Raw genomic sequence first — 56072 nt, forward strand, 5'->3', positions numbered from 1 at the left:
TCGAGGGCCTGAAGGCGTACAAGACGCCCGACGGTGGTGTCGCGATGTTCCGCCCCGACGCCAACGCCAACCGGTTCAACCAGTCAGCGGGCCGGATGGCGATGCCGGCCCTGCCGGTCGAGACGTTCCTCCAGTCCCTGCACGAGATCATCAAGATCGACCGCGACTGGATCCCCGAGGACCCCGAGGGCAGCCTCTACCTGCGCCCCTTCGCGTACGCGAGCGAGGTGTTCCTCGGCGTCCGCCCCGCCAACGAGTACCTCTACCTGGTCATCGCCTCCCCGGTCGGGCCGTACTTCTCCGGCGGCGTCAAGCCGGTCAGCATCTGGGTGACCCCCGACTTCACCCGTGCGGCCCCCGGCGGCACCGGCGCGGCGAAGTGCGGCGGCAACTACGCGGCCGGTCTCTCGGCGCAGGCCGAGGCCTCCGAACACGGCTGCGACCAGGTCGTCTACCTCGACGCGATCGAGCGGAAGTACATCGACGAGCTCGGCGGCATGAACGTCTTCCTCGTCCTCGACGACGGAAGCCTGATCACCCCGCCGCTCACCGGCACGATCCTGCCGGGCATCACCCGCGACTCGGTGATCAAGCTGGCCGAGCGCGCCGGCCGCAAGGTCGAGGAGCGCCCGATCAGCCTGCAGGAGTGGCGCGAGGGCGCGGCGTCCGGCCGGGTCCGCGAGGCCTTCGCCTGCGGCACGGCAGCCGTGATCACCCCGATCGGCACGATCAAGAGCGAGGACGGCGCCTTCACCGTCGCCGACGGCGGCTCGGGCGAGGTCACCATGGCCATCCGCAAGGAGCTGGTCGACATCCAGCGCGGCCGGGCCGAGGACCCCTTCGGCTGGGTCCACCGAGTCCTCTAAAACCTTTCCGCCGGTACGGAAGGAAGCGCCCACAAACGCATTCCACCCCGTCCCGTGATCCACTACGCGAGCGCTGCGGCCCGTCCAGGCCGCAGCGCGCCGTCCCGCGCAAAGCCCGTCCGCCCGGCTGTGCGCCACCGCTGTCTCGGGCGGGTTGAGGCAGCGGTGTGCGACAGCTGGTGGGTTGTGGCTGTGCGTTACCGCTGTCTCGGGCGGCCTGAGTCAGCGGTGTGCGACAGCCGGTCTGGCCTTAAGCGGCTAGTGAGCCGCCCAGGTCCTCGACTCGTTCTGCGACAGCGGCTCGCTGGATCCACTGGTCGAGTTGTTCGAGGTCGGTGCAGGCGTTGATCTTCGCGTGGGCCTCGTCGGAAACCTCGATGCCGCGTGCGGTGAGAACCGTGATGATGGAGCCTGCCCTGCCTTCAGCCATGCCTTCAGCCATGCCTTCGGCGTGCTGCTGGCGGGCCCAGTCGCTGAAGTATCGGTCTTTGGTGGCGCTCACGAGATCCTCCAGGAGCTTGCGGGATGCTGCCGGTAGATTGCCGCGCACAAAGTCATGGTAAATGCCGGCGCGGGGTGAATCGATGACCTCGAGGGCTGCGAACAGCGCCTCGAACAGCGGAATCGGGTCGGAACGGTTCGCGTGGGCGAGGGCAGACAGCACGGTCAGCTCGGGTAGCCGCCGAGCGGTATCCAGGTCGGTCACGAGTGGTGTCTGTTCTGGGCCGAAGGCCAGCGGATGGATGATTGACGGCGAGAGGCTGATGTCGATCGGCTTGGCCGCCCAGTCAGCAACCTTCTGATCAGGGCAGACGATCAGGAGGTCGACCGGGCAGCCCAGGCGGGCGTGCAGGGTCGTGACGTAGGCGGGCCAACTTCGCCGCTTCTTTTGTCGACGCGCCGTTGCACTTCGACGACGACCGCGAAGACGATCTCGCCCATCCGGGTCAGGGTGACGACGGCGTCGGCCCGGTATTCGGTGGGGGCCACGTCGGTCAGGTCGGCGGAGGCCAGGTGGGCCTCGTCGTAGTCGGGGAGGACGTCGTGCAACGGACCGTCCAGGAGTTCCGCGGCCAGGGAAGGGCGGCCGCGGAACATGTCGATGAGTACCTCATGGACCTGTGAGGGCATGGGGTTAGCGTACCGCTAGATGCTCCTTGAAGGGTAGTCGCTTACCATGCTGTCGCACGCCTAGTGCGACTCGGGGGCGGTGAGCAGGTGTGACCGCATCGAGTGCAGTTCGTCGTCGGTGAGGCCGATGTCCTTGGCGTAGGCCTCGACCGAGCCGTGCAGGCCGCGCAGGTCGTCGAGGAACATCTGCATGGCCTCGGCGGGGGAGTGGAACATGTGCTCGTTGCCGCGCAGTGTCTCCGGGCTGGCCTGCATCAGGTACTCGGTGAGCGGGCGCATCGCCTCGGTGGTCAGGGCGTAGTCGGCGGCGATGTCCTCGTCGGACACCCCGAGCAGCGACAGGGTCAGCGCGCAGACCGTGCCGGTGCGGTCCTTTCCGGCCATGCAGTGCACCACGACGGGCGCGGCCACCGGGTCGGCGATCACGCGCAGTGACTCGGCGATGCCCTCGCTGCCGTCCTCGACGAAGTTGAGGTAGCGGTCGGCGAGCCAGCGCGGGTGCAGCGCGTCCACGGGGCGTTCGAGGCCGTCCCACTCGACGTGCCGGATCACCAGGTTGTGGTAGTCGACGCCGTGCTCCTCGGGGACCCGGCCGAACTTCTCCACCTCGAACTCGCGCCGCAGGTCGATCACGGTGCGGATGCCCAGGGCGGCGAAGGCCTCGCCGTCGGCATCGCGCATGCGGTGCAGCGAGTCGGCTCGGAACAGCCGCCGCCAGCGGACCCTCCGCCCGTCGAGACCGGCGTAACCGCCCACGTCACGGAAGTTGTAGGCCTTCGAGAACGGGATGCTTCGTGAATGAGATTCGGCCGCCACGGCTCCAACCTATCCGGCGACGGCGACCCCCTCACCGGTTGATTTCGTCACTCCCGTCGTCCCACTCAGTGGATTTCCGGCTCCTGTCGTCCCATCTCGTGGCATGCTTCGGACCGTGACCCACACCGTGCTGATTATTCGCACCTAGCGCGCCGGCTGACTTCTCGCCGACGCGCAGACCTCCCGCATCCGCGGGGGGTCTTTTTGTTGTGGTCGTGGGTGATCGACGGAAAGGACTCCGATGGACTACCAGGTGTTCGACACGACGCTGCGTGACGGCGGGCAGCGTGAGGGAATCAGCTACACGGTCGCCGACAAGCTCGCGGTCGCACGCCTGCTGGACGAGTTCGGTGTGGGTTTCATCGAGGGCGGCTGGCCGGGCGCCATGCCCAAGGACACCGAGTTCTTCGAACGGGCGAAGACCGAACTGGACCTGAAACACGCGGTCCTCGTGGCGTTCGGCGCCACCCGCAAGGCGGGCGTCGACGTTGCCGAGGACCCCCAGGTCAAGGCACTGCTGGATGCCGGGACTCCGGTCGTCTGCGTGGTCGCGAAGTCCGACATCCGGCACGTGGAACGGGCACTGCGCACCACCGGCGACGAGAACCTGGCCATGGTCCGCGACACCGTGCGGCACCTGGTCGCCAACGGCCGCCGGGCGTTCGTCGACTGCGAACACTTCTTCGACGGCTTCCGGTACGACCCGGAGTACACGGCCAGCGTCGTGAAGGCCGCGATCGAGGCAGGCGCCGAACGGGTCGTCATGTGTGACACCAACGGCGGCATGCTTCCGTCGATGGTGACCAAGGCGATCAACGAGGTCGTCGAGCGGACCGGCGTGACCCCGGACCGGCTCGGCATCCACTGCCAGAACGACACTGCCTGCGCCGTCGCGAACACGGTCGCCGCCGTCGAGGCCGGTGTGAAGCACTTCCAGTGCACGGCCAACGGGTACGGCGAGCGCCCCGGCAACGCCGACCTGTTCGCCACGGTCAGCAACCTGCAACTCAAGCTCGGGCTGAAGGTCCTACCGGACGGATGCCTGGAGAAGGCGACGCGGGTCTCCACCGCGCTCGCCGAGATCGCCAACATCGCCCCCGACACCCACCAGGCCTACGTCGGGGCTGCCGCATTCGCTCACAAGGCGGGGCTGCACGCGAGCGCGATCAAAGTGGATCCGCTGCTCTACAACCACGTCGACCCGTCGGTTGTGGGCAACGACATGCGGATCCTGGTAACGGAGATGGCCGGCCGGGCCAGCATCGAGCTCAAGAGCCGTGAGCTCGGACTGGACCTGGCCGGCCACCCGGACACCCTGACCTCCGTGACCCGGAAGGTCAAGGACCTGGAGGCGACCGGTTGGTCGTTCGAGGCCGCTGACGCCTCGTTCGAGCTGCTGGTTCGCAGCGAACTGCCCGGTGCCGATCTGGCACGCCCGTTCACCCTGGAGTCGTACCGGGTGCTCGTCGAGCATCGCGAGGACGGCACGGTCGTCTCCGAGGCGACGGTCAAGGTCCGGGTACGCGGTGAACGTGTGATCGCCACGGCCGAGGGCAACGGCCCGGTCAACGCGCTGGACGAGGCGCTGCGCACCGCGCTGACCGGCCACTACCCGCACCTCAAGTCGTTCGAGCTGACCGACTACAAGGTGCGGATCCTGGAGGGCAGCCACGGCACCAACGCGGTGACCCGGGTGCTGCTGGAGACCAGTGACCACAACCGCGAGTGGACGACCGTCGGCGTGCACGAGAACATCGTCGAGGCCTCCTGGACGGCTCTGGTGGACGCCCTGACCTACGGCTTGGCGCGCACTTCCGCTCCGGCCTGACGCTGATCCCGGGCGGCGGCTCTGATCAGTTCGATCGCCGCCGCCCGTGGCATCGGGTCCAGTTGGCTGCCGTCCCGCAGCCGGAGGGCCACCTCACCTGACGACGCCTCCCGGGCGCCGATCACGGCGATGTAGGGCACCTTGCGGTTGTCGCGGATGCGCGCGCCGACCGAGCCGTCGTGAACCACGTCGACCCGCAGATCGGCGGCCTCCGCGGCGAACGACCGGGCCGCCGCGTCCTGGTCGGCGCCGATCGGCAGCACGGCCAGCTGGACCGGCGCGTACCAGACCGGGAATGCGCCCTCGTGCACCTCGATCAGGTGCCCGAACAGCCGCTCCATCGACCCGGCGAGGCTGCGGTGCACCATCACCGGCCGCTTGCGTTCGCCGCCCGCGTCCACGTACTCCAGCTCGAACCGCTCCGGCTGGTGGTAGTCGATCTGCACGGTCGCGAGGGTCCACTCCCGGCCGGACGGATCGGCGACCTGGATGTCGATCTTCGGGCCGTAGAACGCTGCCTCACCCGGCACCGCCGCGTACTCCACCCCGGCATCGGCCAGGGCTCCACGCAGCAGGGACTCGGCTCGTGCCCAGGAGTCGTCGTCCCCGCCGTACTCCTTTCCCGGCCCGCGCAGCGACAGCTGGTAGGAGACCGGGCCCATGCCGAGCGCGGCGTGCACCCGCCGCATCAGTGCCAGCACGCCGGCCACCTCGGCGCCGGCCTGCTCCTCGGCGCAGAAGATGTGCGCGTCGTTGAGCAGCATCTGGCGCACCCGGGACAGGCCGCCGACCACGCCGGACCGCTCGGCCCGGTACATCGGGCCCAGTTCGGCGATGCGCAACGGCAGTTCACGGTACGACCTGCCGCGCGACCGGAAGATCAACGCGTGATGCGGGCAGAGGCTCGGGCGCAGCACCAGCTCGTCGTCGCCCAGCCGCATCGGCGGGAACATGTCGTCGGCGAAGTTGCGCCAGTGGCCCGACAACTCGTACATCCGGCGTTTGCCGAGCGCCGGCGAGTAGACGTGCCGATAACCGGCCCGCCGCTCGAGATCGTGCAGGTAGGACTCCACCTCGTGACGGGCGGCCGCGCCGGCGGGCAGCCAGAACGGCAGGCCCGCGCCGATCAGCGGGTCGGAGTCGAAGAGGTCCAGCTCGCGGCCGAGCCTGCGGTGATCGATGGACATTTCTGGGTCTCGCTCTCATCGGGGACCCCGGACGACAAAGCCCCGGGCATGTCGCCCGGGGCCGGTCGTCGCTTCTAGCTCAGCATCGACTCGTCGCCGGGACTTCCCGGCGTGGTCGTCATCGCGCTGAGCATCATGCCCACGATGCTAGGGAGCGTCGGTGCGGCGGGCCAGCCAGTTTTCCGACAGGAGCTGGTAGAGGTAGTGGTCCTGCCAGGTGCCCGCGATCTTCAGGTAACCCGGTGCCATCCCGAACCGCTCGAAGCCGGCACGTTCGAGGACGCGCTGCGACCGTACGTTATGAAGCATGGTGCCCGCCTCGACCCGATGAAGGCCATAAGTGAGGAATGCCGCCTCCAGCACCGCCGCGACCGCCGCGGTCGCGACGCCGCGCCCGGCGGCGTCGGCGGCCACCCAGTAACCCAGATTGGCCGACTGGAAGGCGCCGTGCACGACGTTGGAGAGGTTGACCCGGCCGATGATCCGGCCGCCCTCGACGATCGCGTGCGGCAGCGCGTTCCCGGCCCGCAGCGAGTCGGAGATGACCTGCCACTGCCCCTCGGTGGAGTAGTAGCTCTCCTCACGCAACGGATCCCACGGGGCGAGGTGTTCCCGGTTGGCCCTGATCAGGGCCGCCATCTCCTCGGCGTCGACCGGGCTGATCAGACGGATCGTCACGTCGCTCATGCCGCCGGAACCGTCACCCATGCGATCACCGCGCGGTGATCGGAATCCTTCACATCGTGCACCTGGACATCTTTCACGCCGATGCGCTCATCCACCAACACGTGATCGATGGTCACCGGTGGGATCGGATCGGAGTCGTACGGCCCCCAGGTCGCGATCCAGCCCTTGCCGACGGCGTCGGCCGCGTCCCGGTAACCGGTCGCGATCACATCCCGAAACTGCTTGTGGTCGAGGGTCGCGTTGAAGTCACCGAGCAGGATCTTGGGCAGGCCGCCCTCGGCGGGCACCAGGTCGCGCAGGTCGGCCGACCAGCCGGAGATCGTGTCCGGGTGGGACGGCGCGAGCGGGTGCACCGACTCGACGTAGATCGTCCCGGCGCCTGGCACCTGCACCGCCGCGTGCGCCTGCTGGAAACCGCCGTCGTTGCGCTTGGCGGCCTGTTCGGCGAAGTCGTAGCGCGAGTACAGCCCGGAGCCGCTCGCACCGGGTTCCGGGGCGAGCTGCTGGAACGGCAGGATCGCCTCCAGCCCGGCCGCCTTCAGCGCCGCCTGGCTGCCCTCGGTGAACTCCTGGAGGGCCAGCACGTCCACCCGGTTCTCCCGGACCAGCCGGACGACCTCGAACGCGTCGGCGCCGCCGAACAGCACGTTCGCCGTCATCACCCGCAGCTCGACCCCGGTGGACGGGCCCCGGTCGCCGTCAGTGACCAGACGCGGTACCACGGCCGCTCCGAACCCGAACGCGATCAGCACCCCCGCCGCCGCCGTGACCCACCGGCGGGTGATCAGCGCCACGATGGCCGGGAGCAGGGTCGCGGCCGCCACGTACGGCGTGAAGGCCAGGAACTGGACCCAGAGGCCGGCCTGCCAGCCGGACGTGCGGGCCAGCAGCCAGATCGCCGCCGGGACGAGGGACAGCCAGAGCAATACAGTCCAGACGACGCGTCTCCGACGGGCCGGTCGAGCCACGGGCGGTGCGTCGGTGATCGTCATGGCGGCGACGTTATCCGGCCGCCGCCACCCGCCACCGGTGAACGAGGCCCAGGTCACATCATCCAGATATCGCCATATTCGCAGGTGGAGCCGGGTGCACGGCGAACGCCGCACACCCGGTCCGCCCGTCAGATGTCCGAGTCGACCAGCTCGCCGAACTCGCCGAGCTCGTCCCGGATGACCGCCCCGTCACCCTCGACCACCAGGGTCAGGGAGTCCACGGCCAGGTGCTCGGCGGCCGCCTTCGACACCTGCTCGACACTCGCTTCCAGGTATTCGGTGCGCAGCGTCTCGTAGTAGTCGTCCGGCAGACCGTGCACCACCAGCGTGGACAGGGCGCCGGCGATCGCGCCCGGCGTCTGCATCTCCACCGACAGCTGTCCGGCCCGCCACGAACGCGCCACCTCCAGCTCCGCCTCGGTCACGCCCTCGGCCTGGGTGCGGGCGATCTCACCGAGCGTGTCCCGGATCGCCGGAGCGGTCACCGCGGTCTGCACCCCGGCGGCCACCTCGAAACGACCCCAGCGACGGCTCATGGCGTACGACCCACGGATGCCGTACGTGTACCCCTTCACCTCACGGATCAGGTGGTTCAGGCGGGACGTGAACGCGCCACCCAGCACCGTGGCGGCCAGCGTCATCGGCACGTAGTCGGGTGTGGCCCGCTCCGGCGCCCGGTGCCCGAACCGCAGCGTCGACTGCACCGAGTCCGGCCGGTCCACCAGGATCGTGCGCCGTCGCGGCGGCAGCAGCACCGGAAGCGGCCCGGACTGCTCCAGCAGCTCGCCCGAGGTGCCCTCGAACGCCGCCTCGGCCAGTGCCGCCAGATCGAGGGCGTCGAGGTCACCGGCGACCACCAGCACACCCGGGCGGCGCAGCCACGCCTCGTGGAAGGCCAGCACGTCGTCGACGGTCACCGCGGCCACCGAGGTGGGATCGCCGTGCAGCGGACGGCTGTAACGCCCCTCGGCGCCGAACAGGTCGGCACGCAGCGCGGCGTCGGCGCGGGGACCCGGCTGCGCCCAGTCCATCCGCAGGGCGGTCACCTCGTCGTCGCGGACCCGGGCCACATCGGCGGGATCCAATTTCGGCGTACGGGCAGCCTCCGCGGCCAGGCGCACGGCGTCGGCCAGCAGCGGGCCGGGCGCCGACACGCCGACCCGGAACGTGTCCCAGTCCACCGCCGGTGAAAGTTCGGCGCCGAGACTCTCCAGCGCCAGGGCGTACGCCGCCGAATCGCGCTTGCGGGTGCCCTCCTCCAGCGACTTGGCGAGCACGGTGGCCGTACCCTCGCGGCCGTCGGACTCGCGGGCCGCGCCCGCGTCCAGCAGCAGCAGCGCGCTGGCCAGGATCTGTCCCGGCAGGTGCGCGGCGATGATCGTGCCGCCGTGCGCGGTCACCCGGCGGATCACCGGGAACGCGTACGGCCGGGCCGCACCGGTGCCCGGTCGGGTGGTGACGAGGCTCATGAGGGCTCCCCGGGAACGTAGGTGAGGGTGACACGGGACTCCGGACGCAGCACCTGCCTCGCCGCCTCGGTGACGTCGTCCGAGGTGACCGCCAGCCACTTCGGCAGACGGTCCGCGGCCGTGGCCGGGTCACCGAACTGGGTCGCGTACCGCCCCAGCAGGTCGGCACGGCCGCCGACCGTCGAGACGCCCCGCCACCAGGCGGTGGTGAGCAGCGCCTTCGCCCGGTTCAGCTCGTCGTCGGTCACCGGCTCGTCGATCAGGCTCTGCACCACCTCGGCCAGGCCCGCCTCGAGGGTCTCCAGCGAGACGCCGTCCTTCGCGGTGGCCGTGATGATCAGCGGGGCCGGGGCGTGCGCCAGGTCCACCCCGTAGGCGCCGATGTAGTCCGGCTGGGCGATCCGCGCGCCGTCGGCGAGCCGCTGGTAGAGCCGGCTGCCCCGGCCGCTGCCCAGCACCATGGAGAGCACCGTCACAGCGTCGTATCCGGCCGTCCCGAACGGGAACGTCCGGTGAGACAGGTAGATGCGGGCGGCCGGCACCTTCGCGGTGACCGACTCGCGTACCGCCTCGGTCGCCGGACCCGGCAGCGAGCCGTCCGGCGCGGCCGGGATGTCCGGAACCGTGGCGATCGCGCCGAAGTACTTCTCGGCCAGCGCGAACACCTCGGCCGCGCTCGTGTCGCCGACGACCGTCAGGACCGCGTTGTTCGGCGCGTAGTACTGCTGGTGGAACGCCTTGAACGTGTCCAGCGCGGCTCCGTTCAGGTCCTCCATCGACCCGATCGTCGAGTGGTGGTACGGGTGGCCCTCCGGATACAGCAGCGGCAGCAGACGCAGCCAGGCGTCGCCGTAGGGCACGTTCTCGTACCGCTGACGCCTCTCGTTCTTGACCACCTCACGCTGGTTGTCCAGCGTCTCCTGGGTGAGCGCCGGGACGAGGCCGCCCATCCGGTCGGCCTCCAGCCAGAGCGCGAGCTCCAGATGCTCGGACGGCATCGTCTCGAAGTAGTTCGTCCGGTCCGGGTTGGTGGTCGCGTTGAGCGAGCCACCGTTGCCCTGGACCAGCTTCATGTGCTCGGTCTTCTTCACGTGCTGCGAACCCTCGAACATCAGGTGCTCGAAGAGGTGCGCGAACCCGGTCTGACCTGGCGGCTCGTGCCGGGAGCCGACGTCGTACCAGAGGTTGACGCAGACGACTGGCGCCGTCCGGTCCTCACTGACGACGACGCGCAGACCGTTCGCGAGCCGCGTGGTTTCGATGGGCCACGGATACCCGGTCGTGGCGACCGGTGCGGATGGTGACGTCACCCGACCAATCTTGCCCTGTCCGACACGAATCCGGTTTTACTACGTGGCGCGCGATCATGATCGGGTGCGATGCTGGGCGGCGTGCTAGAGGACGTACGGGTGAACGACCGCCTGACCATCCCGGCGGCCGAACTCTCGTGGCGGTTCTCGCGCGCGAGCGGCCCGGGTGGTCAGGGCGTCAACACCACCGATTCGAGGGTCGAGCTGTCGTGGGACGTGCTCGGCTCCGACCTGCTGCCCCCGATGCTGAAGGAACGCGCCGCCGACCGGCTCGGCCCACGGCTCGTCAACGGTGTCATCACGATCACCGCGGCCGAGCACCGTTCGCAGCTGCGCAACCGGGAAGCGGCCGCCGACCGGCTGGCCGGGCTGATCGCCGGAGCCATCGCCGCGCCGCCCCGGGCCCGCCGCGCCACGAAGCCGACCCGTGGCTCCGTCGAGCGCCGCATCGCCGACAAGAAGCGCCGCGCCCAGACCAAACGCAACCGGCGCGGCGACCAGGACTGACCGGATGCGTTTCCGGTTGTACGCCCACCCGGCCCCGGTGATCCTGGCCGGTCGGTCCGTCCCGGCCCCGGACGGTCTGCACGTCGAGGCCGCGGGTGGTTTCCGGCTCCGGTGCACCGCGACCGCGGCGATGTTCGAGCCCCTGCCCGGCAGTGTGCTGCGCGTCCGCTCGGCGGACGGCGTACCGCTGCCCGGCAGCGACCGTCCGGTGACCGGGTTCACCATCGCCAACGAGACCGGCGCCGACCTGGCGATCTGGCTGGAGACGGCCGGCTTCCACTTCGTCCTGCCCGCCGGGGCCACGGTTCCGGCCGCCTGCGTGACGCCGCGGCCGGACGGAGCCGGCACGTGGGACGGCGTGGGCGAGATCGTGTCGGAACCGGGCCTGCTCCAGTTCTTCGAACTCGCCGACGTCAGCTTCGTGCTCGGGATGCCGGACGGGTCCGTGCTGGAGGCCTACCACCCTGCCGATCCACTGATCGCGGCGATGCTCCGGGAACTCGGTTACGAGGCGCGGTCACGGAAACACGGAGGCGCCGAGGGGCGCCCCGAGCACGTCTGCGTCGAGGGCCGCTTCGTCAGCGCTGGTTGAAGGGGGCGACCGCCTCGCGGTTCTGTGCGGCGGCGTCCGGGCCGAGCAGCGCCTCGCAGACGCGGATCAGGCGGCTGCGCAGAGCGGCCGCGCGGCGGGCGAGCTCGCGCTGCCGGGCGACGTACTCCGCCTTGCCCTCCGATGTTTCGATCTTGACCGGGGGGTGGCCGTAGGAGGCCAGATCGTAGGGGCTGGCCTGCATGTCGAGCAGGCGGATCTCGCCGGCCAGGGCGAAGCAGTCCAATGCCAGGGCGCCGGGGACGGCGGGACCGAGTTTCTGCGCCCACTTGTGCACGTCCATGGCGGCATGCAGACAGCCCGGCTGGTCGAGGTCGACCTGGGTGGCGCGGGTCGGCTGCAGCCGGTTGAGGCCGACCGCCTCGGGTGTGAAGAACCGGAACGCGTCGAAGTGGGTGCAGCGGATGGTGTGCTGCTCGACCACCTCGTCGGTGCCGGCCTGGCCGAGGCGCAGCGGCAGCTCGTGGCGGTGCTCGTGGTCGCGGTAGACCATGGCCCACTCGTGCAGGCCGAAGCAGCCGGAGAAGACCGGGCGCGACGCCGTGGCGGTGAGCAGGCCGTGAATGTAGCGGACGCTCTCGGCCCGGGCGTGCATGAACGCGTCCTGATCGAGGGTGACGACACCGTCGGGATAGGACATGTAGAACTTCCACCCGGCGTGCTCGGCCAGGCCGTCGGGCGCCGCGGACAGGCCGGTGCCGACGCCGGGGTGCCAGCGGCGCAGCAGGGACGGGCGGGTGCCGTAGTAGTCGTAGAGGAAGTCCTCGATGGCGTGCTTCTCGCCCGCGGCGCGGCGAGCACGGTGGCCCGCGGTCATCTGGTCGGCGCGCTCCGAGTGCGCCCGGGCGAGGGGAATCCAGGTAACCGAGGGCAGCGTGGTGGTGAGTGCCCTCACCTGCTTGATCCCCATCGCACCAATGTATCTAGCCGAGGCGATCAACACGATCACCGTTTGGCGCGAATGAGTTCCGCCACGGAATTTGGCATGAGAGACGTACGCCGATGTGTAGTAGATGTACTACATCCTTGATAGTGTGCTGGACATGACAGGATCGGTTTTGGCCGCGGGCGACACGGTCGACACGCCGAGGGCGGGCCCGGTCATCGAGGTCCGCGACCTCCGGATGCGTTACGGCGACAAAGAAGTGCTGGTGGGCGTCGACTTCACGGCGGCCGCCGGCGAGGTGGTCGTGTTGCTCGGGCCCAACGGCGCCGGCAAGACGACCACGATCGAGATCCTGGAGGGCTTCCGGGTTCGCTCCGGCGGGCACGTCCTGGTTCTGGGCACCGATCCGGCCGACGGCGACGAGCACTGGCGGTCCCGGCTCGGCGTGGTGCTGCAGTCCTGGCGTGACCACGGCAAGTGGCGGGTTCGCGAGCTGCTGGCCCATCTCGGTGCGTATTACAAGGACTACTCCACTCCCGGCCGGGCACGCCCGTGGCCGGTCGACGAGCTGCTCGAGGTGGTCGGTCTGACCGCCGCGGCGGACACCCGGATCGCCCGGCTCTCCGGTGGCCAGCGTCGCAGGCTCGACGTGGCGATCGGCATCGTGGGGCGGCCCGAGCTGCTCTTCCTCGACGAGCCGACGGTCGGGTTCGACCCGGAGGCCCGGCGCGAGTTCCATGACCTGGTGCACCGGCTGACCGATGTGGACTCGACGACGATCCTGCTGACCACGCACGACCTCGACGAGGCGGAGAAGCTCGCCGACCGCATCCTCATCCTGACCCGCGGGCAGATCGTCGCGAGCGGTTCGGCCGACGAGCTGTCCCGGCAGGTGGCCGGCGAGTCGGAGATCCGGTGGACGTGTGACGGCCAGCGGTTCGTGCATTCGGCCGACGACGCCACCGGGTTCGTTCGCGAGCTGTTCCGTCAGCACGGCGACGCGATCGGTGATCTGGAGGTCCGCCGGTCCAGTCTGGAGGAGACGTACATGAAACTGGTCCGAGCCGCCGAGGGGAGCGCGTGATGACGATGAGGATCGTCCGGCTGGGCCTGTCCCGCGGCCTGGTCGAGATGCGTCAGACACTGACCAACGGCTTCGACGTCTTCGGGTACCTCCTGCCCGCCCTGCTGCTGGTCGGCACGCTGTTGCTGATGCGCGACGACACCATCCCGGGCACCGACTTCAGCCTCGGCGCGCACAGCCTCGTCGGGTCGCTCGGCATGCTCACCGCGATCGGCGGCGTGATGACCACCGCGCAGTACCTCGCGATGGACCGGGAGGACGGCACCCTGCTGCGGGCCAAGGCCACACCGAACGGGATGACCGGCTATCTGATCGGCAAGATCGTCCTGGTCGCCGGGGTCACCGTGATCGGATGCGTGTTCGTCCTGGTGCCGGGGATGTTCCTGGTGGACGGGTTGCGACTCGACATGGCCGGTCTCCTCACCCTGCTCTGGCTGGCGCCGCTGGCCTTCCTCGCGACCATGCCCTTGGGCGCCGTGCTCGGCTCGCTCTTCGACAGTGCCCGGACCGTGTCGGTCCTCATGCTGCCGATCATCGGGGTGACCGCGGTCTCCGGCATCTTCTACCCGATCACGGCCATGCCCGGCTGGTTGCAGGGCGTCGCGCAGATGTTCCCGATGTACTGGCTAGGGTTGGGGCTCCGGTCGGCGCTGCTGCCCGGTTCGCTGGTGGTCGCCGAGCTCGGCGACTCGTGGCGGCATCTGGAGACGTTCGCGGTGCTGGGGGTGTGGTCGGTGATCGGGCTCGCGCTCGCGCCGGGGATCCTGCGGCGGATGGCCCGCAGGGAGTCGGGTTCCGCGGTGGCCGCGCGCCGCGAGCGGGCGCTGTCCCGTGTGACGGTCTGAGGGCGCCTGTGGGTAGCAGTGAGATCACGTACAACCGGATCGCGATGCTGCGCGCCGAGCGTGGCATCACCCGGCGGCAGCTCGCCGACGCTCTCGGGGTGCACTACCAGACGGTGGGCTACCTGGAGCGCGGCGAGTTCAGTCCCAGCCTCCACCTCGCGTTGCGCATCTGTGCCTACTTCGAGGTGCCGGTCGAGGTGGTCTTCGCCCTGGAGCCGTTCCCGCGGCTCGGCGCGGAGACCCGGCCGGCATAGGTCCGGCGGCGCGGCTTGTCTTCCCGCGGCTCCGTGCCGGGATTCGACCGGCATAGGTTGTAGGGGAACGCCCGCACCGCTAGAGATGGGAATACCCCGTGCGCTTCGCCCGCTTTGTCCACCCTGGTGGAGTTTCGTTCGGCGTCGTCGAGGGCGACAGCTCCTCCGGACTGACGGTGGCCGAGATCGACAGCATCCCCTTCAACGAGGTGCGCTTCACCGGCCAGCGCTGGGCACTGGCCGACATCCGGCTGCTCGCCCCGATCTTCTCCAGCAAGGTGATCGGAATCGGCCGCAACTACGCCGACCACGCCGCTGAGATGGGCAACGAGGTCCCCAAGGAACCGCTGATCTTCATCAAGCCGTCCACCTCGGTGATCGGCCCCAACGACGCCATCCGCATCCCTGCCGTCACCGAGCAGGTCGAGGAGGAGGCCGAGCTCGCCGTCGTGATCGGCGCGTCCGGCGCCCGCCGGGTCGACCGGGCCGGCGCCGAGAAGGCGATCTTCGGCTACACGTGTGGCAACGACGTGACCGCCCGTGACCTGCAGCGCAAGGACCCGCAGTGGACCCGGGCCAAGGGCTTCGACTCGTTCTGCCCGATCGGCCCGTGGATCGTCACCGGCCTGGACGTCAGCGACATCGAGGTGCGCTGCGAGGTCGGCCGCGACCCGGAGAACATGGAGGTGCGCCAGATCGGGCGTACCAAGGACATGGTCTTCGACATTCCGAGCCTGATCTCGTACGTGTCACATGTCATGACGCTGCTGCCGGGCGACGTCATCCTGACCGGCACGCCGGCCGGGGTCAGCAGGATCGTGCCGGGAGACACCGTGTCGGTCAGCATCCAGGGCATCGGTGAGCTGCGTAACCCGGTCGTCTCGCTGGACTGAACGTTCTATCCCGTCGAGCAACAGGGCCAGGCCGTAATCGAAAGCGGTCTGGCCCTCGTCGTCGAACCCGCCCGCGTTCCACAGCGCGGTCATCGCCGGGTGGGTCTCGACGTCGAACCAGTCCTCCCAGAACTCGCCGCGCTCCAGCCACCACGCCTCGGTGGACTGCCCGCTGGTACGGCTCAGCCGCGCGTCCTCACCGGCCTGGCGGGCGAACGCGTAGACGTACGTGGTGATCGAAAGTGCCGCCCGGTTGATCCCCTCGCTCGGCAGCCCGGCCGCGGACATCGTGGCGATCATGAACTCCCGCTCCGCCATCGTGCCCGGACCGAGCGGCGGCCGGACCAGTGAGACCTCGGTCAGCCAGGGATGGATCAAGAACATTTCCCGGGTACGCGCGGCGAACAGCACCGCCCTGTCGCGCCAGTCCTCGTCGCCCGCGGTCAGATCGCGCGCCAGCAGCGCGTCGTCGACCATCAGCGCGACAAGATCAGCGCGCGACGGCACGTACGTGTAGATCGTCATCGTCGCGACCCCGAGGCCGGCCGCCACGCGTGCCATCGAGGCCGCCTCCAGGCCGTCCGCGTCGGCGATCCGGATCGCGGCGGCCACCACCGCGTCGACGCTGAGCCGTGGCGGGCGTCCGGCGGCCTTCTTTGCGGGCCGGGTCCGCCGCCAGAGCAGTGGGAAATTCTCCATGATTCCGTATACCCTACGGGAAACAGTTTCCGTAGGGGGTACGAGAATGAGGATCCTGGTAACCGGCGCCACCGGCAACGTCGGCCGGATGGTCGTCGACGAGCTGCTCGCCCTCGGCGCCACCGAGGTGCGGGCCTTCACCGTCGACCCGGCCCGAGCCGCCCTCCCGCCCGAGGTCGAGGTGGTCACCGGCTTCTTCGACCGGCCCGGCACCGTCGCCGCGGCCCTGGACGGCGTCGACAAGCTCTACCTGGCGCCGCACCTCCCCACCGTCGTCGACACCTGCCGGGCCGCCGTCTCCGCCGGGGTGCGCCACATCGTCGACCTGGCCGGCTTCAAGGGTCTGCACTGGCAGGCCGTCGAGGACGCGGTCGAGGACTCCGGCATCCCGTTCACCCACCTCGAGCCGGGCGAGTTCATGTCCAACACCACCAACTGGGCGCCGCAGATCCGGGCCGGCGACGAGATCCGCGACGCCTGGGCCGACTCCGCGAACGCACCCATCGCGCAGGAGGACATCGCCGCCGTCGCCGCCCGGGTGCTGCTCTCCGAGAACCATGAGGGGCTTTCGTACGAGCTGACCGGCCCGGAAACCATCAGCCGCCGGCAGCAGCTGGCCGCCATCGGCGCCGCGCTGGGGCGCGATCTCACCTACGTCGAACTCACCGGCGAGGCCGCGAGCGCCCACTACCGCGAGCTGATGGGCGAGTTCGGCGAGTGGTACCTCGAGGGCCTCGCGCAGATGGCCGCCCACCCCCAGCAGGCCCAGCCGACCGTAGCCGCCCTGCTCAACCGGCCTGCGATGAGTTTCGAGGAGTGGGCACGGCGTCACGCCGATCTATTTAGGTAACCCGATTTGGCGGGCCGGTAGGGCTCGGGTAAAGTTCTCTGCGGCACGGCAAGCCGGGCCAAATGGGGTATGGGGTAATTGGCAGCCCGGCTGATTCTGGTTCAGCTAGTCTAGGTTCGAGTCCTGGTACCCCAGCGCAGTCCTCCCTCTGGGAGGGCAGTGCTGGAGCAAGACAGCACGTTCTGGTCCCGTCGTCTAGCGGCCTAGGACGCCGCCCTCTCAAGGCGGTAGCGAGGGTTCGAATCCCTTCGGGACTACATCGACGAACTGCCCGCATCTTCTGATGCGGGCAGTTCTGCTTTCCGCCACGCGTCGACTTTCCGCCACGCGTCGACGCCATCGCCGACCACCCACCCGGCCGGCCTCCCAGAGCTGTATCCGGTACCTCGAAGCAGCGCCGGATGCCAGCCATGGCGATCACCACGGAAGGGCGGGTCACGAGCCCGTGTCTGACGCATGTTCGTCGGCGGCCGCTGACAGGCCCCTGCGTCGTGGCAGGTCGAGTGACCCGAGATGATCGGCCGGCCGGGGCTCGTGCACCCTATTCCGGCGCGGGAAGCAGCCGTAGGGCACAGCTCGTCTCCGAATCCGAGATGATCGGCCAGCCAGGGCTCGTGCACCCTTCCCGGCGCGGGAAGCAGCCGTAGGACACAGCTCGCCTCCGAAAAAGGCCCAAGATGATCGTCCAGCGCAGCGATGTTGCGGTTATCGAGGCCCCTGACTGTCTATCCCCGTGATCGGTGTCCGCCCGCCCTCGGAGCCGGGTCACTCAACGACGGCGGACGAGATACTGCTGGCCGCGGTCGGTCGGCCGGTCGCGTCAGATCGGCCACGGCTGGTCGCGGCCGGTGGCGTAGACCCTGATTCAGATCGGCCACGGCTGGCGTGGACCGTGATTCAGATCGGCCGCTGCTGACGCAGACGCTGATTCAGATCGGCCGCGGCTGGCATGGACCCTGATTCAGATCGGCCACGGCTGACGCAGACGCTGATTCAGAGAGGGTGTCCAGAGAGTTCTGATGTCGGGGCCTCCGGCAGGCTCGCGAGCCGTAGGTCAGCCGCGTGAGGGCACGGGGATTCCAGGACTGCGATACAGCCGGCGGGTTGGGCCTTGACTGCGAGGACTCTCTCGCGGAACCCCCACCTTGGAACGGGCCCTGGGCGGTTGCCAGGACCGGGGGTGAAGGCCGCTGCCGCGGAACCCCCACCTTGGAACGGGCCCTGGGCGGTTGCCAGGACCGGGGGTGAAGGCCGCTGCTGGAGGCGGCCGGCGGTCGGGTGCAAAGGCTTGGCGGACGGGAACGGTGGCGCTGGTCACGCCGGTTGAGGTGGGTGGATATCCGATTTCGGCTGCGGCCGGGTGGCTGCTACAGTTCAACTCGCCGCCGCACGCTGGTGGTGGAAGGCAAGTTCTGGTCCCGTCGTCTAGCGGCCTAGGACGCCGCCCTCTCAAGGCGGTAGCGAGGGTTCGAATCCCTTCGGGACTACCAGAAAGATCGGCCCGCATCGTCATCGATGCGGGCCGATCTGCATTGTGGATGCGACGTTCTGCTCTGCGAAGATCGGGGCGGGAATCGAGCTCGTCGCGGTGATACTTCAGCGATGACTGACATCACAGTTCGCCGTGTCGACTTCGGGCTGTTCATCCGGCCGGCGGAGGAGACCGGGACCGGGGTGCCGCGGGTGGAGCCGACTCTGGGATACCTGATCGATCACCCGGACGGTCGTCTCCTGGTCGACACCGGCATGGGCAGTCATCCCGAGGTCGACCGGCACTATCAGCCGCGCCGGATTCCGCTGGGTGCGGCGCTCGCCGGGGTCGAGGCGAAGATCGAGGACATCGGGTACGTGGTGAACTGCCACCTCCACTTCGACCACTGTGGTGGCAACCCGCAGCTGGCCGGCGTCCCGGTCTTCACCCAGCGTTCCGAACTGGCTACCGCCCGGACAGTGGTGCACCACACCCTGCCGGATCTGGTCGACCACGCCGGTGCCCACTACGAGGAACTGGACGGGCCTGCCGAGATTCTTCCCGGAGTCCTGATCGTCCCGACCCCGGGTCATACCGCTGGACATCAGTCGGTGGTGGTGACCACTGCGGACGGCACGGTGATCGTGGCCGGGCAGAGTCACGACAACGCCACCGCCTTCACCGGTGACGTCCTCGGCCACCGGGCTGGAGTGGGCGCACCGCCGGAGTGGATCGAGACCCTTCTGGCCTTCGATCCGCGCCGGGTCGTCTTCGCCCACGACAACGCCGTCTGGACTCCTTGACGCCGACGCCGATGTCGCTGATGGCGGCCGACGCCGACGTCGACGTCGCTGATGGCGGCCGATGTCGCTGCTGATGGCGGGGTGTAGCGAAGGGAGACTCCCTGCCCGCAGGGCCGCACGCGCGGACCCTGCCGGACAGTGACCGACGACTACAGGCCGGAGAGGCGCTGGCCGGCCCGGACGACGGCCATCGCGTGCCGCTCGCCGGGGCGGCGGCCGAGACGCTCGATCGGACCGCTTATCGAGATGGACGCGATGACCCGCCCGGTGCGGTCGCGGATCGGGGCGGAGACGCTGGCCACGCCGGGCTCGCGCTCGGCGACGCTCTGCGCCCAGCCTCGGCGGCGGACCTCGGCGAGGGTGCGCCCGGTGAACTTGCAGCGCGGCAGGAGCGGCATCACGGCCTCGGGGGGCTCCCACGCGAGCAGGATCTGTGCGGCCGATCCGGCGACCATCGGCAGCACCGAGCCGACCGGCACGGTGTCGCGAAGACCACTCGCGCGCTCGGCGGCGGCGACGCAGATGCGCTCATCGGCACGGCGCAGGTAAAGCTGAGCGCTCTCGCCGGTGGCGTCCCGAAGTGCGGACAGCAGGGGCTCGGCGGCGGTCAGCAGAACGTCCGGCGCGGCGTTGGCCAGCTCGCCCAATCGCGGTCCTGGGCGCCATCTTCCTTGAGTGTCGCGCACCAGCATCCGATGGATCTCCAGGGCCTGGGCCAGGCGATGTGCGGTCGCCCGCGGCAGCTTGGTGCGTTCGACCAACTCGGCAAGGCTGGCGCCGTCGACACATGCGGCGAGGATGACAACCGCCTTGTCGAGAACGCCTACACCGCTCATACTGTGTCCCACAAGCCGAAACATACATTCCAGAATTTAGGATGTCCAGATGGTGGGAGTCACTCCCCAGAGCGGGAAACCCAGGACCCTGGCCGAAAAGGTCTGGGATGACCACGTGGTGCGCACGGCCGAGGGTGAGCCGGACCTGCTCTTCATCGACCTGCATCTCCTGCACGAGGTCACCAGCCCGCAGGCGTTCGACGGCCTGCGGATGGCCGGGCGGCCGGTACGCCGTACCGACCTCACGCTCGCTACCGAGGACCACAACACCCCGACCGGGTATGCGGACCCCGCGTTCAACACTCGCCGCGGCGATCTGCTCACGATCACCGACACGGTCTCCCGCACGCAGATCGAGACCCTGCGCAAGAACTGCGCCGAGTTCGGTGTCGAGATCCGGCCGCTGGGTGACGTGAATCAGGGCATCGTGCACGTGATCGGCCCGCAGCTCGGTCTCACCCAGCCGGGCATGACGATCGTCTGCGGCGACTCGCACACCGCGACCCACGGCGCGTTCGGCGCGCTGGCCTTCGGCATCGGCACCAGCGAGGTCGAGCACGTGCTCGCCACCCAGACGCTGCCGCAGTCCAAGCCGAAGACGATGGCCGTCACGGTCGTCGGCGAGCTGGGCGAGGGTGTCACCGCGAAGGACCTGATCCTCGCGCTGATCACGCAGACCGGCACCGGCGGCGGCAACGGCCACATCGTGGAGTACCGCGGCGAGGCCATCCGCAAGCTCTCCATGGAGGGCCGGATGACCATCTGCAACATGTCGATCGAGTGGGGCGCCAAGGCCGGCATGATCGCGCCGGACGAGACCACCTTCGCGTACCTGAAGGACCGTAAGCACGCCCCGCAGGGTGAGCAGTGGGACGCCGCGGTCGCGTACTGGAAGACTCTCGCCACCGACTCCGACGCCGAGTACGACACCGAGATCATCCTGGACGCCGCGGCGATCAGCCCGTTCATCACCTGGGGCACCAACCCGGGTCAGGGCGCCGCGCTGAACAGCGTCGTCCCCAGCCCCGAGGACTTCCTCGACGAGGTCGAGCGTGGCGCTGCCCAGCGCGCCCTCGACTACATGGACCTCACCCCCGGCACCCCGTTCCGTGAGGTCCCGGTCGACGTGGTCTTCGTCGGCTCGTGCACCAACGGCCGGCTCGAGGACCTGCGCGCCGCCGCCGACGTCATCCGTGGCCGCAAGGTCGCCGACGGCGTCCGGATGATGATCGTGCCCGGTTCCTACCTGGTCCGCGAGCAGGCTGAGGCCGAGGGCCTGGACAAGGTGTTCACCGAGGCCGGCGCCGAGTGGCGCTTCGCCGGCTGCTCGATGTGTCTGGGCATGAACCCGGACACGCTCAGCCCCGGCCAGCGCGCCGCGTCCACCTCCAACCGCAACTTCGAGGGCCGGCAGGGCAAGGGTGGCCGTACCCACCTGGTCTCGCCGCAGGTCGCCGCCGCCACCGCCGTGGTCGGCCGGCTGGCCGCCCCCGCCGACCTCTGATCAGGGGAACCCGACATGGACAAGTTCGTCACCCACAGCGGCAGGGTCATGCCGCTGCGCCGTTCCGACGTGGACACGGACCAGATCATCCCGGCGGTCTACCTGAAGCGGGTCACCCGCACCGGGTTCGAGGACGGTCTCTTCAACGCCTGGCGTGAGGACCCCGACTTCGTGCTGAACCGTCCGCAGCACGCGGGTGCCACGATCCTGGTCGCCGGGCCGAACTTCGGCACCGGCTCGTCCCGCCAGCACGCCGTCTGGGCGCTGCGCGACTGGGGCTTCAAGGCGGTCATCGCCTCCCGCTTCGGCGACATCTTCCGCGGCAACTCCCTCAAGGAGGGCCTGCTCCCGATCCAGCTCGACCAGAAGATCGTGGAGAGCCTCTGGGACCTGGCCGAGAGCGAGCCGGAGAAGGAGATCACGGTCGACCTGGAGGGCCGAGTGGTCCGCGTCGACGACGCCGCCTACGGATTCCCGATCGACGACTTCAGTCGCTGGCGTCTCATGGAGGGGCTCGACGACATCGGACTGACGCTGCGCCACGAGGAAGCCATTACCGCGTACGAGAAGAGCCGCCCCGCTTTCAAGCCGGTCGTGGTCCTTTAGCCCCGCCCGCCAATTCGCCCCTGCCCGGGTCACCCGGCAGGGGCGAATTCGTTGGGACACAACGGTTTTTTCCCCTGAATGTTTCTGTAACCAGGTCACAGGGCATACCGTGCGCGCAGAATGGCCTTCGACGGGCCAGTTCTCACGTCCGGGAGGAAACCGTGAACAAGGCCGAGCTCATCGAGGCGCTCGCAGTCAAGCTGGGTGACAAGAAGACCGCGACGCTGGCGCTCGACGCGTTCATCAGTGAGGTGCAGAACGCCGTCGCCAAGGGCGATCGGGTCGCACTCACTGGATTCGGAAGCTGGGAGAAGCGGGCCCGCAATGCGCGCACCGCGCGCAATCCGCGAACCGGCGAACCGGTCAAGGTTAAGAAGACGTCGGTCGCGGTGTTCAAGGTCGGCAACACTTTCAAGGATCTGGTCGCGAGCGGAAAGCCGGCCAAGGCCGCCACCGCGGCGAAGAAGACCGCTACCAAGACGGCGGCCACAAAGGCGACCGCTACGAAGGCGACCGCTACCAAGTCGACCGCTACGAAGGCGACAGCTACGAAGGCCGCAGCCACCAAGTCGGCCGCCACGAAGGCCGCAGCCGCCAAGGCGACGGCGACGAAGGCGACGGCGACGGCGACCAAGGCCACCGCGAAGAAGACGACGGCCAAGGCCACACCGGCCAAGACCGCCACCACGGCGGCCGCGAAGAAGACGACGGTGAAGGCCTCGCCGGCGAAGAACACGGCCACCGCGGCCGCCAAGAAGCCCGTGGCGAAGAAGACCACCACAGCGTCGAAGGCGGCACCGGCCAAGCGGACCGCCCGCAAGTCGGCAGCTCCGGCTCCGGCGCCGGCGCGCGCGGCGTCACCCCGACGCAGCCGCTGACCTTTCCACGAAAAGGCGTCCACCCGTACGGTGGACGCCTTTTCGGTGTTCCGGCGCGGCCCGCCCGGCGGTTCTAGCGTCCGCATCATGCAGCGAGGATCGAGGCCACGTGGTCTGACCACCCGGGCGGGCATCGCCGCGGCGCTGTTCGCGGTCGCCGTCGTGCCGGGATGGACACTCGGTGATCTGGCTGAGGAGAGTACCGGCCGGCCTGTGCTGGACTGGCTGATCACCTGTGGGTGGTCCGGTGTCGCGGTGGCCGTGGGCGCACCGTACGGCTCCTACCGGCGCCTGGACGGCTTTGCCGGGGCGGTGCCGCTCTACGGCTGGTACCTGGCCGGTGTGCTCAGCTGGCGGCTCGCGCTGCTGCCCTACCGGGACTGGGAGCCGCGCCGCGACGAGCTGTGGCAGGCCCGCTGGCTCACCGGCGACCTGATCGGGCACTGGCGGGCCGACGCGGCGGCCCGCCGGGCGGTCACAGCCGGGAAGCGCCCAGGAGCTGCTCGCCGGACCAGGTCAGCAACCAGCCGTCGCCCTTCGGCGTCTTGAACGGATGGTGGTCGGAGGTGCCCGACAGGTCCGCGAGCAGGTGCGGCATCAGCTTGCCCTGACTGCACACCACGACCCGCCCGGACCCGCGCAGCTCGGCCAGCCTGGTCCGTGCCGCAGCGACCCGGGCCGGCAGACCTTCCGGACCGGGCGGCTCGGCGAACACGCCGTCGTTCACGATCGGCCGATCACCCAGCGCGGCGGCCAGCGGTTCCAGTGTCTGCGTGCACCGTAGCGGCGTCGCGGCGACGAGCCGGCGCGGCCGCAACGACGTGAGCAGCGCCGCGATCCGGTCCGCCTGCTTGGCGCCGACCGGATCGATCGGCCGCAGTTCGTCCCGGCCGGCCCACCTCTTCCGCTCGCCGGCACGCGCGTGCCGGACCAGCGCGATCACCGCGGTCACCGGCGGCAGCGAGGCCACCTCGGCCAGGACGGCCTTCTCATCGGCGTACGTCAGACGCGCGGCCGCCTCCGGCAGAGGCAGCCAGGCCAGCTCGTCCACCTCGCCGATGTCGCGTACCGGCCCGTCCGAGGCGACCGACATGAGCCAGTACGCCACGTTCTTCGGCCGCCCGTCCGGCATCACGTAGTCGGTGTCGGTCAGCCGCATCTCCGGGATCGCGGCCGCGCCGGTCTCCTCCTCGACCTCCCGCAACGCACCGGCCAGCGGCAGCTCGCCACCGTGCAGTTTGCCCTTGGGCAAGCTCCAGTCGTCGTAGCGCGGCCGGTGCACCAGGCACACCTCGACCCGGTCACCGGACCGGCGGTAGACGACGCCACCGGCCGCGCGTTCCACAGCTGTCATGGGGCCTTGTTTCTCAGGTGTTCTTCTTGCCGATGATCCGCCGCAGCATGGCGGCCTGCAGGTGCACCTGCGGCCGGCCCGGCGCACCCTGGTTGCGGTGCCACACGCCGTCGCCGTCGAGGTCCCAGCCCTCGGTGTGCTCGCCCATCGACAGCTCCAGCACGTGCCGGATCTCCTCGCGAGCGGACGGCACGGTCACCTTGACCAGGGCTTCCACCCGGCGGTCGAGGTTGCGATGCATCAGGTCGGCCGAACCCATCCAGTACTCCGCATCGGCGCCGGGACCGAACCGGAACACCCGCGAGTGTTCCAGGAACCGGCCGACGATCGACCGCACCCGGATGTTCTCCGACATACCCGGTACGCCCGGGCGCAATGCGCACATCCCACGGATGATCAGGTCGACCTTCACGCCGTCCTGCGAGGCCCGGTACAGCGCGTCGATGGTCTTCTCGTCGACCAGCGAGTTCACCTTGAACTGGACGAGCGCCTCACCACCCTCACGCGCGATCCGGGCCTGCTCCTCGACCCGCTCCAGCAGGCCCTTGCGGACACCGTGCGGTGCCACCAGCAGACGCCGGTAGGTGGTCTGCCGGCTGTACCCGGTGAGCACGTTGAACAGGTCGGTGACGTCGGCGCCCACCTCCGGATCGGCGGTGAGCATGCCGAAGTCCTCGTACAACCGGGCGGTCTTGGGGTGGTAGTTGCCCGTGCCGATGTGGCAGTAGCGCCGGATCTGGTTGCCCTCCTGCCGTACGACCAGAGAGGTCTTGCAGTGGGTCTTGAGGCCGACCAGGCCGTAGACGACGTGGCAGCCGGCCCGCTCCAGCGTCCGCGCCCAGGCGATGTTGGCCACCTCGTCGAAGCGGGCCTTCACCTCGACCAGGACCACCACCTGCTTGCCGGCGGCGGCCGCGTCGACCAGCGCGTCCACGATCGGGGAGTCGCCGGAGGTGCGGTAGAGCGTCTGCTTGATGGCCAGCACGTGGGGGTCGGCCGCCGCCTGCTCGATGAACCGCTGCACGCTCGTGGAGAACGAGTGGTACGGGTGGTGGACCAGGATGTCCGACTCGCGCAGCCGGTTGAAGACGCTGCGCGGCACCTCGCCGTCGGACAGGTGCGGGTGGGTCGCCGGGACGAACGGGCGGTCCTTGAGGTCGTCGCGGTCGCACTCGCCGAACACCTGCCACAGCGCCGACAGGTCGAGCAGCCCCGGCACCCGCAGCACGTCCTGACTGTCCATGTCGAGCTCGCGGACCAGCAGGTCGAGCACGTGGTCGCTGATCGAGGCGGCCACCTCGAGACGCACCGGTGGGCCGAACCTGCGCTGCGCCAGCTCCCGCTCCAGCGCCTGCAGCAGGTCCTCGTCGCGGTCCTCGTCGACCTCGAGCTCGGCGTTGCGGGTCACCCGGAACAGGTGCCACTCCAGAATCTGCATGCCCGGGAACAGCTGGTTCAGGTGGACCGCGATCAGTTCCTCGACCGGCAGGAAACGCACCCCGCGATGGTCGTTCTGCACGGTCACGAACCGGGGCACGTTGTTCGGCACCTTGACCCGAGCGAACAGTTCCGGCGAGTCGCCGTCCGGATAACGAAGGGCCACGGCGAGATTCAAGGACTTGCTGGAGATGTACGGGAAAGGGTGCGCCGGGTCCACGGCGAGCGGGGTCAGCACCGGGAAGACCTGCTCCCGGAAGAACGTCCGCAGCCGCCCCTGCTCGGCCGCGTCCAGCTCCTTCCACGACACCAGCTCGATGCTCTCGGCCGCGAGCTTGGGCCGCACCTCGTCGGAGAAGCAGGCCGCGTGCCGGGTGACCAGATCGGTGGTCCGCTCGGTGATCATCTCGATCTGGTGGCGCAGCGGTGACCGGTCGCCACCCCGCATCGGCAGACCGGCGCTGAGCCGCCGCTTCAGACCCGCCACCCGGACCATGTAGAACTCGTCCAGATTGCTCGCGAAGATCGCCAGGAACTTCGCCCGCTCCAGCAGTGGCGTCCCCGGGTCCTCGGCCAGGGCCAGCACCCGGGCGTTGAAGTCCAGCCAGGACAGTTCCCGGTTGAGGAACCGGTCCTCCGGAAGCGTGTAGCCGGGTTCCTCGTAGCCGTCCTCGTCATCGTCGTCATCGGTGTCGTTCAGATCGCCCACCAGCTCGGTGGCGATGAGCTCGGCGGCCTCGCGCTCGGTGAACACCGGCGCCGGCTCCGGATCCGGTTCGAGCGCCGCCTCGGTCGGATCGGGGGCCTCGATCAGCTGCGTCTCTGCCGACTCGGGGCGGGGCAGAAAGCGGCCGTTGGGGCCACGCCGGCGGGTCTCGGGAGTCCGGGGCGGGGTCGTCATGGGTCCATCATTGCCGTTTCCGGAGAAACGTGAAACGAACTACTGGATGATCACATCAAGCCACTCCGGGAATTAACACCCGCCAAACCACGCCAGTCGCGTCAGACTCGACCGTGACGCGCTGGCCGAGGCGGAGAAGCCGCAGGCCGGAGCGGTTGAAGGCGTCCGCGCCGAAGGCCAGCGGAGTGCCGTCGTCGAGCAGCAGCGAACCGCTGCGTGTCTCCGGGTCGAAATTCGCGATCGTCCCCTGCATGGGATGGAACGCTACCCGCTTTCCTCACGCGGCCGGCGCGCACTCCGTGGCACGGCCGAGTTCACGCAACAGCCCGCAGGTCCGCGGGCCGGCGCCGAGAGTCAGCACCGCGTCGAGGTCGGCGGCTGTGTCCACGTCCTGCCGCAGGCCGGGCCAGTCGCCGTGCAGCATGCTCGCGCCGGACTCGGCGTGTGCCGCCGCGGAGGGGCCGCCGAACCGCGGGTCGAGCGCCCAGCCCGCCGGCGCCGCCAGCAGCACCGTCCCGATGGCGGCCGCGTCCGGCACGAAACCGCGTCCGGTAGCCCCGGCCAGCGCCTCGTCCAGTTGCTCCGGCCGCAGGGCGGGCAGATCACCGGCCAGCACCGCGCGGTGCGCCGACAGCCCGGCCACCTCGTCCGCACCGAACCGCATCGCCGCGTTCAGCCCGCCGCCCGGATCCGGCACCACCCGGGCGCCGAGCTCGCGTACCGTCGCCCTGACCTCCGGATCGTCGGTGACCACCAGCAGCCCGGCCACCGAGGAGGCGGCCAGGACCGCGGCCGCGGTGTCCCGCACCATGGCGAGTGCCAGCTCCGGATGACGGTCGGCCGGCACAGCACCGCGCAGGCGCGTCTTCGCCGCGTTCAGCCGCTTCACCGGTATGACAGCCGTCCAATTCCGCACCCGACCATCCTGCCCCAGTGATCCGCGTGACCGTGGCTCCGCGCATCGTGATTCCGGAGACCCCTCCTGGTCCCGGGGGAGGCGAGCGGGCATGATTTCGTCGCAGGTGAACGAGGAGTAGGACGGGGGGACGCCGTGGCACAGCTCAGGCTCGGCTTCTGGCAGCGCGTCGCGGTGATGCTGGTGATCCCGGTCATGACCGTCCTGACGAGCAAGACATGGCTGAAGCAGGACCGCATCCCGGCCACCGGCCCCGTGATCCTCGTGCCCAACCACGTCTCGCACTTCGACCCGCTCGTCGTCGCGCACTACATCTTCCGGTCCGGCCGCTGGCCGCGGTTCCTCGGCAAGGCCAGTGTCTGGAAGGTTCCGATCATCGGGTACCTCCTCGTCAAGACCCGGCAGATCCCGGTCGAACGGGGCAGTGTGGAAGCGGTGAAGTCGCTGGACACCCTGGTCGAGGCGCTGCGGGACGGCGGCGCCGTGGTGATCTACCCGGAGGGCACCACGACCCGGCACCCCGATCTGTGGCCGATGCGCGGCAAGACCGGCGCGGCGCGGCTCGCCCTGCTCACCGGCGCCCCGGTGGTGCCGATCGCCAACTGGGGTCCGCAGGCGATCTTCGACCCGCGCACCAACAAGCTGAAACTGCGCCGCTCACCCGTCACCGTCACCACCGGCGAACCGGTAGACCTCAGCCGCTGGGCCGGCCTCGAGCCGACCCGGGCGGTGCTCGAGGAGATGACCGAGCAGATCATGCTCGGCGTCCGTGATCTGCTCGGCGAGATCCGCGACGGCGAACCGCCGGCGCTCTACGACCGGCCCGCACGACGGGCCACTACCGCGGAGGAAGCGCCATGAAGGCGGCCGTCATCGGATCCGGATCCTGGGGAACCGCGTTCGCGAAGGTGCTCGGCGAGGCCGGCTCGGCGGTGACCATGTGGGCCCGGCGGGAGGCCGTGGCCACCGAGATCCGCGAGAAGCACGGCAACGACGGCTCGCTCCCCGGCGTGCGGCTCTCGGAGCGTGTCACGGCCACCACCGACCTGGCCGAGGCTGTCAGCGGGGCCGAGCTGATCGCCATCGCCGTGCCGTCGCAGACGCTGCGCGGCAACCTCGCCGACTGGGCCGGGCTCTTCCCCTCCGACTCGACGGTGGTGTCCCTGATGAAGGGCATCGAGCTCGGCACCCTCAAACGCATGAGCGAGGTGATCGTCGAGACGGCCGGGGTGGCCCCCGACCGGGTGGTCGTCGTCTCCGGTCCCAACGTGGCCCCCGAGATCGCCGCCGAGCAGCCCACCACGACCGTCGTGGCCTGCTCCGACGAGGGCCGCGCCAAACAGGTCCAGCAGGCCCTCGCCACGCCCTACTTCCGTCCGTACACCAGCGACGACGTGATCGGCTGCGAGCTCGGTGGCGCCTGCAAGAACGTGATCGCGCTGGCGTACGGCATGGCGGTGGCCCTGGGTCTCGGTGACAACACTCGCGCTTCGCTGATCACCCGCGGGCTCGCCGAGACCGCCCGCCTCGGTGTCGCGCTCGGCGCTGACCCGCTGACGTTCGCCGGCCTCGCCGGTCTGGGCGACTTGGTCGCCTCCTGCTCGTCGCCGCTGGCCCGCAACCGCATGTTCGGTGAGCACCTGGGCCGCGGCGAGACCCTGGAACAGGCGCAGATCGCCACCCGGCAGACCGCCGAGGGCGTCAAGAGCTGCCTGTCCATCCGCGACCTGGCCCGGGCGAACGGTGTCGAGATGCCGATCGTCGAGCAGGTCGAGCGGGTGTGCCACGAGGGTGTGGACCCGCGGGTCGCGGTCAAGCTGCTGATGACACGAGAGATGAAACCCGAGTGACCTCGTACTCCTCCTTCTCCGACGGAACCCGGGCAGTCCACGCCGGCTTGCCCGATCCGGAGGTCGGCGAACCTTTCCTGCCTGGGCCGGTGTTCGCCGCGCCCTACCACCTGGACCCGGTCACCGGGCCGGGGGCGAACGGCTACGCGCGTACCGAACATCCCACCAGGCAGGCGCTGGAGTCGGCGATCGGTGCCCTGGAGGGCGCACCGACGCTGGTCTTCTCCAGCGGCCAGGCCGCGATAACCGCGCTTCTCCTCGCGGTTCTGCGGACCGGCGACACCGTGGCGATCCCTTCGGACGGCTATTTCACCGTACGGGCATTCGCCGACGGCTTTCTGCGGGACCTTGGCGTCCGTACCCTGCTGGTGCCGACGGCCGGGCCCTACCCGGACTTCACCGGCGTACGGCTCGTGCTCCTGGAGACGCCGGCCAACCCGGGCCTGGACGTCTGCGACGTGCGCACCCTGTCCGAGGCCGCCCACGCTGCCGGGGCCCTCGTGGCCGTGGACAACACGACGGCGACGCCGCTCGGGCAGAACCCGCTGGCACTCGGCGCCGACCTGGTCGTCGCGTCCGGCACGAAGGCGCTGACCGGGCACTCCGACGTGCTTCTCGGCTACGTGTCGGCGACCGACCCCGAGCTGCTGACCAGAGTGGAGACGTGGCGCAAGCAGACCGGCGCCGTGCCGGGCGCGTTCGACGCGTGGCTGGCGCACCGCTCGATCGCGACGCTCGATCTGCGCCTGGCCCGGCAGACCGCCAACGCGGCGGCCGTCGCCGAACTGCTGCTGTCGCGCTCCGACGTGACCGGGGTGCGGTGGCCCGGCCTGCCGTCCGACCCGTCCTATCCGGTCGCGTCGGCCCAGATGCGGCGGATCCCCGGAGTGGTGTCGTTCGACCTCGGCTCGGCTGAGCGGGTCGGACGGTTCCTGGCGGCGGCGAAGCTCGTGTTCGCGGCCACCTCGTTCGGCGGGGTGCACACCACGGCGGACCGGCGGGCCCAGTGGGGTGACGACACGCCGCCCGGCTTCGTACGGTTCTCCTGTGGCATCGAGGACACCGCCGACCTGCTCGCCGACATCACCGCGGCCCTCTCCTCGTGACCGCGTGGAGCAGCTTCAGCGGTGACGAGGTGGCGGCGCTCACCCAGGGGCCGAGTTTCTTCGCCGACCCGGGCGAGCGTGACTGCCCGTCGTGCGGACAGCGGCGCCTGCGCGCCTATTTCACGGCCCCGGAGAACGCCAGACGCCCCACCCTGGTCAGCTACGTCTGGTGCACCGCGTGCGACAAGTTCGTGGGCACCCGAGCCAAACACCCCGAGGGCCTGATCTTCTCCGACCCCCTGGACACCCTGACCACGTCAGAGCGCCGGGAGCTCGAGCGCAGCGTCACAGGCTTCCTGACCCACCTCGACACCCTCTGGGACACCGGCACCCTGCCCCAGACCTTCACCGCCTGAGGATCACCCCCAACTGTGTCTCACCGTTGTCTCAGCGACGCTGAGACAACGGTGAGACAGAGCTAGTTGTTCGCTACGAAGTCGTGCAGCCAGTCCGGCGTCACTTCGCCGCTGGGGGAGATACGGCGGAGAGCCTCGCCGGGACGGATGCCGAGCAGTGCGAGCGTCATGGTGGCCAGCAGGGTGGAACGGCCGTTGTCGGGCGCCGACTGGGTGACCACGAAACGGCCCGCTCTGACCTCACGGGCGAGCCGGATGGCGAGCGCCACCACGGGCCCGGCCTCCTGCGCCGTCGAATCGGCGGAGGGGAACGGCACGACCTCGATGCCGGCGGTGTCCGGGCCCGGTTCGGCGGACGACACGAGAACCTCGACACCGGCTTTCGCGAGAGCGCCGAGCTCCTGCGGCGTCCACGGCTCGTGCACGGGGTGTGCCATTGTCGCCAGCTGTCCCGGACCGGGGCCCGCGATCACGTGGAGTGCTGGAGCCATTGACGCTTCGTCCTCCGTTTGCCTTGTGCGACCGTCATGACCGCCGTCACGAATCCCATATTCGGCTTACGCAGAGTAGGGTCACCCCCGGCATGCCCGCTAGCTGGAAGGCACGGAGAAGAGTGACGTCCCCTCGCAAGACCCGCGTCGCGATCGTTTTCGGCGGTCGCAGCACTGAGCACGCCATTTCCTGTGTCAGTGCCGGTGCGATCCTGGCCGCTCTGGACCCGGATCAGTACGAGGTGGTCCCGGTCGGAATCACCCGTGAGGGTCGCTGGGTCCTCGCATCGGGTGACGCGTCTCAGCTCGCCATCACCGACCGGAAGCTGCCCGAGGTGACCGAGGCCTGGGGGAGTGCCGTGGTGCTCTCCGCCGACCCGACCTCGACCGATCTGACGGTCCGCGAGCCCGCCGAGGGTGTCTCCGACCTGGCCGGCGTGGACGTGGTGTTCCCGGTGCTGCACGGGGCCTACGGCGAGGACGGCACGATCCAGGGCATGCTCGAGATGGCCGGTATCCCGTACGTGGGCGCGAACGTGTTCGCCTCGGCGGCGGCCATGGACAAGGAGTTCACCAAGAAGCTGGCGGCCGCGGAGGGCATTCCGGTCGGGCCGTACGCGGTGCTCCGCGCCGGGGTGTCGCTGTCCGAGGCCGACAAGGAGCGCCTGGGACTGCCGGTCTTCGTGAAGCCGTCCCGCGCCGGGTCGTCGATCGGCATCTCCAAGGTCACCGACTGGGCGGATCTCGACGACGCCGTCGCCCTGGCCCGGCAGACCGACCCGAAGGTGCTGGTCGAGGCCGCGCTCGTGGGCCGCGAGATCGAGTGCGGGGTGCTCGAGGGGGAGTCCGGCGGGGCGCCGGAGGCGTCGCTGCTCTCCGAGATCCACATGGACGACGTGGAGTGGTACGACTTCGAGACGAAGTACCTGGACGGCAGCCGGTACAGCATTCCGGCCCCGCTGGACGAGGCGACGACCCGGAAGATCCAGGAGTACTCGCTGCGGGCCTTCACGGCCCTGGACTGTGCGGGTCTGGCCCGGGTGGACTTCTTCCTCACCGAGGACGGTCAGATCTTCCTCAACGAGATCAACACGATGCCGGGCATGACGCCGAACTCGATGTTCCCGCGGATGTGGACGGCGACCGGCCTCGAGTACCCCAAGGTGGTGGACCGGCTGATCCGGATCGCACTGCACCGGGGCACCGGCCTGCACTAGCTCATTCGCACCCGCTGGGCATGGTGCCCGGCGCCTTCGACTTGACGGTCTTCACGATCGTGTCGGAGAACTCGTTGGCCCACTGCGCCGGGTTCTCGTACGACGTCGGAACGGTCACCCGCACCGGGACCTCGCGGTCCATCGTGGTGAGGGTGGCCGACCCGGTGCCGGGAGCGCCGTACCAGCAGACGTTGTTCATGAAGAGCAGCTCGGTCTCGAGCGGGACGCAACCCGGGGTGGGGTCCTCGGGGACCTTGCACATCTGGGGCTGTGCGATCCCGCAGGAGACCGTGATCGGCGGCTCGCCGTAGGCCGCGTTCTGCTCCGGGCCGGCCGAGACCGTGCGGCCCGGGAGATCGCGGATCTTAGCCGGGAGCTGGGAGGTCACGGCCAGGCAGACCTGCGTGGCCCGCTCGTCCAGCTGAGCCGCTTCCATCACGACGGGGGTACTCGGGACCGGAGCCGCCGCTTTTTCGCTTTTGTCCGTATTGTCAGGCATTATGGTGAAGAACGCGACGGCGCCGACGATCAGCGTCACCGGTACGGCCACCACGGTCGCCCACAATGCGGCGGCCTTCCGGGCCGGGTCCTTCTCCGGTGCCTGCTTCGGCGCGTCGACGTCCACCATGTCAGAGGTTTACCACGGAGCAGGTGAGCGTCCGCGTGATGCCCGGCACGAACTGGACCTTGCTCACAATGAGGCCGCCGAGCTCGTCGACCGTGTGTGCTTCGGTGAGCACCACCACGTCGTACGGGCCGGTCACCGCATCGACTCGAACGACCCCCGATATCTTCTCGATCGCCGCGGCCACGTCACGGGCCTTACCGACCTCGGTTTGAATGAGGATGTATGCCTGGACCACGATCGACTCCTATCCGCCACCGCGTCGGTGATCCCCGGTCGTGAAACTACCGTACGAAGCGGCCCGGCAGCGGCACGCCACCATCGAAGGACTTAGACGTGAGCATCGCAGAGACCGGTGAATTCGGGCTGATCGGCCGAATCGTTACCCGGCTCGGTACCGGAGAGGCCACCCTGATCGGCCCCGGCGACGACGCGGCGGTGGTCAAGGCCTCCGACGGACGGGTCGTCGCCTCCACCGACGTGCTGGTCGAGGGCCGGCATTTCCGGCGCGACTGGTGCGGGGCCGCTGACATCGGTCACCGGGCGGCCGCCGCCAACCTCGCCGACATCGCGGCCATGGGCGCGGTTCCGACCGCCCTGCTGGTGGCGCTCTGCGTGCCGGTCGGCCTCGACGTCACCTGGGCCGAGGGGCTCGCCGACGGGCTCACCGCCGAGGCGGGGCTGGTCGGCGCGGCGGTCGTCGGCGGTGACACCTCGGCCAGTCCCACGCTCACCATCGCGGTCACTGCCCTCGGTGACCTGCGCGGTGCCGCGCCGGTAACCCGCGACGGCGCCCAACCCGGCGACGTCGTGGCCCTTGCGGGGCGGATCGGTTACGCGGCTGCGGGGCTCACGGTTCTTTCACGAGGATTTCGTACGCCCAAACTGCTCGTGGATGCGTACCGGCGCCCGGCCGTTCCGTACCACGCGGGTCCCGAGGCTGCGCGGCTCGGCGCGACCTCGATGATCGACGTCTCCGACGGGCTGCTCCAGGACCTGGGACACGTCGCCGAGGCCAGCGTCGTCGGCATCGACGTGCACAGTGACGCATTCGACCTGCCCGGCCAGATGCGGGACGCCGCGAAGGCGCTCGGCGTCGACCCGTACCAGTGGCTGCTGGCCGGCGGCGACGACCATCCCCTGGCCGCCACGTTCCCGCCCGGCGTCACGCTGCCGCCGGAGTGGCGTGTGGTGGGCTCGGTGCACGACGGGTCCGGCGTCACGGTCGACCGCAAGCCCTGGACCGGCGGACTGGGCTGGGATCACTTCCGCTGATCTGGCTACGCTGGCCCGGTGCAGGACATCAAGATCAAGTCAGTACGGTTCGACGAGTCCGAGGTACAGAGCCTCGTCGCGGAGAACCTGCGTGACCTCTCCGAACGGTACGGCGGCACCGGTGACGACACCCCCATCACGGCCGACGACTTCGCCGCGCCCAACGGCGACTTCCTCGTGGCGGTCGCCGACGGCGAGCTGATCGCCAGCGCGGGCTGGCGCCGCCACGGCGACGACGCCGAACTCAAACGCATGTTCACCACCCAGACGGCCCGCGGCCGTGGCGTCGCCCGGCGGATGCTCGCCGCGATCGAGGACTCCGCCCGCGACGCCGGCTGCCGCCGGATGATCCTCGAGACCGGTGACCGGCAGCCCGAGGCCATCGCGCTGTACGAGTCGGCCGGCTACGTGCGCGTCGACAACTTCGGCTACTACAAGGACCACCCGGACGTGCTCTCGTACGGCAAGTCCCTACTCCCCGACTTCGCTGGCTGAAAGCCCGAACGCACGCCGCCAGAACGCTCACCCCGAACCCGCGTGGTGATCTGTGCCCACGGGTTGACCGTGGTTCACCACGCGGGTTGTCGGCCGGGTGTGCGTGGTGATCTGCGCCCGCGGGTTGACCGTGGTTCACCACGCGGGGTTGTCGGCCGGGTGTGCGTGGTGATCTGCGCCCGCGGGTTGACCGTGGTTCACCACGCGGGGTTGTCGGCCGGGTGTGTGTGGTGATCTGCGCCCGCGGGTTGACCGTGGTTCACCACGCGGGTTGTCGGCCGGGTGTGTGTGGTGATCTGTGCCCACGGGCTGACCGCGGTTCGTCACGTTGGTGGCGGCCGGGTGTGTGTGGTGATCTGTGCCTGCGGGTTGACCGTGGTTCACCACGCGGGGTTGTCGGCCGGGTGTGCGTGGTGATCTGCGCCCACGGGCTGACCGTAGGTCGCCACGCGGGTTGACGGCGGGAGTTGCGTGGTGATCTGTGCCCACGGGCGGACCGCAGTTCACCACGCGGGGTTGGGGTGGTGTTGGGTGGGGACAGCGAAAAGCCGCCGGACCCTGAGGGCTCGGCGGCTTTCGACTGGGCCTTGGTGGCCTCGCTCAGGCGCGGACGACCTTGCCGGCCTTGATGCACGAGGTGCAGACCTGAAGCTTCTTGGTGGTGCCACCACCGGCCGGGGTACGAACAGACTGGATGTTCGGGTTCCACCGGCGGTTCGTCTTCTTCTTCGACCACGGCACGTTGTGACCGAAGCCGGGTCCCTTGCCACAGACGTCGCACACGCTAGCCACGGGATACTCCTGGGTGTGATTCGAAAGCTGACCTGCTCCAGGATTGCCTGTCGAGGCAGATCCTGAAGGCGCCCAGGGAAGCATCGCCCAGGCAACCCGGCAAGGTTACCCGATCCCTGCCGAGGACAGCCAATCGCCCCCGGTCAGGGCGCGTGCCGGGCGATTGTCGGGGGTGGTTAGTACGATTTTCGCGTGCTGGAGACCCTCGATGCCGCCGCCGTACGCCGCTGGTGCGACGGTGGGCTGGAGGCGCTCCGGGCGCATCAGCGTGAGATCGACGACCTGAACGTCTACCCGGTGCCCGACGGCGACACCGGCACCAACCTCGTCCTCACGCTGACCGCCGCGCGCGAGGCCCTGACCGCCCCGGTGGCCGCTCTGACCAGCCGGCCCGGGGCCCTGACCGCCTTGCCTGAGGCCTTGTCCACCCGGGTGGACGGCCAGACCGCCCGGCCCGAGGCCCTGACCGCCCGGTCCGAGGCCCTGACTGCCCTGCCCGAGGCCCTGACCGCCCGGTCCGAGGCCCTGACCGCCTTGCCTGAGGCCCTGTCCACCCCGGTGGAGGGCCTGAGAACCCCCGCCGAGGGCTCGGGGACACCGGCGGCCGCCGGTGATCCGGGAGAGACGCAGGGTGTGGGCGGGATCATGCGGCGGATGGCCCGCGGGGCGCTGCTCGGGGCCCGTGGCAACTCCGGCGTCATCGTCTCCCAGATCCTGCGCGGCATGGCCGACGCGTTCGCCGGCACCGTTGCGGTGCGCGGGGGTGAGCTGGCTCGCGCGCTGCGTACGGCGACCGACGCCGCGTACGCCGCGGTGGCGCGGCCGGTCGAGGGCACGGTGCTGTCGGTGGTCGCGGCGGCGGCCGAAGGCGCGGGCCGGATCAAGTCCGACAACCTGGTGACCGTGGCGCGGGCGGCCGCGCGTGCCGCCACCGAGGCGCTGGCCCGCACCCCGCAACAGCTTCCCGTGCTGGCCCAAGCCGGCGTGGTCGACGCAGGTGGCCGCGGCCTCTGCCTGCTGCTCGACGCCCTGGTCGACGCCCTCGACGACGACGCCGCTCCGTCGGACCCGTCGAGCGACAGCCGGTCAGCCGCGCTGTCGCTCGACAGTGAGTCGGCCGCGCCGTCGGCCATGGGCGAATCAGCCGGTCCATATCTGCCCGAAGCGGCGGCAACCCGAAGCCGAGCGGCGGCAGATCCCGATCAACCGACCGAATCTGATCAGCAGGCCGATCACTCGTCCCGATTCCGTGATGGCAATCGGCAGGGAGTGGGAGGCGGGGGCTGGTCCGGCGGTGATCGGGCGGAGGCCGGTGTTGCGGGCGGGACCGGCGGGGATCGGGCGGAGGCCGGTGTTGCGGGCGGGACCGGCGGGGATCGGGCGGAGGCTGGTGTTGCGGGCTGGTCCGGCGGGGATCGGGCGGAGGCTGGTGTTGCGGGCTGGTCCGGCGGGGATCGGGCGGAGGCCGGTGTTGCGGGCTGGTCCGGCGGTGATCGGGCGGAGGCCGGTGTTGCGGGCTGGTCCGGCGGCGATCGGGCGGAGGCCGGTGTTGAAGGCGGTGGCCGGGTGGAGGCGGGTGGCGAACGCCCGGTCGGTGGTGGCCGGGTGGAGGCGGGGCACGCGCAGGGGCAGGGCGATCCGGCGGACGGGTGTGCCGGGTTCGGGTATGAGGTTCAGTTCCTTCTGGACGCGACTGCCGAGGCCGTCGACCGGCTGCGTGTCACGCTCGACGGGCTCGGTGACTCGCTGGTCGTCGTGGGTACGGGTGACGGTGACCCGCCGACCTGGAACGTCCACGTGCATGTCACCGAGATCGGCCCGGCCATCGAGGCGGGAATCGGCGCCGGCCGGCCGTACCGGATCAATGTCACGCCCCTGGAGGAACGCCGGACCGGAAGTGATCGCCGAGGCGCCGTGGTCGTCGCCGCCGGTGACGGCCTGACGGCGTTGTTCGAGGCGGAGGGCGCGGTGGTCGTCGACCGCAACCCGTCGACGGCTGAGATGCTGGCCGCGGTGCACGTGACCGGCGCCCGTTCGGTGGTGCTGCTGCCCAACGACGCCAACACACAGGCGGTCGCTCTCTCCGCGGCGCGCGAGGCCGAGGCCACCGGCGCCCGGGTGAGCGTCGTGCCCACCAGATCCCCGGTGCAGGCGCTCGCTGCCCTGGCCGTACGGGACCCTCAGCGGTCGTTCGCCGACGACGTGATCGCGATGGCCGAGGCGGCCGGCGCCTGCCGGTACGGCGAGGTCTGCACCGCCCAGCGCGACGCCTTCACGGTGGCCGGCCAGTGCCGGGCCGGTGACCTGCTCGGCCTGGTCGACGGCGAGGTGCACGTGATCGGCGACGACCTGGCCGAGGTGAGCCGCCGCCTGCTCGACCGGATGCTCGGCGGCGGCGGCGAACTCGTGACCCTGGTGCTCGGCGCGGACGCGCCACCCGATCTCGAGGACCACCTTCGCCGTCACGTGCACCGCACCTGGCCGTTCATCGAACTGCAGAGCTACGCGGGCGGCCAGCCCCGTTACCACCTGTTGGCAGGAGTCGAATGACCACGACCGACACCCCGTTGACCAAAGTGCTCGGCGCGAAGACCGCGAAGGCCCTGGAACAGCATCTCGATCTGCACACCGCGGGCGATCTGATCTATCACTTCCCGCGGCGGTACGACGAGCGCGGCGAGCACACCGACCTGCGCAGTCTGGCGGTCGACGAGCAGGTCACGGTGCTGGCGCAGGTGCAGGGCATGAGTGTGAAGCCGATGCGCCAGCGCCGCGGCAACATGCTGGAGATCACCATCGGGGACGGCTCCGGCGCGACGCTGACCTGCACCTTCTTCAACCAGGCGTGGCGGGAACGGGAACTGCGTAAGGGCGTGTGGGGTCTGTTCGCCGGCAAGGTGACCGAGTTCCGCGGCAAACGCCAGCTCAACGGCCCGGCATATCAGCTGCTCAGTGCGGACGCGAGCAAGGACGACGCGGCCGCCGAGATCGAGGAGTTCGCGGGCGCGCTCATCCCGGTCTACCCGGCCGCGCAGGCGGTGCCGACGTGGGTGATCGCCAAGTGCGTGCGGACCCTTCTGGACACCTTCGAGCCGCCGGCCGATCCGATGCCGGCCGAGGTGCGGGCCAAACGGAACCTGGTCGGCATCGGAACGGCGCTGCGGGAGATCCACCGGCCGAGCTCCGACGCCGCGCTGTACTCGGCCAAGCACCGGCTGAAGTGGGATGAGGCTTTCGCCGTACAGCTGACTCTTGTTCAACGCCGTGCGAAGGCCGCCGCGGCGCCCGGCACCGCCCGGCCCCGCGCAGAGGCCGGGATTCTGGCGAAGTTCGACGCCGGGCTGCCGTATGAGCTGACCGAGGGCCAGCGGCAGGTCGGTGAGGAGATCGCGGCCGACCTGGCGCGGCCCCACCCGATGCACCGGCTGCTGCAGGGCGAGGTCGGTTCGGGCAAGACCCTGGTCTCGGTACGCGCGATGCTGCAGGTGGTCGACGCCGGTGGGCAGGCCGCGCTGCTGGCGCCGACCGAGGTCCTGGCCACCCAGCACTTCCGCGGTATCAGCGCCCAGCTCGGGGCTCTGGGCCGGGCCGGTGAGCTGGACGGCGACCCGGAGGGCACACAGCTCACCCTGGTCACCGGCTCGCTCGGTGCGGTGGCCAGGCGTGCCGCGCTGGCGAAGGCCGCCGACGGGAGCGCCGGGATCGTGGTGGGTACGCACGCCCTGCTGTACGAGGGGGTCGACTTCAAGGATCTGGGACTGGTCGTCGTGGACGAGCAGCACCGGTTCGGGGTCGAGCAGCGTGACGCGTTGCGCGCCAAGGCCGAGAGACCGCCGCACGTGCTGGTGATGACCGCGACGCCGATCCCGCGGACCGTGGCGATGACCGTCTACGGCGACCTGGAGACCTCGGTCCTGTCCCAGCTGCCGCGCGGCCGGTCGCCGATCGCCTCGCACGTCATCCCGGCCCTGGACAAGCCCGCCTACCTGGACCGTGCCTGGGTGCGGATCAAGGAGGAGGTGCGGGCCGGCCACCAGGCCTACGTGGTGTGCCCGCGTATCGGCGAGGACGAGGACACCCCGCCGAAGGACGGCGAGCCCGCCCGCCGCCCGCCGCTGGCCGTCACCGAGGTGCTGCCGCTGCTCAAGGGCGAATATCTCAAGGGCCTGCGGATCGAGATGCTGCACGGCAAGATGCCGCCGGACGAGAAGGACGCGGTGATGCGCCGGTTCGCCGCCGGCGACGTGGACGTGCTGGTGGCGACCACGGTGATCGAGGTCGGCGTGGACGTGCCGAACTCGACGGTGATGCTGATCCTGGACGCCGACCGGTTCGGCGTGTCCCAGCTGCACCAGCTGCGCGGCCGGGTCGGCCGGGGTTCGGCGCCGGGCATCTGCCTGCTGCACACCGAGGCCATGGAGGGCTCGCCGGCGCGGGAGCGGCTGGACGCGGTCGCCTCCACCACCGACGGCTTCAAGCTGTCCGAGATCGACCTGGAGCAGCGCCGGGAGGGTGACGTGCTGGGCGCGTCGCAGTCCGGCAAGCATTCGCACCTGCGGCTGTTGTCGCTGTTGCGCGACGAGAAGCTGATCAAGGAGGCCCGGGCCGAGGCGTCCGAGCTGATCGGCGACGACCCCGATCTCTCCCGTTACCCGGCGCTGGCGGCCTCGGTGGCCGCGCTGGTCGACGAGGACCGTGCCGAGTACCTGGAGAAGGGTTGATCTTTCATCTCTGCCCGCGTGACACGTGGGCCCGTATCGAAGCCGAGGGCTACCTCGAGGAGTCGCCGTTCATCCACTGCTCCCCGCCGGACTGGGTGCATGTCGTGGCGAACCGGATCTTCCGGGGCCGCGACGATCTGGTCCTGCTGGAGATCTCTCCGGCGGAGGTGACGGTGGTCTGGGAGGACGGCGATCCGCCGGAACCGGACGGGCGTCAGTTCCCGCACCTCTACGGCCGGATGCCGAAGGGCGCGGTGGTAGCCGTCACCGACTATCCACCGCGCCCCGATGGGACTTTCCCGCCCGTGGGTTAGGCGGTGAAGTTCACCCGGCGGCGGCGAGCCAGGATGAACAGCACGGCACCGGCCACGAGCAGCAGGAACGCGCCACCCGCGACACCGGCGGCGGCCGAACCGGTCAGCGGCAGCTCGGGGTCGTCGCCCTCACCGGCGGCCGGCGTGGTCGCGACCGGGGTGGTGCTGGTGGGCGTCGTCTCGGACGGCGTCGCCTCCGGCTCGGTGGTGACCGGCGTGGTCGGCGTGTCGCAGTCCTTCGGCTTGGCCCAGGCAGCCTCGCCGTTCAGCACGTCCAGACCACCGGAGACGGCGACCTTCAGGCCCTCGGTGCCCTTGAAGGTGACCTTCTCGGTGGTGCCGGGCTTGACGGTGACGGTCTTGGTCTCGCCCTTGTTCGGGGTGAACGTGGCGGTGACGGGAGCGCCGTTCTCCGGGTTCTTCACCGTGAAGGTGAGACCGTCGCAGTCGCTGGTCACGGTTCCCTCGGGCTTGCCGACCTCGGGAGCCTTGCAGTCCGCGGGCTTGGTCCAGCCGCCCTTGTAGATCTCGACGTTGCGCGAGGTCACCTTGATGTTCTTGGCGTCGGCGGCCGGGACCTTGACGCTGACCGGCTCCTGGCGGACCGCGAGGGTCTCGGTCTTGGAGAAGCCGTTGTCCGCGGTGATCACGAACGGGGCGCTGGAAGTGCTGCGGTTGATCAGCTTGAGGGTGACGTTGCCGTCACAGTCGGAGAGCGCCTCGACGGCGGGCTCGGCCTTGCAGGTGCCGCTGCCACCGTTGTACCAGGCGTGCTTCGGCTGGTTCTTGGCCGGCGTGGACTTCGAGCCCTCGCCCTTGTCGCTGCCGACCTTGCGGTCGTTGTAGAGGTCCTTGTCGCTCTTCAGCGGGTCGATGATCCGGTCACCGAACACGAAGTCGACCTGGGTGAAGCACTCCGGGACCTCGACCTTGAAGTCGAGCTTGCTGCGGGTGAGCTTCTCCGCGCCGGTCGGGGCGGTGAGCTTGTCCGTCGACGATTCGAGGACGTACTGGGGGAGGGCGAACTTCGCCGAGGGGGCGGTGTACGAGACGAGCGAGAAGGCCTGCTCCTCGCCCGCGCACAGAGGCCCGTTGGTGATCTCGACGGAGGCGGTTCCGGCGGGACCGTTGAAGGTGTGCACGTACTTCGCGTCGGCGGCGGTGACGCAGTCGGCTCCGGTGGCGCTCGCGGGCGAGGAGAACCCGGCGAGTCCGGTCAGGCCGACCAGCGCAGCGGCCGTGAGCGCCGCCGCACGGTGGAACTTCTTCATTCGTGCTCCAACATGAGGGGAATGGGCGGAGGGCGCGCCGATCGGAATCGACGCGCCCCCCGGTTGTTGCTGTTGTCGTGGTGCTACTTGCCGTCTATCAGGCGGTGAACTTCACCTTGCGGCGGCGAGCGATGAAGAACATGGCGGCACCGACGGCCAGCAGGCCCGCGGCACCGGCGGCGACGCCACCCGCGGCGGCACCGGTCAGCGGCAGGTCGCCGCCACCCTCACCGTCGTCGCAGCCCTCGGCCGGCTGCTCCCACGGGACGTTGCCGGAGGTGGTGTAGGTCTTGCCCTTGTACTCGACCGTGAAGGTCACGTCGACGGAGAAGCCCTCGGTGGCGCTGAACTTCTCGCCCTTCTTCTCACCGGGCTTGACGACCAGCGTGCGCTCCTCGCCCTTGCTGGTCTTGTACTTCACGGTGAAGGGGGTCTCGTTGCCCAGGGTGTTGTCGACGCCGACCTCGATGGTGTCGCACTCCATGTCGGTGTACGGCTCGGCCTTGACGTCCTTGGGGATCTCGACCGGGACGTCGGGCTCGGTCGGGGTCTCGGGCTCGGTCGGCGTGCTCGGGGCCTCGCAGGCGCCCTCGAACGTGACCGTGTACTTGCCCGGGTCGCTGTCCCTCGCCTCGTTGTTCCACACGGCCTCGACGGCGAGCGTCGCGCTCTTCTCGGTGGCGGGGACCCGCTGCTTGCCCTTGAGCTCGGTGTCGCTCGGGTGCCACTTGCCGTTGACCGCGATGTCCGCGTTGTCGATCTTGTTGGTGGTCGACGAGAAGTCGACCTTGACCCACTTGAACTCGCGGCCCTGCTTGCCGTCGCCGATGGCGTTGACCGTCCAGTCCACGACCCACTCGCCGTTGATGCACTCCGAGGAGCCCTTGACGATGCTGTGGTGGGCCAAGGCCGGGGAAGCGAACGCCACGGCACCGGCGATGCCGATCAGCGAGCCGGCGGCCAGAGCGGCCACACGACGGAGCGGGGACTTGGACACGTTCACGCCATCTCCTGTGTAGGGGGTCGAAGGAGTGCGCGAGGAGATCGCAGAAATCGCTGGTGGATAGAGCGACCTGCGATGACGCCTCCCCGCGTCATCGGCGGGGACGATAGAACGCACCCGCAACGTCGCCCGACCATAGTCACTTCGTGAGATCAAAGAAACGTCTCAGCCGCCGCTAATGGTGTTGTTGCCGATTTGAGATCTTCGTTTTACCGAACGGCACCGTACCGTCGCGCGCAGTGCCTGTGAGGAGGGAAAAGTTAACGCCACCGTGGCCTTGCGTCACTGGTGAAGTAGCGTCCCCTGTGATGACAAGGATTATCGCGGGCGCACACGGGGGTCGACGCCTGTCCGCTCCGCCGGGTGCGCACACGAGGCCCACATCGGACCGTGTCCGGGAGGCCTTCTTCAGCACTCTTGAGACGATGACCGATTTGTCGGACGCGCGGTTCGCTGACCTGTACGCCGGATCCGGCGCGATAGGACTCGAGGCGCTCTCCCGCGGGGCCACCCACGCGCTGCTGGTCGAGGCCGACGGCAAGGCGGCCCGTGCGATCCGGGACAACATCGTCGCGCTCAAGGCCGGCTCGGCCGCCCGCCTGGTGACCGGCAAGGTCCTGCAGGTGCTCGGCGATCCACCGGCCGGTGGACCGTTCGATGTGGTGTTCGCCGATCCGCCGTACGCGCTGGGTGACGACGAGATCACAACCGTGCAGGAGGGGCTGGTGGCCAACGGATGGCTGGCGCCGGACGCCGTCGTGATTTTCGAGCGGTCCACCCGCGGTGAGCCGCTGAGCTGGGTGGACGGTCTGGTCGGCGATCGCACCCGGCGTTACGGCGAGACCACTCTTTGGTACGGTCGCCGATCATGAGACGAGCGGTGTGTCCTGGCTCCTTCGATCCGGTCACCAACGGGCACCTCGACATCATCGGACGGGCCAGCCGGCTCTTCGACGAGGTCATCATCGGAGTCCTGATCAACCAGTCGAAGAGCGGGCTGTTCACCATCGAGGAGCGTCTGGAGATGCTCGGCGAGGCGACGGCTCAGTACCCCAACGTGCGGGTCGCGTCCTTCCACGGACTGCTGGTCGACTTCTGCCGGGACCAGGGCGCCGCGGTCGTGGTCAAGGGCCTCCGCGCGGTCAGTGACTTCGACTACGAGCTGCAGATGGCACAGATGAACATCGGGCTCTCCGGAGTGGAGACGCTGTTCATGCCGACCAACCCGCTCTACTCCTTCCTGTCCTCGAGTCTCGTCAAGGACGTGGTGAAGTGGGGCGGCGACGCCTCGCCGTACCTGCCGGACAATGTGCTGGCTCGCCTCGTGGGCCGGTTGAAGCAGAATTAGGCGGCGGCACAGTAACGTGATCGCACCACGCTGGGTGGCGGTTCGACGACGGGAGTGAGGCACCGGTGGATCCGCTCGACCGTATCGACGAGCTCATTGAGTTGGTCCAGGACGCGCGCTCCGTGCCGATGTCACGGACGAACTTCATGTTCGACCGCGGCGAGATGATCGAGCGCCTCGAGGAGCTCCGCGCCGAGCTGCCCTCGGAGCTGCGCAAGGCGGCCGCCGTCCTCGACGAGCGGGACCGGATCGTCGACGCCGGGCGGCGCGAGGCCGACCGGATCGTCAGCGAGGGTGAGAGTGAACACGCCCGTCTCGTCTCGGTCAACGAGATCACCGTCTCCGCGGAGCACGAGGGCGCCCGGATCATCGCCGAGGCGCGGACCGAGGCTCAGCGGCTGCGTGAGGAGGTCGACGACTACGTCGACACCGCCCTGGCGAACTTCGAGCAGTTCCTGACCCGTGCGCTGTCGTCCATCGAGCGGGGGCGTGACAAGATGCACGCGCTCCGCGAGATCGGCACTTTCCAGGGCGAGGACGCGGAGCGGCCGCTCCCCTTTTAAGAGCCCGATTCGACGACGTACAGCAAGCTCAGGTAATGTTTTCGGTCGGCCTACCCATGGCTGAGGAATCACGATGCCCAAGTCACCACAGAGCCACCTGAACCCCAGGCAACCGCTGGTCGTCGACACGACGAAACTGCCGCGGCAGCCTGGTGCGACGCGTGCCCTGAATCGGGTGGTGCCGGCCCCGGCGGACCTCGGTCTGGAGATGATCTCGGTTCCCGAAGGGTCCGACCTCACGCTCGACATGAGCATGACGTCGGTCTCCGAGGGGGTCTACATCAGCGGCACCGCTACGGGCTCGCTCACCGGCGAGTGCGGGCGTTGCCTCAACGAGATCGACAAGTCGTTCGAGGTCTCGATCGCGGAGCTCTTCGCCTATGCGGACAGCACCACGGAGGAGACGACCGACGAGGACGAGGTCGGCCGGATGCAGGGCGACCTGCTCGACCTGGAGCCGGCGATTCGGGACGCGATCGTCCTGATGCTGCCGACCAACCCGCTCTGCCGCCCGGACTGCCCAGGGTTGTGCCCCGACTGCGGGGTGCACTTCGACGACCTTCCGGCTGATCACAGCCATGAGGAAGTCGATGCCCGCTGGGCCGCTTTGCGCAACCTGTCAAAAAACGAGGAGTAGGAACCGTGGCCGTCCCGAAGCGCAAGATGTCGCGCAGCAACACCCGCTCGCGCCGGGCGAACTGGAAGGCGACCGCGGTGGTTACCGCGGCCTGCTCCCAGTGCAAGTCGCCGAAGCTGCCGCACGCCGCCTGCCCGGTCTGCGGCACCTACAACGGCCGTCAGGTCCTCGAGGTCTGACGACACCGCGTGACGCGCCCGATCATCGGGCGGGTCGTGCCCGAGCGGTGGCGAACCACCGGTGCCACGGTTCCCGGACAGCGGACTGTCGGGGAACCGGGCACCGCGCGGATCGCCGTCGACCTCCTCGGCGGGGACCAGGCTCCCGCCGTCGTGGTTGACGGCGCTCTGCGTGCTTGCAGGGCAGACCCGTTCCTTCAGCTGACGCTCGTCGGCCCGGCCGATGCCGCCGACGCGATCCTGGCCGCCCAGAAACCGGGCGTACGCCGCCGTATCACCACCACGAACACCCCGGCCGACACCGTCGGCGCCGCCGTGCTCGCCGTCGCCGAGGGCCGTGCCGACGCCCTGGTCTCCGCCGGTGACACCCGGGCCACCGTTCTCTCCGCGGCCCGCGAACTGGGCCGCTGGCCCGGCGTCCGCCGTCCCGCCCTGACCGCGGTCCTGCCGACCGCCGCCGGCCGGGTCATCCTGCTCGATGTGGGTTCCAGCGTCGACCCGGACGAGGAGACGCTCGCCTGGCACGCCCGGCTCGGGGCCGCGTACGCCTCGGTCGTCCATCACGTCCCCACCCCGCGCGTGGGACTTCTCACCATCGGCACCGAACCCGGCAAGGGCGACCGCCTGCGCCGTGGTCTGCCGGCCCGCCTGTTCGACCTGCCGCTGCCGGCCGGTGGCCGTTACGCCGGTCTGGTCGAGGGCAGCGACGTCGTCCTGGGCCGGGCCGCCGACGTCGTGGTCACCGACGGTTTCACCGGCAACGTCCTGCTCAAGGGTCTGGAAACGGCGTACGCCCTGACCGGCACCCCGGCGGGCCGAGCCGACCCCCCACCCCGTGCGGCGCTGCTGCTCGGGGTCTCCGGCACGGTCGTCGTCTGCCACGGCGCGGCCACCGGACCGGACATCGCCGCGGGCATCGCGCTCGCGGCCGACCTGCACCGCCGCGCCTCGGTCGCGGCGATCGCCGATCTGCTCAGTGCTCAGCGAGGTATCGCATGATTGACAAGCGCCGCCGTCCGTCCACCGAGCCACTCGAGGAGGCCTTCGGTGTCCCGTTCAAGCCGGAGCTGCTGGAAAGGGCGCTGACCCACCGGTCGTACGCCTACGAGAACGGCGGCCTGCCGACCAACGAGCGCCTGGAGTTCCTCGGCGACTCGGTCCTCGGCGTCGTGATCACCTCCGCGCTCTTCCACAACCACCCGGACCTGCCCGAGGGCCAGCTCGCCAAGCTGCGGGCCAGTGTGGTCAACATGCACGCGCTGGCTGACGTGGCGCGCGGTCTCGGACCCGAGGGTCTCGGCCCGCACCTGCTGCTCGGCAAGGGCGAGGAGACCACCGGCGGCCGGGACAAGGCCAGCATCCTGGCCGACACCCTGGAGGCTCTGCTCGGCGCGATCTATCTGGAGCACGGTCTGGAGATCGCCAGCGAGGTGATCCACCGGTTGTTCGACCCCCTGATGGCCGAGTCGGCGGGGCGCGGTGCCGCGCTGGACTGGAAGACCAGCCTGCAGGAGCTCACGGCGGCGCTCGGCCTGGGTGTGCCGGACTACGAGATCGAGGACTCCGGACCGGACCACGCGAAGACGTTCACCGCCTGGGTGGTCGTCGCCGGTGAGCGGTACGGCGGATCCGAGGGGCGCAGCAAGAAGCAGGCGGAGCAGCGTGCCGCCGCGGCGGCGTGGCGCACCCTGACGGAACAGTCGGAGAAGACCGAGGACCAGCCGGAGAAGATCGAGGAACAGCCGGAGAAGACCGAGGAACAGCCGGAGAAGACCGAGCCGTGACGCTGGTAGAAGAAACGACGAAAAAAGAGTCGCTATGGAATAAGTCGGGCGGGCTGAACGGCCTGCTTACCGCGGTCGGAGTCCTCGCGCTGACCCGCGTCGGCCAGCTCCTCATGATCGCCTGGCTGGACGGTGGCACCGCCGAACCGCGCCCGCTCTTCGAACGCCTGCTCATCTGGGACGCCGGCTGGTTCCTACGGGTCGCCGTCGACGGTTACCCGGAGGGCTACACCTACAGCGCGACCGGCCAGCTCGAAGGCAACGAGCTGGCCTTCTTCCCGGTCTACCCGATGCTGATCCGGCTCGGCGCCGCGATCGGCTTCGAGCCCAGCACCGCCGCCCTCGTCGTGGCGTGGCTCGCCTCCGTGGGCGCCGCGGTGGCCCTGCACCTGCTCGGTACCAGCCTCTACGGCAAGCGGGCCGGCTGGGCGCTGGTCGCGATCTGCTGCTCGGCACCGGCCTCGGTGGTGCTGTCCATGGCGTATTCGGAAAGCCTCTACATCGCCCTCGTCGCCGGCATGTTCGCGGCCGCGCACCGCCGGGTCTGGTGGGCGGCCGGTCTGCTCGGCCTGCTCACCGCGCTGAGCCGCCCGACCGGTGCCGCCGCCGCGCTGGCCCTGGCGGTCGCCGCGATCCTCGCGCTGCGCCACGACGACGGCCAGCCGAAGTGGAAGCCGTTCACCGCAGCCGCGGCCGCGCTCGCCGGGGTGCCGCTCTACCTCGGCTGGGTCGCCTACCGGGTCGGCGACCTCACCGCCTGGTTCAAGATCCAGACCGCGGGCTGGGGCACCTCGTTCGACTACGGCAGCAGCACCGGCAAGTTCCTGTGGACCACACTGCGCTCCGGCGACGGCTGGATCCCGATGAGTGTGGCGCTGATCCTGCTCGTGGCGCTGGCCGCGGCCGGGGTCGCGCTGGCGCAGAAGCCGTGGCTGCCGCTGGCCGTCTACGGCGTCGTCGCGATGATCCTCGTCTACGGGCAGGCCGGCTTCTACCACTCCAAGCCACGGCTGCTGCTGCCCGTACTGTTGACGCTGCTGCCGGCCGTCGTGGCCGCCGCCCGCGCCCGCCCCCGGGTCGCGGTGCTGTCCATCGGCGCGTGGGCGTTGTTCGGTCTCTGGTACGGCGCCTACCTGGTGACAGTTTGGCCGTACACATTGTAAAGGATCTTGAAGTTGCCCGAGCTTCCCGAGGTCGAGACCGTCCGCATGGGTCTGGCGAAGTGGGTGACCGGCCGCACCATCGACACCGCCGAGGTGCTGCACCCCCGAGCCATTCGCCGCCACCTGCCCGGCGACGCCCACTTCGCGGCGGTCCTGGCCGACCGTACCATCCTCGACATCTCCCGCCGCGGCAAGTACCTCTGGCTGCCGCTCGACTCCGGCGACGCGATCATCGGCCACCTGGGCATGTCCGGTCAGCTGCTGACGCAGCCCGCCGACGCCCCCGACGAGAAACACCTGCGGGTCCGTTTCACCTTCACCGACGGTGGCCCACAACTGCGTTTCGTCGACCAGCGCACCTTCGGCGGCCTCTCGGTCTCCGAGGGCGGCGCCGAACTCCCCGACGAGATCTCCCACATCGCCCGCGACCCGATGGACCCGCTCTTCGACGAGGAGGCGTTCGTCGCCCGCATCCGGGGCCGGCACACCGAGGTCAAACGCGCCCTCCTCGACCAGACACTGATCTCCGGAGTGGGCAACATCTATGCCGACGAGGCCCTGTGGCGCGCCAAGCTGCACGGCACCCGGCCCACCGACCAGCTCACCCGCCCGGCTGTGAAACGCCTGCTCGGCCATGTTCGCGACATCCTTGGCGAGGCCATCGTCGCGGGCGGAACCAGCTTCGACGAGCTGTATGTCAACGTCAACGGCGAGAGCGGCTATTTTGACCGGTCGCTGAACGCCTACGGGCGCGAGAGTGAGCCCTGTCACCGGTGCGGAGCCCCTATCCGGCGCGAACAGTTCATGAATCGGTCCAGCTTCAGCTGCCCAAGATGCCAACCCAGACCCCGAGGCTGATGTACGGGGTTCGCGTCGCCCACAAACGCCGCGATCTTGGGCGCTGATCCCCGTCCAGGTGTGTCCGGGTGTCCGATCGTCCATGATCGTCCGCGCGCCAGGGATGTTGAACATCCGTTCACGTCCTGGCGCCTCGCCCTGGTGCCAGCCAGGATCCCGCGTAGCGCAAGCGCCGTCCCCTACCCCGCGTAGCGCAAGCGCCGCCCAAGATCTTGTGTGGTTGTGCCGTTTCAGCAGCCGGAACTTCACAAGATCCGCCGGAGTCGAGCGCCCGCCGGTGGGCGGCGGCCGGGAGGCGGGCGCGTGCCGGAAGTCGGCAGTCGGTGAGGGCGCGTGCCGGTAGTCAGCAGTCGGTGGGCGGGCGTGTGCACGGTAGGCGGTAGTCGACCGGCGATCTTGTGGGGTTGTGCCGTCGGGCCGGCCGGAACTTCACAAGGTCTGCCAGTAGCCCGGCGCGCGCCGGTAGAGGGGGTAGTCGACCGGCGATCTTTGTGGAGTTGTGCCGTCGGGCTGGCCCGAACCCCACAAGATTCGCCGGAAGGCGGGCGCCAGCCGAAAGGCGGGCGTCAGCGGCCGATCTCGCGCGAGGCACAGGCGAGCGCACAAGATCCCATCCGAAGTGTGAACGAGTGCACAAGATCTTGCGCGGCGAAGCGCCGGTCGCGGCCGGTCGAAGCCCGTGCCACAGCAGCCCCCGTGCCGCCGGGCCATCGCGCCGCCGGGCCATCGCGCCGCCGGGCCACCGCGCCGCCGGGCCACCGCGCCCCGGGCCAGCGCCCCCGGGCACCGCGCCGCCCGGCCAGCGCCCGCGGACCGGCGTCATGCCGCGTCGGTGAGCGTGGAGCAAACGCGACTCCGAGCGCGAATCAGCTTGCCGCGCTCGCCCCCACGCGAGGGCCCGCGTCCGTGGCCAGGCCGAACCCCGCGCCGCGGCGGCCCATCAGGCGGCGGGCCGCGGTCAGTAACGGCGCGGGCACCCCGTACACGATGTGGCCGTCGCCCGGTCGTACCCCGTCGCCGTCCCAGCTCTGGTAGGCCGACCACGGCCCCTCGAAGGTGCAGATCCGCACGCCGAGGTCGCGGTAGAGCGGATGCGTCGGCACGCCCGGGTTGAGGACGACGCGGTGCAGGCCGCGGCGGGCGGCGAGCCGGACGGTGAGGGCGACGGGTCCGACGCCGCCGGAGCCGGCGGGCGCCCGGTCGAGGAACAGTCCCTCGACGCCGTCGGCCCGCCACGCGTCGACGTCGGCGAGTACGTCGGCGAGGGAGCGGCTGCCCCAGTCGAGGTCGATGCGGCCGAGCGACTGGTGCAGGGTGCGCCGGTCGCCGGGCTGTTCGCGGACGATCCAGGTTTCGGCGTCCAGCTCCAGCTCGGGCGACGGGTGGGCGTACGGGGGGAACAGGGTCTTCACGGCGTCCTCCGTAGGTCGGCGGCGGTCAGGGCGACGATGAGCAGGCCGGCGAGATGGGTCGCGGCGAGGACCGCGACCGCGGCGGGCAGGAGCCCGGCCGGCGGGGCGGACATGGCGAGCACAGCCGCGGCGAGCGGCGGCAGGGCGGCGAGGGTGGCGGCGATCCCGTGCCGGGAGCGGGCGGCGAGCAGGAACGTGACGGCGAACACTCCGCCGAGAAGCGTGGCGGCGGCCAGGGCGAGGACCGCGTCACGGGCGCCGGGGACACCCGAGAACCCGTACGGCAGCCGGTAGGCCGCGACCAGCAGCCCGCATCCGGCGGCTAGCGGCGGCACCAGCCCGGCCAGGGTGATGGCCGTGACGTTGCGTACATGCCGATCGAATTCCTCGGGTGACTCGGCCGAGTCGAGCCCGGCGTCGAGGCGGTGCGTGTGCCAGCCGATCAGGCCTTCGAGCAGCGGCACGGCGAGCAGCAGCGGCAGCGCGGCGGGCAGCGGCATGACGGCGGGTCCACCGCGCCAGAGGAGAGTGACGGAGAGGGCCTGGGCCGCGCCGATCACCAGATAGGCGACGGCCCGGCGGCGGTCGGCGGCAGTGAGCCGCGGCGGCGGGCCGACCGGGGTGGAGAGCACTGCCGGGAGCACGGCGGGCCGGAACGCGCGGATGGCGACGGCGACGATCACCGCGGGCAGCAGCGTCTGCACCGGTACCAGCGTGGCCTCGGGGATCCCGCCGGCTTCGGCGAGCACCGCGGCGGCGAGCAGCCAGCACGGCACGTACCAGCCGGCGACCGCGCCCTCGGCCCGGGTGACCAGCGCGGCGGTCACACTGGCCAGGGTGATCAGCCCGCCGACGCCGGTGGTGGCGGCCAGCAGACGGTCGGGTCCGAGCAGTGGGTCGGGCGCGACCCAGACGAGCGCGCACCAGAGTCCGATCACCGCGGCGAATCCGGCGCCGACCATCCGGGCGGCCGCGGCGGGCCCACCACGGCGGGCGACGCTCACACCCATGCCGGTCAGGCCCTGTGCCGCGGTCCAGCCGAGCAGCAGGATGACGGCGGGCACCGGCCAGGCGACCCGTCCGAGCGGTTCGGCGGCGGCGATGGCGACGCTGAGCGGCCCGAGGTACAGCCCGCACCGGACCAGCGCGGCGTTCAGATAGGTGTTACGCGGGCGCCGGGCATGCGCGCGTCGGCCGAGGCGACGCCGTCCGGCTTCGCGATCTTTCTCAACCCTTTTGCGGTACGGCTGTCGCGTTCCGGAAATGTCGGAGTCCGCCCCGCCCACCGGCTCGCTGACAGGTTCCCGGGGCGTGGCGGTGACGCCGGCCGGCGAATCGGCGTCGTCGGTCCCGGCACCCGGCACCGCCGAGTCCGCCCACCCCGTTCCACCGGCTGATACGTCCCCATCAACCCAGCCGATGCCGGTCGCGTCAGCCGCGGTCCACCCGGCCGCGCGTCCCGTGCCGTCGCCCCAGGTGCCCGGATGGGCCCGGTCACCCGGATGATCAGAGCCGTGCCGGCTGTCGGTCCACCCGACGGCACCGGCAGCGTCGTCCCAGGAAACGGGCGCTCCGATGCCGGTTGCTCCGGCGTCTGTCCAGGCGCCGGCATGGTTGCCCGGCTGTGGACTGTCGTCCCAGGAAAGGGCCGGTCTGATGCCGGTTGCGGCGGCGTCGGTCCAGGTAGACGGCTCCGCGCCCCGCTCGGCACCGCGGACGGGCTCGAACCAGCCGGTCGTCCCGGCCTGCCCCGACCCGGCGGGTGCCGCGTCCCAGAACACCCGCCCGTCGACCACTCCGGAGGCTTCGAGCGGGTCGGTGATGCTGGCGGGGGCCAGTGCCTGCCCCGCGTTGGTGGCCCACGGGTCCCAGGCGGGCGCGGGGAACTCGACGTCGGTGACGGCCGCGCCGGGCTCCTCGGGGATTACCGGGTCCTCGGCCGCGTGCCGGCCGCCGCGGCGGCGCAGCGGTGGCGCCTCGGCCTGGTTGAGCGCCGCATGCCGCGGTTCGCCCGCGGCGTTCTGCCGCCGGCGGTTGCGGTTGCGGGCGGTACGCGTGGTGGCCGCCCCGCCCGCACCACGCGGGGGAGTGATCGTCATGAGGTGGTCTCCCGAGTCAGCCAGCGCACGGTCGCCGGCGTCGTGGTCCGGGGCGCGGGAACGGTGAGCGCCAGTTCGAAGGCCGTCACCGGGGGCGGCGCGGCGAGGTCGTTGTAGAGAGCGCCGTAGACACGCACCACCCGGTCGACGGTGAAGTGACCGAGGGCGCGCTGGCGGGCGGCGTCGCCGAGGGCTCGGCGCCGGGTCGGTGACCGCAGCAGGCCGACGACGGCGATGGCGAGCTCGGACGGGTCGCCGGGAGGCACCAGCACCCCGGTGTCGCCGAGGGTCTCGGCGGCGGGGCCGACGTCCACCCCGACCACCGCACGGCCCGACATCATGGCTTCGACCAGCCGGTACGGCGGATCGGCAGGGCCCGGCACGTGCGCGACGACCTGGCCGACCGTGTACCGGTCACGCGGGTCGGCGGGCAGCGGGTGGAGCCTTATCGCACGGCCCAGCCCGGTCCGCTCGATCTGCTCGGCGCAGTGTTCCTCGTGTGCCGCCGTGACGCCGACCAGGTGCAGCACCACCCCGGGTACGGCCGCCGCGACCTCGGTGAACGCCTCGAGCACGAGCGCCAGCCCGCTGTCCGGCCCTCCGCTCCCGGCCCACACGACGGTGGGTGCCTCGGCGAGTTCGGCAGCGCCCGGGTACTCGCGCGGGTCGACCCCGGCGGGCACCTGGACGAGCCGGGTGGGCTGGGCGCCGTGGTCGAGCGCCCACCCGTGGTGGTAGGTGCTCAGCGGCGCGATCAGCTCGGCCTCGGTGTAGCCGGTTCGGGCCACCGACGTACGGAACCGGCGCAGCACGGTGCGCACCGCGGCCGACAACCGGTCCTCGGTGGGCCGCTGCCGGGGTACGGCCGCGCGCGCTTCCGTGAGCAGCAGGGGCGTGCCGGTGCGCCAGTGTCCGGCGAGCGCGGCCAGCAGTGGTGTGGTGCCGCCGACACAGTGCACGAGTTCCACCTCGGGCAGCGGCACGGTGAGCGACCGCATGGCGTGCCGCAGCAGGGTGGCCGCCGTCCGGGCGTCGCGGACGCTGAGCCGGGGCAGCGGTGGCCGGTCGCCGGTGACCGCTGCCTGTCGCTGCCGCCACGCCTCGAGCAGTGCCTCGGTGAGCGGCAGGGTGGCGAGCGGGTCGGAGCCGCCGCGCCCGTCGGCGTCCGGTGGCTGGCAGAGCTCGGCGACACGTCGCAGACCGTCGGCGAACTGGGCGGTGACCGGTGTCTCATCGCCGAGCAGACCGCGGCAGAGAAGGGCGGCGGCTTCGGCGGCGCCGTCGGGGACGGGTCCGCGCCGCCGTTCGGCACGGGCCTGGTCTCGGCCCAGCGCGACGGCGTGCGCGGAGCCGACATTGAACGGGAGCGGGTACGCGGGCGCGGACGGCAGTTCACGGTCCGTGACGGTCAGCAACTCGAAGCGGAACCGGCGTAGTCCCTCGACCAGGGTCCGGCACCATCCTCCGAGGGCGTCCCGCCGATACGGGTACCCGCCGCCGGTGAGCAGACAGATGCGCTCGCGCGACGGGGTCGGATTCACGCTGGGGGCAACGACACAGCCCGCCGAAGTTGCTGGAGCATGTCGGCTAGGCGACACAATTACGCACCTTTTACACCGTTTTGTCGGCCGTCTTTGACCGTTTTTGCCCGAAAGGCCACGAGGTGCGCGCCAATTTCTCGCACTCCAAAACGTCGTCCCCTGGCCTCTCGTCGATCCGCCGCCGCCCGCCGCCCGCCGCCGCTGCCCGCCGCCCGCTGCCCGTCGCCCGCCGCTCGCGCCCGCCGCCCGCCGCTCGCCGCGCGCCGCGCGCCGCCCGCTGTCCGTTGCCCGCCGCCTCTCGCCCGCTGCGCGCTGCCTGTCGTCCGCTGTCCGTTGCTCGTTGCCCGTCACTCGCCCACCCGCCGCCCGCAGATCTTGAGAAGTTCGGGTGGCTGACGTCGCACAACTTCACAAGATCGCGGCAGGGGCAGCGGAAGCGGTGGGGGTGGCTGAGGCGGTGGGGAGGTCGCAGCAGGGAGGGGGCGGCAGGAGGGCAGGGGCGGGGCGTGGTTGACGCAGCACAACGTCACAAGATCTGTGGGGGTCGCTGTTGAGCGGTGGAGGCGCGGGGTGACTGGGTGCCTCGCCCGCGGCTCGCCGTCCTGTCGCGCCGCCCCGTCCTGCCGCGCCGCGCCGCTCCGTCCTGCCGCGCCGCGCCGCCCCGTCCTGCCGCGCCGCGCCGCGCCGTCCTGCCGCGCCGCGCTGCCTCGCCGCGCCGCGCTGCCTCGCCGCGCCGCGCTGCCTCGCCGCGCCGCCCATTCATGCGGCAGATCTTGTGAGGTTCGACTGCGATCCCGACCCGAACCTCACAAGATCTGCAGGGGAGGCGTGGCGGGGGCGGCGGCTGCGGTGGAGGAGAAGGGCGGCGGCCGAGGAGGAGGCTGCGGAGGAAGAGGCGGCGGGCGCGGAGGAAGAGGAAGGGGCGGCGGCCTAGGAGGAGGCTGTGGAGGAAGGGGCGGCGGCCGAGGGGGAGGCTGCGGGGGAAGAGGCGGCGGGCGCGGAGGAAGAGGAAGGGGCGGCGGCCCAGGAGGAGGAGGAGGAGGAGGAGGAGGAGGAGGAGGAGGAGCTGGCAAGATCGTGGGGAGGCGGTGGGGGTTGACGGGACGGAAGGGGACGGACCTGCCCGAGTACGCCCGATCTTGCTAATACGGACCGGTCTTGACGAGATCGACATGTCCGCGAAAGATGTATAAGACCTGGTGGGATACCCCTGCAGTCGCCGTGAGGTGCCTTGGTGGCGTGATTCACTTGACTCGCGCACGCAACCGGCACTGCCTCGGCTTGACGGAGGATGGGTATCGGCGGACTATGGAGTTGTCGCCAGTCGCGCCCACTCATGCCTCGGTTTGAGC

The 56072-nt window shown here is 70.3% G+C and carries 56 protein-coding genes, 3 tRNA genes and 2 pseudogenes (1 of these 61 cut by a window edge); 37 read left to right on the plus strand and 24 right to left on the minus strand.

The genetic code is table 11. The features are described 5' to 3' along the window. Positions 1-866: the 3' portion of a branched-chain amino acid aminotransferase gene (locus tag CLV67_RS07055; RefSeq protein ID WP_106316316.1), read on the plus strand. 232 nt of this gene lie to the left of the window's left edge; only the last 866 of its 1098 coding nucleotides appear in the window; the start codon falls outside the window, past its left edge; its stop codon occupies positions 864-866. Positions 867-1116: 250 nt separating this feature from the next. Here CLV67_RS07055 and CLV67_RS07060 read toward each other — a convergent pair whose 3' ends face one another. From CLV67_RS07060 to CLV67_RS07070, 3 genes are all read right to left on the minus strand, one after another. Then, positions 1117-1572, minus strand: coding sequence for a hypothetical protein (locus CLV67_RS07060; RefSeq protein WP_106316317.1), 456 nt, complete (start codon positions 1570-1572; stop codon positions 1117-1119). Positions 1573-1682: 110 nt separating this feature from the next. Next, positions 1683-1997, minus strand: a complete 315-nt coding sequence (locus tag CLV67_RS07065) for a hypothetical protein (protein WP_106316318.1) — start codon at positions 1995-1997, stop codon at positions 1683-1685. Between the two features lie 60 nt (positions 1998-2057). Continuing rightward, positions 2058-2813: a tyrosine-protein phosphatase gene (locus tag CLV67_RS07070; RefSeq protein ID WP_106316319.1), complete on the minus strand. Its 756-nt coding sequence runs from the start codon at positions 2811-2813 to the stop codon at positions 2058-2060. Positions 2814-3054: 241 nt separating this feature from the next. On the opposite strand from CLV67_RS07070, the gene cimA reads away from it, so the two are divergent. After that, complete coding sequence (gene cimA / locus CLV67_RS07075) at positions 3055-4641, plus strand: citramalate synthase (RefSeq protein ID WP_106316320.1); 1587 nt, start codon at positions 3055-3057, stop codon at positions 4639-4641. Here the strand turns inward: cimA and thrS are convergent. The 5 genes from thrS to CLV67_RS07100 form a co-directional block, all read right to left on the minus strand. Further along, entirely contained in the window at positions 4608-5828 is a 1221-nt protein-coding gene (thrS, locus tag CLV67_RS07080) for a threonine--tRNA ligase (protein ID WP_106316321.1), read from the minus strand. The two genes, cimA and thrS, sit on opposite strands and share 34 nt — an antisense overlap. A 147-nt stretch (positions 5829-5975) precedes the next feature. Next, positions 5976-6536, minus strand: a complete 561-nt coding sequence (locus CLV67_RS07085; RefSeq protein WP_239165985.1) for a GNAT family N-acetyltransferase — start codon at positions 6534-6536, stop codon at positions 5976-5978. Next, a complete protein-coding gene (locus CLV67_RS07090) occupies positions 6512-7507 on the minus strand; it encodes an endonuclease/exonuclease/phosphatase family protein (protein WP_106316479.1) in 996 nt (331 codons plus the stop codon). The genes CLV67_RS07085 and CLV67_RS07090 overlap by 25 nt, the downstream gene beginning before the upstream one ends. Before the next feature lie 128 nt (positions 7508-7635). Continuing rightward, on the minus strand, positions 7636-8976 hold the full coding sequence (locus CLV67_RS07095) for a M16 family metallopeptidase (protein ID WP_106316322.1): 1341 nt from the start codon (positions 8974-8976) through the stop codon (positions 7636-7638). Then, the gene (locus CLV67_RS07100) at positions 8973-10286 is read right to left on the minus strand and encodes a M16 family metallopeptidase (protein WP_106316323.1); all 1314 of its coding nucleotides are present in this window, start codon (positions 10284-10286) and stop codon (positions 8973-8975) included. The genes CLV67_RS07095 and CLV67_RS07100 overlap by 4 nt, the downstream gene beginning before the upstream one ends. 69 nt (positions 10287-10355) lie before the next feature. On the opposite strand from CLV67_RS07100, the gene arfB reads away from it, so the two are divergent. Together arfB and CLV67_RS07110 are read left to right on the plus strand one after the other, a co-directional pair. Continuing rightward, positions 10356-10793 (plus strand): alternative ribosome rescue aminoacyl-tRNA hydrolase ArfB, encoded by a 438-nt coding sequence (gene arfB, locus CLV67_RS07105; protein ID WP_106316324.1) that lies wholly within the window; start codon positions 10356-10358, stop codon positions 10791-10793. Between the two features lie 4 nt (positions 10794-10797). Continuing rightward, positions 10798-11385: a hypothetical protein gene (locus tag CLV67_RS07110; RefSeq protein WP_106316325.1), complete on the plus strand. Its 588-nt coding sequence runs from the start codon at positions 10798-10800 to the stop codon at positions 11383-11385. Here CLV67_RS07110 and CLV67_RS07115 read toward each other — a convergent pair. Further along, entirely contained in the window at positions 11372-12313 is a 942-nt protein-coding gene (locus tag CLV67_RS07115; RefSeq protein WP_106316326.1) for a 3-methyladenine DNA glycosylase, read from the minus strand. The two genes, CLV67_RS07110 and CLV67_RS07115, sit on opposite strands and share 14 nt — an antisense overlap. Positions 12314-12446: 133 nt before the next feature. Between CLV67_RS07115 and CLV67_RS07120 the strand changes: the two genes are divergently transcribed. From CLV67_RS07120 to CLV67_RS53185, 4 genes are all read left to right on the plus strand, one after another. Continuing rightward, positions 12447-13373 carry an ABC transporter ATP-binding protein gene (locus tag CLV67_RS07120; RefSeq protein ID WP_106316327.1) on the plus strand — a complete coding sequence of 309 codons (927 nt, stop codon included), beginning with the start codon at positions 12447-12449 and terminating at the stop codon, positions 13371-13373. Then, positions 13373-14218 carry an ABC transporter permease gene (locus CLV67_RS07125; RefSeq protein WP_106316328.1) on the plus strand — a complete coding sequence of 282 codons (846 nt, stop codon included), beginning with the start codon at positions 13373-13375 and terminating at the stop codon, positions 14216-14218. The genes CLV67_RS07120 and CLV67_RS07125 overlap by 1 nt, the downstream gene beginning before the upstream one ends. A gap of 44 nt (positions 14219-14262) precedes the next feature. Then, positions 14263-14472, plus strand: coding sequence for a helix-turn-helix transcriptional regulator (locus CLV67_RS07130; RefSeq protein ID WP_203736862.1), 210 nt, complete (start codon positions 14263-14265; stop codon positions 14470-14472). A 98-nt stretch (positions 14473-14570) separates the two neighbouring features. Further along, a complete protein-coding gene (locus CLV67_RS53185) occupies positions 14571-15365 on the plus strand; it encodes a fumarylacetoacetate hydrolase family protein (RefSeq protein WP_106316329.1) in 795 nt (264 codons plus the stop codon). A 12-nt stretch (positions 15366-15377) separates the two neighbouring features. Here CLV67_RS53185 and CLV67_RS53190 read toward each other — a convergent pair. Then, positions 15378-16064, minus strand: a pseudogene (locus tag CLV67_RS53190) (TetR/AcrR family transcriptional regulator); the annotation flags it as partial. A 46-nt stretch (positions 16065-16110) separates the two neighbouring features. Between CLV67_RS53190 and CLV67_RS07145 the strand changes: the two are divergent. From CLV67_RS07145 to CLV67_RS07165, 5 genes are all read left to right on the plus strand, one after another. Further along, complete coding sequence (locus CLV67_RS07145) at positions 16111-16914, plus strand: NAD(P)H-binding protein (RefSeq protein WP_106316330.1); 804 nt, start codon at positions 16111-16113, stop codon at positions 16912-16914. 63 nt (positions 16915-16977) lie between these two features. Then, positions 16978-17049: transfer RNA gene (locus CLV67_RS07150), tRNA-Gln, on the plus strand. A gap of 49 nt (positions 17050-17098) precedes the next feature. Further along, positions 17099-17171: transfer RNA gene (locus CLV67_RS07155), tRNA-Glu, on the plus strand. 1157 nt (positions 17172-18328) lie between these two features. Continuing rightward, positions 18329-18404 (plus strand) — tRNA-Glu (locus tag CLV67_RS07160). A 112-nt stretch (positions 18405-18516) separates the two neighbouring features. Beyond that, the gene (locus CLV67_RS07165) at positions 18517-19188 is read left to right on the plus strand and encodes an N-acyl homoserine lactonase family protein (RefSeq protein WP_106316331.1); all 672 of its coding nucleotides are present in this window, start codon (positions 18517-18519) and stop codon (positions 19186-19188) included. 149 nt (positions 19189-19337) lie between these two features. Here the strand turns inward: CLV67_RS07165 and CLV67_RS07170 are convergent, their stop codons facing one another. Then, the gene (locus tag CLV67_RS07170) at positions 19338-20024 is read right to left on the minus strand and encodes an IclR family transcriptional regulator (protein WP_014447202.1); all 687 of its coding nucleotides are present in this window, start codon (positions 20022-20024) and stop codon (positions 19338-19340) included. A gap of 49 nt (positions 20025-20073) precedes the next feature. Between CLV67_RS07170 and leuC the strand changes: the two genes are divergently transcribed. From leuC to CLV67_RS07190, 4 genes are all read left to right on the plus strand, one after another. Then, on the plus strand, positions 20074-21528 hold the full coding sequence (gene leuC / locus CLV67_RS07175) for a 3-isopropylmalate dehydratase large subunit (RefSeq protein ID WP_106316332.1): 1455 nt from the start codon (positions 20074-20076) through the stop codon (positions 21526-21528). Positions 21529-21543: 15 nt separating this feature from the next. Then, positions 21544-22134 (plus strand): 3-isopropylmalate dehydratase small subunit, encoded by a 591-nt coding sequence (gene leuD / locus CLV67_RS07180; protein ID WP_106316333.1) that lies wholly within the window; start codon positions 21544-21546, stop codon positions 22132-22134. Positions 22135-22295: 161 nt separating this feature from the next. Continuing rightward, entirely contained in the window at positions 22296-23012 is a 717-nt protein-coding gene (locus CLV67_RS07185; RefSeq protein ID WP_106316334.1) for an HU family DNA-binding protein, read from the plus strand. 87 nt (positions 23013-23099) lie between these two features. After that, the gene (locus CLV67_RS07190) at positions 23100-23561 is read left to right on the plus strand and encodes a hypothetical protein (RefSeq protein WP_106316335.1); all 462 of its coding nucleotides are present in this window, start codon (positions 23100-23102) and stop codon (positions 23559-23561) included. On the opposite strand, the gene CLV67_RS07195 is transcribed toward CLV67_RS07190, so the two are convergent. The 4 genes from CLV67_RS07195 to cofC are packed head-to-tail and all read right to left on the minus strand — an operon-like array spanning position 23488 to position 27620. Further along, positions 23488-24366 carry an NUDIX hydrolase gene (locus tag CLV67_RS07195; RefSeq protein ID WP_106316336.1) on the minus strand — a complete coding sequence of 293 codons (879 nt, stop codon included), beginning with the start codon at positions 24364-24366 and terminating at the stop codon, positions 23488-23490. The two genes, CLV67_RS07190 and CLV67_RS07195, sit on opposite strands and share 74 nt — an antisense overlap. 13 nt (positions 24367-24379) lie before the next feature. Then, on the minus strand, positions 24380-26704 hold the full coding sequence (locus CLV67_RS07200) for an RNA degradosome polyphosphate kinase (protein ID WP_106316337.1): 2325 nt from the start codon (positions 26702-26704) through the stop codon (positions 24380-24382). 55 nt (positions 26705-26759) lie between these two features. Then, a complete protein-coding gene (locus CLV67_RS07205) occupies positions 26760-26957 on the minus strand; it encodes a cold-shock protein (RefSeq protein WP_106316338.1) in 198 nt (65 codons plus the stop codon). A 24-nt stretch (positions 26958-26981) separates the two neighbouring features. Continuing rightward, positions 26982-27620 carry a 2-phospho-L-lactate guanylyltransferase gene (gene cofC, locus CLV67_RS07210; RefSeq protein ID WP_239165984.1) on the minus strand — a complete coding sequence of 213 codons (639 nt, stop codon included), beginning with the start codon at positions 27618-27620 and terminating at the stop codon, positions 26982-26984. 135 nt (positions 27621-27755) lie between these two features. Here cofC and CLV67_RS07215 point away from each other — a divergent pair, with 135 nt between their 5' ends. Genes CLV67_RS07215 through CLV67_RS07230 form a run of 4 tightly spaced genes read left to right on the plus strand, consistent with a single transcriptional unit; the run spans position 27756 to position 30932 of the window. After that, positions 27756-28481, plus strand: coding sequence for a lysophospholipid acyltransferase family protein (locus CLV67_RS07215; RefSeq protein WP_106316340.1), 726 nt, complete (start codon positions 27756-27758; stop codon positions 28479-28481). Then, the gene (locus CLV67_RS07220) at positions 28478-29470 is read left to right on the plus strand and encodes an NAD(P)H-dependent glycerol-3-phosphate dehydrogenase (protein ID WP_106316341.1); all 993 of its coding nucleotides are present in this window, start codon (positions 28478-28480) and stop codon (positions 29468-29470) included. Before CLV67_RS07215 ends, CLV67_RS07220 begins: the two co-directional genes overlap by 4 nt. Beyond that, the gene (locus CLV67_RS07225) at positions 29467-30576 is read left to right on the plus strand and encodes a cystathionine gamma-lyase (RefSeq protein WP_106316342.1); all 1110 of its coding nucleotides are present in this window, start codon (positions 29467-29469) and stop codon (positions 30574-30576) included. Before CLV67_RS07220 ends, CLV67_RS07225 begins: the two co-directional genes overlap by 4 nt. Further along, positions 30573-30932, plus strand: coding sequence for a hypothetical protein (locus CLV67_RS07230; protein ID WP_106316343.1), 360 nt, complete (start codon positions 30573-30575; stop codon positions 30930-30932). Before CLV67_RS07225 ends, CLV67_RS07230 begins: the two co-directional genes overlap by 4 nt. 62 nt (positions 30933-30994) lie before the next feature. Here the strand turns inward: CLV67_RS07230 and CLV67_RS07235 are convergent, their stop codons facing one another. Beyond that, positions 30995-31423, minus strand: a complete 429-nt coding sequence (locus CLV67_RS07235) for a hypothetical protein (protein ID WP_106316344.1) — start codon at positions 31421-31423, stop codon at positions 30995-30997. Between the two features lie 122 nt (positions 31424-31545). On the opposite strand from CLV67_RS07235, the gene CLV67_RS07240 reads away from it, so the two are divergent. Then, positions 31546-32640, plus strand: coding sequence for a D-alanine--D-alanine ligase family protein (locus tag CLV67_RS07240; protein ID WP_106316345.1), 1095 nt, complete (start codon positions 31546-31548; stop codon positions 32638-32640). A gap of 1 nt (position 32641) precedes the next feature. Here the strand turns inward: CLV67_RS07240 and CLV67_RS07245 are convergent, their stop codons facing one another. Both CLV67_RS07245 and CLV67_RS07250 read right to left on the minus strand, forming a co-directional pair. Then, positions 32642-33268 (minus strand): DUF3515 domain-containing protein, encoded by a 627-nt coding sequence (locus CLV67_RS07245; protein WP_106316346.1) that lies wholly within the window; start codon positions 33266-33268, stop codon positions 32642-32644. A 1-nt stretch (position 33269) separates the two neighbouring features. Beyond that, entirely contained in the window at positions 33270-33503 is a 234-nt protein-coding gene (locus CLV67_RS07250) for an Lrp/AsnC ligand binding domain-containing protein (RefSeq protein WP_106316347.1), read from the minus strand. A gap of 98 nt (positions 33504-33601) precedes the next feature. On the opposite strand from CLV67_RS07250, the gene CLV67_RS07255 reads away from it, so the two are divergent. Then, positions 33602-34540, plus strand: coding sequence for a thiamine-phosphate kinase (locus tag CLV67_RS07255; RefSeq protein WP_106316348.1), 939 nt, complete (start codon positions 33602-33604; stop codon positions 34538-34540). An 18-nt stretch (positions 34541-34558) separates the two neighbouring features. Continuing rightward, complete coding sequence (locus CLV67_RS07260; protein WP_106316349.1) at positions 34559-35035, plus strand: GNAT family N-acetyltransferase; 477 nt, start codon at positions 34559-34561, stop codon at positions 35033-35035. A 600-nt stretch (positions 35036-35635) separates the two neighbouring features. On the opposite strand, the gene rpmB is transcribed toward CLV67_RS07260, so the two are convergent. Then, positions 35636-35827, minus strand: coding sequence for a 50S ribosomal protein L28 (gene rpmB, locus CLV67_RS07265; protein ID WP_106316350.1), 192 nt, complete (start codon positions 35825-35827; stop codon positions 35636-35638). Positions 35828-36463: 636 nt separating this feature from the next. On the opposite strand from rpmB, the pseudogene CLV67_RS53195 reads away from it, so the two are divergent. From CLV67_RS53195 to CLV67_RS07285, 3 genes and pseudogenes are all read left to right on the plus strand, one after another. Then, a pseudogene (locus CLV67_RS53195) lies at positions 36464-38377 on the plus strand (DAK2 domain-containing protein); the annotation flags it as partial. Further along, entirely contained in the window at positions 38374-40548 is a 2175-nt protein-coding gene (gene recG, locus CLV67_RS07280; RefSeq protein WP_106316351.1) for an ATP-dependent DNA helicase RecG, read from the plus strand. The pseudogene CLV67_RS53195 and the gene recG, both read left to right, overlap by 4 nt. Next, the gene (locus CLV67_RS07285; RefSeq protein ID WP_106316352.1) at positions 40545-40862 is read left to right on the plus strand and encodes a DUF952 domain-containing protein; all 318 of its coding nucleotides are present in this window, start codon (positions 40545-40547) and stop codon (positions 40860-40862) included. The genes recG and CLV67_RS07285 overlap by 4 nt, the downstream gene beginning before the upstream one ends. On the opposite strand, the gene CLV67_RS07290 is transcribed toward CLV67_RS07285, so the two are convergent. Together CLV67_RS07290 and CLV67_RS53200 are read right to left on the minus strand one after the other, a co-directional pair. Further along, positions 40859-42133: a hypothetical protein gene (locus CLV67_RS07290; protein ID WP_106316353.1), complete on the minus strand. Its 1275-nt coding sequence runs from the start codon at positions 42131-42133 to the stop codon at positions 40859-40861. The two genes, CLV67_RS07285 and CLV67_RS07290, sit on opposite strands and share 4 nt — an antisense overlap. Before the next feature lie 97 nt (positions 42134-42230). Further along, complete coding sequence (locus CLV67_RS53200; RefSeq protein ID WP_239165979.1) at positions 42231-43136, minus strand: LPXTG cell wall anchor domain-containing protein; 906 nt, start codon at positions 43134-43136, stop codon at positions 42231-42233. Between the two features lie 308 nt (positions 43137-43444). Here CLV67_RS53200 and rsmD point away from each other — a divergent pair, with 308 nt between their 5' ends. The 9 genes from rsmD to mutM all read left to right on the plus strand — a co-directional run bounded on the left by rsmD (position 43445) and on the right by mutM (position 49668). Next, a complete protein-coding gene (gene rsmD, locus CLV67_RS07300; RefSeq protein ID WP_106316354.1) occupies positions 43445-44008 on the plus strand; it encodes a 16S rRNA (guanine(966)-N(2))-methyltransferase RsmD in 564 nt (187 codons plus the stop codon). Next, complete coding sequence (gene coaD / locus CLV67_RS07305) at positions 44005-44484, plus strand: pantetheine-phosphate adenylyltransferase (RefSeq protein ID WP_106316355.1); 480 nt, start codon at positions 44005-44007, stop codon at positions 44482-44484. Before rsmD ends, coaD begins: the two co-directional genes overlap by 4 nt. A 65-nt stretch (positions 44485-44549) precedes the next feature. Continuing rightward, entirely contained in the window at positions 44550-45047 is a 498-nt protein-coding gene (locus tag CLV67_RS07310; protein WP_106316356.1) for a hypothetical protein, read from the plus strand. Positions 45048-45120: 73 nt separating this feature from the next. Further along, positions 45121-45684 carry a YceD family protein gene (locus CLV67_RS07315; RefSeq protein WP_106316357.1) on the plus strand — a complete coding sequence of 188 codons (564 nt, stop codon included), beginning with the start codon at positions 45121-45123 and terminating at the stop codon, positions 45682-45684. Positions 45685-45689: 5 nt separating this feature from the next. After that, positions 45690-45863, plus strand: coding sequence for a 50S ribosomal protein L32 (rpmF, locus tag CLV67_RS07320; RefSeq protein ID WP_106316358.1), 174 nt, complete (start codon positions 45690-45692; stop codon positions 45861-45863). A gap of 36 nt (positions 45864-45899) precedes the next feature. Further along, entirely contained in the window at positions 45900-46862 is a 963-nt protein-coding gene (locus tag CLV67_RS07325; protein WP_239165982.1) for a phosphate acyltransferase PlsX, read from the plus strand. Further along, positions 46859-47647 carry a ribonuclease III gene (gene rnc / locus CLV67_RS07330; RefSeq protein WP_106316360.1) on the plus strand — a complete coding sequence of 263 codons (789 nt, stop codon included), beginning with the start codon at positions 46859-46861 and terminating at the stop codon, positions 47645-47647. Before CLV67_RS07325 ends, rnc begins: the two co-directional genes overlap by 4 nt. Next, positions 47644-48810 carry a mannosyltransferase family protein gene (locus CLV67_RS07335; protein ID WP_106316361.1) on the plus strand — a complete coding sequence of 389 codons (1167 nt, stop codon included), beginning with the start codon at positions 47644-47646 and terminating at the stop codon, positions 48808-48810. Before rnc ends, CLV67_RS07335 begins: the two co-directional genes overlap by 4 nt. A 12-nt stretch (positions 48811-48822) precedes the next feature. Continuing rightward, a complete protein-coding gene (mutM, locus tag CLV67_RS07340; RefSeq protein ID WP_106316482.1) occupies positions 48823-49668 on the plus strand; it encodes a bifunctional DNA-formamidopyrimidine glycosylase/DNA-(apurinic or apyrimidinic site) lyase in 846 nt (281 codons plus the stop codon). Between the two features lie 866 nt (positions 49669-50534). Here the strand turns inward: mutM and CLV67_RS07345 are convergent. The 3 genes from CLV67_RS07345 to CLV67_RS07355 are packed head-to-tail and all read right to left on the minus strand — an operon-like array spanning position 50535 to position 54720. Next, positions 50535-51080 (minus strand): spherulation-specific family 4 protein, encoded by a 546-nt coding sequence (locus CLV67_RS07345; RefSeq protein WP_106316362.1) that lies wholly within the window; start codon positions 51078-51080, stop codon positions 50535-50537. Next, positions 51077-53179, minus strand: a complete 2103-nt coding sequence (locus CLV67_RS53205) for a hypothetical protein (RefSeq protein ID WP_239165978.1) — start codon at positions 53177-53179, stop codon at positions 51077-51079. Before CLV67_RS53205 ends, CLV67_RS07345 begins: the two co-directional genes overlap by 4 nt. Beyond that, a complete protein-coding gene (locus tag CLV67_RS07355; protein ID WP_106316363.1) occupies positions 53176-54720 on the minus strand; it encodes a DUF3492 domain-containing protein in 1545 nt (514 codons plus the stop codon). Before CLV67_RS07355 ends, CLV67_RS53205 begins: the two co-directional genes overlap by 4 nt. A 943-nt stretch (positions 54721-55663) precedes the next feature. Between CLV67_RS07355 and CLV67_RS51715 the strand changes: the two genes are divergently transcribed. Then, the gene (locus tag CLV67_RS51715) at positions 55664-55819 is read left to right on the plus strand and encodes a hypothetical protein (RefSeq protein WP_170153764.1); all 156 of its coding nucleotides are present in this window, start codon (positions 55664-55666) and stop codon (positions 55817-55819) included. Positions 55820-56072 lie beyond the last annotated feature (253 nt).

This window comes from Actinoplanes italicus (genome assembly GCF_003001815.1).
GTDB classification, from domain to species: domain Bacteria; phylum Actinomycetota; class Actinomycetes; order Mycobacteriales; family Micromonosporaceae; genus Actinoplanes; species Actinoplanes italicus.

Coding starts and splice junctions, on each gene's coding strand:
- CLV67_RS07165 (WP_106316331.1), top strand. CDS start 18,517: ATGACTGACATCACAGTTCGCCGTGTCGACTTCGGGCTGTTCATCCGG.
- CLV67_RS07120 (WP_106316327.1), top strand. CDS start 12,447: ATGACAGGATCGGTTTTGGCCGCGGGCGACACGGTCGACACGCCGAGG.
- CLV67_RS07095 (WP_106316322.1), bottom strand. CDS start 8,976: ATGAGCCTCGTCACCACCCGACCGGGCACCGGTGCGGCCCGGCCGTAC.
- CLV67_RS07170 (WP_014447202.1), bottom strand. CDS start 20,024: ATGAGCGGTGTAGGCGTTCTCGACAAGGCGGTTGTCATCCTCGCCGCA.
- CLV67_RS07130 (WP_203736862.1), top strand. CDS start 14,263: ATGCTGCGCGCCGAGCGTGGCATCACCCGGCGGCAGCTCGCCGACGCT.
- CLV67_RS07090 (WP_106316479.1), bottom strand. CDS start 7,507: ATGACGATCACCGACGCACCGCCCGTGGCTCGACCGGCCCGTCGGAGA.
- CLV67_RS07200 (WP_106316337.1), bottom strand. CDS start 26,704: ATGACGACCCCGCCCCGGACTCCCGAGACCCGCCGGCGTGGCCCCAAC.
- CLV67_RS07205 (WP_106316338.1), bottom strand. CDS start 26,957: ATGCAGGGGACGATCGCGAATTTCGACCCGGAGACACGCAGCGGTTCG.
- leuD (WP_106316333.1), top strand. CDS start 21,544: ATGGACAAGTTCGTCACCCACAGCGGCAGGGTCATGCCGCTGCGCCGT.
- CLV67_RS07125 (WP_106316328.1), top strand. CDS start 13,373: ATGACGATGAGGATCGTCCGGCTGGGCCTGTCCCGCGGCCTGGTCGAG.
- CLV67_RS07115 (WP_106316326.1), bottom strand. CDS start 12,313: ATGGGGATCAAGCAGGTGAGGGCACTCACCACCACGCTGCCCTCGGTT.
- arfB (WP_106316324.1), top strand. CDS start 10,356: ATGCTGGGCGGCGTGCTAGAGGACGTACGGGTGAACGACCGCCTGACC.
- CLV67_RS53205 (WP_239165978.1), bottom strand. CDS start 53,179: ATGACGATCACTCCCCCGCGTGGTGCGGGCGGGGCGGCCACCACGCGT.
- CLV67_RS07220 (WP_106316341.1), top strand. CDS start 28,478: ATGAAGGCGGCCGTCATCGGATCCGGATCCTGGGGAACCGCGTTCGCG.
- CLV67_RS07195 (WP_106316336.1), bottom strand. CDS start 24,366: ATGACAGCTGTGGAACGCGCGGCCGGTGGCGTCGTCTACCGCCGGTCC.
- recG (WP_106316351.1), top strand. CDS start 38,374: ATGACCACGACCGACACCCCGTTGACCAAAGTGCTCGGCGCGAAGACC.
- CLV67_RS07190 (WP_106316335.1), top strand. CDS start 23,100: ATGCAGCGAGGATCGAGGCCACGTGGTCTGACCACCCGGGCGGGCATC.
- CLV67_RS07085 (WP_239165985.1), bottom strand. CDS start 6,536: ATGGGTGACGGTTCCGGCGGCATGAGCGACGTGACGATCCGTCTGATC.
- cimA (WP_106316320.1), top strand. CDS start 3,055: ATGGACTACCAGGTGTTCGACACGACGCTGCGTGACGGCGGGCAGCGT.
- CLV67_RS07065 (WP_106316318.1), bottom strand. CDS start 1,997: ATGCCCTCACAGGTCCATGAGGTACTCATCGACATGTTCCGCGGCCGC.
- rsmD (WP_106316354.1), top strand. CDS start 43,445: ATGACAAGGATTATCGCGGGCGCACACGGGGGTCGACGCCTGTCCGCT.
- CLV67_RS07110 (WP_106316325.1), top strand. CDS start 10,798: ATGCGTTTCCGGTTGTACGCCCACCCGGCCCCGGTGATCCTGGCCGGT.
- CLV67_RS07315 (WP_106316357.1), top strand. CDS start 45,121: ATGCCCAAGTCACCACAGAGCCACCTGAACCCCAGGCAACCGCTGGTC.
- CLV67_RS07145 (WP_106316330.1), top strand. CDS start 16,111: ATGAGGATCCTGGTAACCGGCGCCACCGGCAACGTCGGCCGGATGGTC.
- thrS (WP_106316321.1), bottom strand. CDS start 5,828: ATGTCCATCGATCACCGCAGGCTCGGCCGCGAGCTGGACCTCTTCGAC.
- rnc (WP_106316360.1), top strand. CDS start 46,859: ATGATTGACAAGCGCCGCCGTCCGTCCACCGAGCCACTCGAGGAGGCC.
- CLV67_RS07235 (WP_106316344.1), bottom strand. CDS start 31,423: ATGGCTCCAGCACTCCACGTGATCGCGGGCCCCGGTCCGGGACAGCTG.
- leuC (WP_106316332.1), top strand. CDS start 20,074: ATGGTGGGAGTCACTCCCCAGAGCGGGAAACCCAGGACCCTGGCCGAA.
- CLV67_RS07245 (WP_106316346.1), bottom strand. CDS start 33,268: ATGGTGGACGTCGACGCGCCGAAGCAGGCACCGGAGAAGGACCCGGCC.
- CLV67_RS07290 (WP_106316353.1), bottom strand. CDS start 42,133: ATGAAGAAGTTCCACCGTGCGGCGGCGCTCACGGCCGCTGCGCTGGTC.
- coaD (WP_106316355.1), top strand. CDS start 44,005: ATGAGACGAGCGGTGTGTCCTGGCTCCTTCGATCCGGTCACCAACGGG.